Raw genomic sequence first — 56827 nt, 5'->3', positions numbered from 1 at the left:
GGTCACCGCGTCCTGGGCGCTCCAGACGAAGTGGCCCAGGAAGACCAGCAGGGTGGCCATCGCGGCCACCACGTAGGTGGCCTGCAGGCGGGTGGCGCGCGGCAGGATCGCGTCCAGGTCCAGGCCCATGCTGTAGAGCATCAGGCCGGAGTTGCCCGCGCTGCCCATCAGCCCGTTGACCAGCAGCGGCAGCAGGAACCAGGCCGGCGCGCCGGCCAGCAGCCCGCCCACGTAGTTGCTGCCCGCGCCGGTCGCGACGGCGGTGAAGGTGCCGAACAGCTGCGGAATCAGCAGGCCGAGGAAGAGTCCGGCACCGGTCGCCCAGAGCACCTTGCGGCTGGAGTGCCGGGCCGGGGAGACGTACCGGGTGTAGTCGCCCAGCAGCGTGATGAAGGCGATCGGGCCGCTCAGCCCGGCCGAGACCACGGCCAGCAGCCAGGTCTGCCAGAAGCCGCCCAGCAGGTAGTGGCCGTGCAGGGAGGCGTGGAAGTGCGGGGCGAAGGCGAACAGGCCCAGCACCAGCAGCACCGACATGCACCACATCAGCCACTTCTCCAGCTTCAGCAGCAGCTGGTAGCCGAAGACCGCGAACGTCGCGCTGAGCGCGGCCAGCACGGTGTACGTGACCACGTAGGCCGGTCCGTGGGCCGGCAGGCCGACCATCCGGTTCAGCGCACCGACCACCACGTCGCCGCCCACCCAGAGCGCCAGCGCGGTGTAGCCGAGCGAGAGCAGCAGGCCCACCACCGACCCGATCAGCCGGCCGCGTACGCCGAAGTGCGCGCCGCTGCTGGTGGAGAGGTTGGTGGCGCTGCGCAGCGAGACCAGGGCCAGCGGCGCGACCAGCAGGATGCCCACCGCCGTGCCCAGGATCAGCGCGGTGCAGCTCGCCCAGAAGGAGAGGCCGAAGGAGACCGGGAGCCACCCGAAGACGACCACACCGAACGCCAGGTTGGAGCCGATCAGGATGCTCAACACGTCCCGTGGAGTGCTGGTGCGCTCAGCGTCGGGGATGGTGTCCACGCCGTGTTGCTCGATGAGGCTGTGGCCTGGGCCGTTCGCTGCGGAGCCGTCGGGGGACGCGGAGCCGTGGTTCATCGGTGCCTTTCTGACATTCAGCCGCTCCGGCGGGTGCAGGTGCCGGGGCGGTCGTCTATCAGCGTGGCCCAAACGGGCGAGCGAACAGAATCGGCCGAATGTCTGATTCAGGCCGATTGATCCGCGGGTCCCCCGTAGCTTTCTCCAGCCGCTACTCCTCCTCCTCGTGCTCCGCCCGGACCGCGCGCTCGGCTGCCGCCTGGGCCGCCTGCACCTCGGCCTCCACCTCCTCGGCCGGACGACGCACGACGGTGCCGCCGTACCGCGCGGCGATCGCGTCGGCGGTGTCGGGGGTGTGCTCGCGCAGCTCGGCGATCAGCAGGCTGCCGCCCTCGGCGAGGCCGCTGCTGTAGACCATCAGGCCCTCGGCGGCGTCCTGGAAGTGCTGGATCTCGGCCGCGCCGCCCAGCATCGTGCCGGCCGTCCACCCGAGGAAGACGCCGAGCGGACCACCGAGCAGGCCGACCAGGCCACCGACCACCCCGCCGGCCACCGTCGCCGCGCCGGCTCCGCGCACCCAGCTCTCGGGCACGTCCAACAGCCCGTCGACGGACCTCTCCAGCACCGCGGCCTGACGGACCCCGTGCACCTCCTTCACCTCCTCGTAGGCGGCGCGGGCACTGCCCCCGTCCTGGAAGGTGACGAAGAGCATGGTGTGGGTCTCGGGCATCAAAAGGGCCTCTCGACGTGCCGTGCAAGCTGTATCGGCACCTTAGACCGACTGCTACGGGGTATTCCGTCACCACCGGTCCGCGACACGACGATCGAAGGCGGTCGAGACACACGTGACAGAAGCCGTACAAGCTGACAATCGGACCATGACGCTCCGAGCCGCGTTCTCCGATCCCGTCCGGTACGGTTCGCTGGCCGCCGGCGCGCTCCCCGTGCTGGCCTTCCCCCCGCTCGACCTGGAGGCGCTGGCCTGGGTGGCGCTGGTGCCCGGGCTGCTGCTGATGCAGCGCGCCCCGCACGCCCGGGAGGCGGCGGTGCGCGGGTGGTGGTTCGGCACCGGGTTCGTGCTGACCGCGATGTACTGGCTGGTCCCCACGGTCGGCCCCGGGCTGCTGCTGATCGCGGCGCTGTTCGGCGTCCTGCAGGGCGGCGTGGGCCTGGCGGTCTGGACGCTGCTGCGCCCGCCGCTGACCCCCGGCCGGGCCGGCGCGGCGCTGGTGGTGGTCCCGTCCGCCTGGGTGGTCAGCGAGTTCGCCCGCTCCTGGCAGGCGCTGGGCGGGCCGTGGGCGCTGCTCGGGGCCACCCAGTGGCGCCACCCCACGGTGCTCGCGCTCGCCTCGATCGGCGGCGTCTGGCTGGTGAGCGCGGCCGTGGTGACGGCCAACACCGGTGTGCTGATCATCCTGCTGGCGGACCGGCTACCGGTCCGCACCACCGGCGCCGCGGCGACCGCCCTGGTGCTGCTCGCCGGACCGCTCGGCTTCTGGCTGCAACCGGGCCCGGTGCCCGTCCGCTACGAGAGCGTCGCACTGGTGCAGCCGGGCGTGCTGCCCGACGTCGCCACCCGCTTCGACGCCTCCGCCCGGATCACCGCCGACCTGCCGGGACCCCGCCCGGACCTGATCGTCTGGGGCGAGAGCAGCGTCGGCACCGACCTGACCCGCGACACCGCGACGCTCGCCCGGCTGCGCGCACTCTCCGCCTCCGCCGACGCCGAACTGCTGGTCAACGAGGACGCCCGGAAGGCCGACGGGACCATCTCCAAGGACGCCGTGCTGATCGGCCCCGACGGCATCCGGGCGCGCTACGCCAAGATGCGCCTGGTGCCGTTCGGCGAGTACATCCCGCTGCGCCCACTGCTCGGCTGGATCGCCGGGATCAGCCGCGCCGCCGCCGAGAACCGCACCCCGGGCACCTCGTTCCACCTCTTCGACCCCACCGACCGGACCGGACGCCAGCTCCCGCTCGGGGTGCTGATCTGCTTCGAGTCGGCCTTCCCCGACATGGCCAGGACGGCCGCCGACCAGGGCGCGCAGCTGATCGTCTACCAGTCCGCGACCTCCAGCTTCCAGGACACCGCGGCCCCCGACCAGCACGCCTCACTGGCCGCGCTGCGGGCCGCCGAGACCGGACGACCGGTCGTGCAGGCGGCGCTCACCGGCGTCTCGGTGGCCTTCGACGCGCAGGGCCGCCAACTCGCCCGCTACGGCACCGGCCGCACCGGCGCCCTCACCGTGCGCCTCGCACTGCCCGACGCCCGCTCGCGCACCTGGTACGACCGGGTCGGCGACGTGGTTCCCTGGACGGCCGTCCTGGTCAGCGCCTGCGCGACCGCCCTGGCGCTGCGCCCCGGCCGCCGCCGGCACCCGCAGCCGCTCGGCCCCGAGCGCGTACCGGCGACCCCGGTCCCGTAGGACTCAGGTCTTGCGCGCGCGGCTGGGTTGGACCCGGGGCGGCTCGCCCGGCGCCTTCGGGTGGTCGGGCGGGTACGGCAGCTCGCCCAGACCCTCGTCGCGTGCCTGCCGCGCGGCCAGCTCCAGGACGGCCTCCAGGCCGAAGGCGTGCTCGGCCAGCTCCGCGAAGGGATCGCCCGAGGCGGCGAGCCGGGCCGGCACGGTGCGGAGCGTGAAGTCCAGCGGCGTGGCGCCGTCCAGCTCCTCCCAGGCCAGCGGCGTCGAGGCGGTCGCCTCCGGCCTGGCGCGCAGCGAGTACGCGGAGGCGATGGTCCGGTCCCGGGCCATCTGGTTGTAGTCCACGAAGACCTTCTCGCCGCGCTCCTCCTTCCACCACGCGGTGGTGACCGCCTCCGGCATCCGGCGCTCCAGCTCCCGGCCCAGCGCGATCGCGGCCCCGCGCACCTCGGGGTACGTCCAGTCGGGCCGGATCGGGACGTAGACGTGCAGGCCGCGCCCGCCGGAGGTCTTGGGCCAGCCGCGCAGGCCGTGCTCGTCCAGCACCACCCGCAGCTCGTGCGCCGCCCGGACGGCGTCGCGGAAGTCCGTCCCGGGCTGCGGGTCCAGGTCGAGCCGCAGTTCGTCGGGGCGGTCGGTGTCGCCGCGGCGGACCGGCCAGGGGTGGAAGGTCAGGCAGCCGAGGTTGGCGGCCCAGAGCACGGCGGCCGGCTCGGTCGGGCAGATCTCGTCGGCGAAACGGCCGCTGGGGAAGGCGATCCGCGCGGTGGGCAGCCAGTCCGGCAGGCTCTTGGGCGCGCGCTTCTGGTAGAAGAACTCGCCCTCGACCCCGTCGGGGAACCGCTGCAAGGTGGTCGGCCGATCGCGCACCCCGCGCAGCACCGCCTCGCCGACGGCCTGGTAGTACTGGGCGACGTCCAACTTGGTGAACCCCGGAACGGGGTAGTACACCTTGCCCGGGTTCGAGATCCGCACGCTGCGCCCGCCGACCTCCAGCTCCACCGCTTCAGCCATGCCTCCACGGTAGGTCCGCACCCGGAAAGCGGCGCGACATGCAGATACGCAACCGGCGACGCACCATCGGAGGATGGACCTCCCGATCATGCCGCCGGTCGAGCCCATGCTGGCCAAGGCGGTGGACGAGATTCCCGCGGGCATGCAGTACGAGGCCAAGTGGGACGGATTCCGCTCGATCGTCTTCCGCGACGGCGCGGAGGTGGAGTTGGCCAGCCGCACCGGCAAGTCCCTGACCAGGTACTTCCCCGAGCTGGTGACCGCACTGCGCGCCGAGCTGCCGGAGCGCTGCGTGCTGGACGGCGAGATCGTCCTGGCGCACGACGGGCGGCTGCACTTCGAGGAGCTCCAGGAGCGGATCCACCCGGCGGCCTCCCGGGTCCGCACGCTGGCCGAGCGCACGCCCGCCTCGTTCGTCGCCTTCGACCTGCTGGCCCTCGGGGACGTCCTGCTCACCGAGCAGCCGCTGTCCGCCCGGCGCGACGCGCTGGTGGCCGTCCTCGCCACCGCCGGTCCGCCCGTGCACACCGCTCCCGCCACCACCGACCGGGAGCTGGCCCGCAGCTGGTTCACCCGCTTCGAGGGCGCCGGCCTGGACGGGATCGTGGCGAAACCGCTCGATCAGCCGTACCGGCCGGGAGTGCGGTCGATGTTCAAGATCAAGCACGGCCGCACCGCCGACTGCGTGGTGGCCGGCTACCGCGACCACAAGGACGGCGGCGGCGCCGGCTCGCTCCTGCTGGGCCTCTACGACGCGGCGGGCGTCCTGCAGCACGTCGGGGTCTGCTCCTCGTTCACCGCGGCCCGCCGCCGCGAGCTGGCCGAGGAGCTGGCGCCGCTGCGGATGGCCGATCCGAGCGGCCACCCCTGGGCGGCCTGGACGGACGACTCCGCGCACGAGAGCGCCCGGCTGCCCGGCGCGCCGAGCCGGTGGAGCGGCGGCAAGGACGCCACCTGGGTGCCGCTGCGCCCCGAACGGGTCTGCGAGGTCGGCTACGACCACATGGAGGGCAGCCGGTTCCGGCACACCACCCGTTTCAAGCGCTGGCGACCCGACCGGGCGCCGGAGAGCTGCGACTACCGGCAGCTGGAGGAGCCGGTCGGCTACGACCTGGCCGAGCTGCTCGCCACCCGTCCCCGGGCCTGAGCGCGCGAGATTTGGCACCATCGTTACAGGGGGTCGCAAGACCGATGAGGTGAGCGCGGATGTCCAACGACGCGATCGTGCTGCTCAAGGAGGACCGCAAGGAGATCCTCCGGCTGTTCGGGGCCTACCGTGACTACCTGGCGCAGCGCGCCACCGGGGCGGCCGACGACGCGGCCGGATCCGACCTCGCGGATCGGATCGTGCACCTCCTCACCGTCCACACGTACCTGGAGGACGAGGTGCTGTACCCGCGGCTGCGCGCCCTGCTGTCCGACCCCGAGAACGAGGTGCTGCGCAGCTACCGCCTGCACCGCACGGCCGACGAGCTCTGCGAGGAGCTCGGTGCGCGGCCCGACGGCGAGTCGCCCGAGGCCCGGGCGGCGCACGACACCCGGGTGCTGGAGCTGATCGACACGGTCAGCCGACACATCGAGGCGGAGGAGCGCGACTGGTTCCCGCTGGTGCGGGCCAGCGTCAGCCGCAAGACGCTCCAGGAGATCGGCACCCAGCTGATCGCGGTCCGCGAGACCGCCCCACGCCCGCCGTCGAGCCCGCCCGGTTTCCCGAGCGCCCCGACGGGCAATCCGCCCATAGAGGACTAACCACCGCAGACCACCCCCGGCACCGAGGAGGCATCCCCATGCGAATCTCCGACTTCCCGCCCGGCACCCACCAGGGCATCGCCGCCGGCGACCTCATGGGCGACCGCCTGCTGCACGAGCTGGAGCAGCTGCACCGGACCAGGCACGAGACCTTCCTGTACGGCTCCGACGAGGCGCTGCGGCGGCACACCGAGCGGACCGCCGAGCTGGAGGCCGAGTACCTGCGCCGCTTCCCGATCCGGATGGTCACCGCCGGCCGCACCCGGGCGGGAGCCCGCGCACGGGAGGCCGCCGCCCGGGCCGAAGCCTCCCCCCACTGAGGGCGGGCCGGAGCGATGGCGCACGACGCCGCGAGCAGGCAGCAGCGCGAGATCCTGCGGCTGCACACCGAGGCACTCGCCTCCTTCGGCCGCCGGGTACACCTGGTGGCCGCCAATCAGTGGACGGCGCCGACGCCGTGCAGCGAGTGGTCGGTGTACGACCTGGTCCACCACCTCACGGTCCAGCAACTGTGGGTACCCAAACGGCTGATGGGCGCAGCCGCCGGCGAACCGCCGGCCGGCGGGCGCGGCGACGACCTCGCGGCGGCCTGGACGGCGGCGGCCGACGCGGCCCGCGAGGCGTTCGCCGTCCCCGGCGCACTCGACCTGACCGTCCATCTGCCCGGCGGCGACCGCTCCGCGCTCGACTACTGCGCCGCACTGATCACGGACGCCACCGTGCACACCTGGGACCTCGCCCGCGCCACCGGCGGCGACACCCATCTCGCCCCCGAACTCGTCGAGTTCGCCCTCCACGAGGCCACCCGCCAACGCGACCGCCCGCCCAGCCCGGCCCACTACGCCCCCGCCGTCCCCACCGCCCCGAACGCCGACCCGCAGACCCGCCTGCTGGCCCTCCTCGGCCGCCGACTGGGCGCCTGCTCCGAGGTCGACCCCGAGTTCACCTGGTAGCCCCTCACCTCACCCCACGTCACCGCCCACCCGGGTATCCGCTCCCGATACCACCCGGTCGGAGTGACGTGGGCTCAGTCGTGTACCGTCTGGCGATCCAAGGCCGTGTGGCCGGTTCCGGGTTCAAACCGCCTGGTCGACGCCTTGAGAACAGCACGCACCACCATTTCCAGGGAGCAACCCTCAGTGCACCGACCTCTCCGCAGGACGCTTCCGGCGCTGGCAATCGCCGGTATAGCCCTCGCCACCCCGCTCGCCTTCGCCACCTCGGCGCAGGCCAAGCCGTCGAACCAGTGCTCGTCGGTCGGCGTCGAGTACTCGACGGACGGCGGCCAGACCTGGTCGCAGGCCGGCCGAGTGGGCCAGCCGTACACGAAGTTCGTCGTCCGCCTCACGGAAACCCCGGCCGACGGGTGCGAGTACAAGGTGTCGCTCGCCTCGTACAGCACCCAGGGCCCGAGCTGGTCGACCTCCGGCACCCAGACCTTCCTGGGCTGGGACACCACCACGCTCGACAAGAAGCAGCCCAAGGCGACGCTGGACGTCAGCAGCCACACCCCGCCGTGCTTCGGCCAGATCGACCTGTACGGCACGGGCGTCAAGCACGACGGCATCACCGGGCCGCTGCCCAAGTACCCGGACGCGGTCTTCCCGAAGGACCTGATCACCGCGTGGAACGGCGGCACCGCCTGCACCACGCCCACCCCGCCCATCACCCCTCCCACCCACCCCACCCCGCCCGTCACCCCGCCGAGCCCGCCCGTCGCACCGCCGAGCGGCTCGACCAGCACCCCGCCGGCCGGCCCCACCAAGACGCCGTCCGCGTCGCCGTCGCCGTCCTCCTCCACCTCGGCTTCGGCGAAGCCGTCCGGTAGCCCCAGCGCTCCGGCCTCCTCCGCCGCAGCCACCGTGCCGTCGGGTAGCCCGAGCACGCCGGCCACGACGGCCCAGCCGGTCGGCACCCCGGCGATCGCCCCGGCCTCCACGACCCCGACCGGCCTGGCCTTCACCGGTACCAACGGCTCCGCGCTCGTCGGCGTCTCGATCGGCGCGGCCGGTCTGCTCGTCGTCGGCGCCGGCGCGGTGGTCCTCACCCGCCGTCGGGCCGCTCACCGCTGATCCGGTAGCAGCTCGCAGCACCTAGCGGCCCGTGGCCACCGGAGGGGATCCGGTGGCCACGGGCCGCTTGCGCTGTCCGCCGCACCGGCTACGCCTGCCCCGCCGCCCGGGTCGCACGGCTGCCCAACTCGCGCAGGTGGCCGGCGAGTTCAGCCGGCTCCTCGACCCGGAACTCGCAGCCCAGCATCAGCAGCCGGGCGGCCAGCCACTCCAGCGTGTCGGCCTCCGTGCGCAGCCGGCACCGCCCCTCGCCGAGCCCCTCCAGCACCAGCCCGGCCCCGGCCCCGCCGAGCAGGCGCTCAGCCTCCTGAACCGGCAGCTCCAGGACGGCCGTCGCCCGGTAGGTCCGCGCCCGGTTCTGCAACTTGCGGCTGACGTACGCCGCCGCGTCGTCGCCGCCCGGCAGCGTGCGCGGCTCGGTCCGCGCACCGGTGGGCATCGGGTCGCTCAGCCGGTCCATCCGGAAGATCCGCCAGTCGTCGCGGTCGTTGTCGAAGGCGACCAGGTACCAGCGGCGCCCGGTGGCGACCAGCCGGTGCGGCTCGACCAGGCGGCGGCTCACCGTGCCGTCGCCCGTCCGGTAGCCGAACCGCACCCGCTCGCGTCCGATCACCGCGGCGGCCAGCACCGTCAGGTCCGCCGGATCGACGCGCGGGCCGCCGCCGGCCAGCGGGACGGTCGCCGCGTTCAGCGCGCCCACCCGGTGGCGCAGGCGCGAGGGGAGCACCTGCTCCAGCTTGGCCAGCGCACGCACCGCGGCCTCCTCGATGCCGCTCACAGCGGCCCCCGCCGCCGTCCGCAGGCCGACCGCGATGGCCACCGCCTCCTCGTCGTCCAGCAGCAGCGGCGGCATCGCCGCACCGGCGGCCAGCCGGTAGCCACCCACCGCGCCCAGCGTCGCCTGGACGGGATAGCCCAGGTCGCGCAGCCGCTCGATGTCGCGCCGGATGGTGCGCGGGCTCACCCCGAGCCGTTCGGCCAGCTCACTGCCCGGCCACTCGCGCGGGGTCTGGAGCAGGGACAGCAGTTTCAGCAGACGGGCCGGTGTGTCGCTCACGGGATCCAGCATCGCAGGCATCTGGGACAGGAACTGACCTAGATGGGGTCTACCGTCGGGGCCGAAGCAACGCAGACCGTCCCGAAAGGCCAGTACCCATGAGCGCCACCGTCCCGATACCCGCCGCCGATCCGGTGTCAGCGGCCGGCGACCGCCGCCGCTGGATCGCCCTCGCCGTGGTGATGACCGCGTCCTTCATGGACCTGGTCGACGTCACCATCGTGAACATCGCCGTCCCCAGCATCCAGCACCACCTCGGCGCCTCGTTCAGCGCGATCCAGTGGGTCACCGGCGGCTACGCGCTGGCCTTCGCGATCGGCCTGATCACCGGCGGGCGGCTCGGCGACATCTACGGCCGCAAGCGGATCTTCCTGATCGGCATCGCCGGCTTCACCCTCGCCTCGGCGCTCTGCGGCTTCGCCGGCGACCCGGCCGTCCTGGTGGCCACCCGGATCCTCCAGGGCGCCACGGCCGCGCTGATGGTCCCGCAGGTTCTCGCGATCATCCACGTCACCTTCCCGGCCCATGAGCGCGGCAAGGTCTTCGGACTCTTCGGCGCGATGATCGGCCTGGGTGCGGTCTCCGGCCCGCTGCTCGGCGCCCTGCTGACGGAGTGGAACCTCTTCGGCCTGGAGTGGCGCCCGATCTTCCTGATCAACCTCCCGGTCGGCATCGCCGGCCTGCTGCTCGGCCACCGCTACGTCGTGGAGTCCCGGGCCCCGCAGTCGCTGCGCCTGGACCTGGTCGGCATGGCGCTGGCCGGCCTCGGTCTGCTGATGCTGCTCTACCCGCTGACCCAGGGACGCGAGTCGGGCTGGCCGCTGTGGGGCTTCGTCTCGATGGCCTGCTCGCCGCTGGTCCTGGCGCTCTTCGTCCGGTACGAGCGGATCAAGACCCGCCGGGACGGCTCGCCGCTGGTCGAACTCTCGCTCTTCCAGGTGCGCAGCTTCGCGGCCGGCGTGGGCGTGCAGCTGACCTTCGGGGTGGTCTGCGGCATCTTCTTCCTGGTCTGGACCCTGTACATGCAGCTGGGCCTTGGCTGGAGCCCGCTGCGCGCCGGGACGACCGGCATCCCGTTCTCGATCGCGGTCTCCGCCGCCGCAGGACTGTCCGTGGCCAAGCTGGTACCGAGGTTCGGCCGCAAGGTGCTCCAGGCCGGCGCACTGGTGATGGCGGTCGGCGCGCTGATCTACCTCGCCGAGGCGAACCGCTACGGCGCCGGCATCCACCCGTGGCAGATGGCGCTCCCGCTGGTCGTGATGGGTGCGGGGATGGGCCTGGTCGTCGCGCCGCTGACCGACTCGGTGCTCTCCGACGTGCCGCGCGAGCACTCCGGCTCGGCCTCCGGACTGATCAACACGACCCAGCAGCTGGGCAACGCGCTGGGCCTGGGCCTGGTCTCGGTGGCCTTCTTCACCGTGGTGGACCACGCCGACTTCGCGCACTCCTCGGTGTCCGCGGTCTTCACCGACGCCTTCACCCACGCGCTGTGGTGGGTGGTCGGCGGCCTGCTGGCGATGTCCGCGCTGCTGCTCGCGCTGCCGCCGAAGGCCCGTCCGCACACCGACGAGGAGGCGGACCAGGCGCCCGCCGACCAGGCTCAGACCCAGGCGCTCCCGGTGGGCTGAGCCAGCCGAAGCCGTCCGGGCCGCGGGTTCTCCAGCAGCTCGGACGGCGGAACCACCAGCACCTCGCACCCGGCGTGCGCCTTGCAGTAGCGGGCCACCGGGCCGAGGTGCCGGTGCAGCCGGCCGGGCCGGCCGCTGCCGACGACCAGCAGGTCGGTGGGGCGGTCGGCGGCGGCCAGCAGCGCCTGCGCGGCCTCGGCCCTGAGCACCTCGGGGTGGATCAGCAGGCCCGACGGGTAGCCGCCGAAGGCCTGCTCGAAGGCCGCGTCCAGCCGCCGGCGCGCCTGGCTCTCCGGGTCGTCGAACGGCCGCAGCACCTCGTCCGCCCGCTGCCAGGCGGCCACCGGCACCAGCACGGCGCCCAGCCGCCCGGCCTCGCCGACCGCGCGGTAGAGGGCCGCCAGACTGCTCGCCGAGCCGCTGAGGCCGACCACGACCCGCCTGCCCTGTGCCGTGTCGATTCCGGCCATCTCGATCGCTTCCTCTCCGCGCCCGCCGATCCCCGGGTCCACCTCCATTGGAGCCCCGAACCGCCGGGCCCGCGCTGCCTCTTGACGCCTGCCGTACGCCCGGCCCGCAAGCCTTGACGCGCCCTTGACGCCGGGTCAGGCGTCCCGGTGCAGGAGCAGCATCGCCGCGTCGTCCTCGGCGTCCAGCCGCTCGCTCAGCGTGTCGCGGACGTGGTCGGCGAGCGCGGAGAGCGGGGTGGGACCGGTCGCGAAGACCGCGGCCAGCCGGTCGAGGCCCTGGTCGAGGTCCTCGCCGGGCCGCTCCACCAGGCCGTCGCTGTAGAGCAGCAGGGTGGAGCCCGGCGCCAGGTGGAAGGAGGTCCGGGGGTAGGACGGCGGCCCCAACTCGGCCGGCAGTCCCAGCGGGGGCCCGCCGGCCACCTCGATCCGCTCCACCGTGCCACCCGCGTGCCGCACCAGCGGCGGCAGGTGGCCGGCGTTCGCGGCCCGGACCGCGCCGGTGGCGAGCGACACCTGCGCGTACAGGCAGGTGGCGAACCGGTCCGCGTGCAGCTCGGTGAGGAACGCCGAGGCGCGCATCAGGACGCTCTCGCTGCTGTGCCCCTCGGCCGCGTACGCCGTCATCGCGATCCGCAGCTGGCCCATCACGGCGGCCGCCTCGGTGTCGTGGCCCTGGACGTCCCCGATCGCCACGCCCACGCCGCCGCCCGCCAGCGGCACCGCGTCGTACCAGTCCCCGCCGATCCAGGTGCCCACCCGGGCCGTCCGGTAGCGCACCGCCAGGCTGCCGCCGGTCAGCGACGGCAGCCGCCGCGGCAGCATCGCGCTCTGCAGGCCCGCCGCGATCTCCCGCGACTGGTCCACCAGCATCGCCCGCTGGAGGGACTGCGCGATGGCGCTGGAGAGCGCGGTCAGCAGGGTGCGGTCCTCGCTGTTGAAACCCCGCTTGCCCTCGTAGACCAGCGCGATCGCCCCGACCGGGCGGCCCTGCGCGACCAGCGGCAGGAAGGCCGCCGCCGTGGCGCGGCTGTCGCCCACGTACGGGGCCAGGAGCGGGTAGCGGCGCAGGAAGACCGTGCGGGAGGTGAAGAAGCTCGGCTCGCCGGAGCGCACCACGTCGTTGAGCGGCCAGGGCTCGGACAGCCGGGCCCGCTGCACGGCGCGCACCCGCACGTTGACCTCGCCCACCGCGCCGACCAGCCGCAGCCGTCCCTGGTCGATCACGCCCAGGGTGATGCCCTGGGTGCCCAGCCGGCGCATGCTCTGGTCGCCGGTCAGCACGTCCACCACGTCCTGGACGGTGAGCGCCTCGCCCAGCGCCCGCGCCACCTCGCGCAGCGCGTCCTCCTGGTGGCGCCGGTCGTCCTCGGCCATCAGGCGCAGCGCCGAGTGCGCGAGCTCCTGGGTCGCGTCGCGCACCACGCCGACCACCCGGATCCCCGGCCGGGCCGGGTCGCGGACCACCTGGCCCTGGGTGTGGGTCCAGCGCAGCGAGCCGTCTCGGCGGCGGATCCGGAAGTAGCTGCTGTAGGCGTCGCTGCGGCCCGCGACGATGTCCTCGACGAGTGCGAACAGCCGGGTCTCCTCCTCCGGCGGGATCCGCTGGGCCAGGTCGTCCGCCGTGCCGTCGTACTCCTCCGGACGCAGGTCGAAGACCCGCAGTCCGACGGCGTCCAGCGTGAAGCGGCCAGTGGCCGGGACCCACTCGAAGCAGCCGATCCCGGTCGCCGCCATCGCCTCGGACGCATCGACGTGCGCGGCGGGCTCCTCGCTCACTGACTCTCCGCCCGTCGGTAGCACAGAACGGACATCACACCCAGAACGTACCGCGCGCGCACCGGCCGCGCGCGACGCCCTGTAGCGCCGTGCGGCCGTGTCCCGCAGGATCGGATCGTGATCGGATCCTGGAGATGACACCGCGTCGTATCCCGCCCGCCGGCAGTCTGCGCCTGGCCAGCCGCCAGGGGCGCTGGGTGGTCCTGGCCGCCGCGCTCGGCTCCGGCATGGCGATGCTGGACGGCACCGTCGTCAACGTCGCGCTGCCCCGGATCGGCGCCGACCTCGGCGCCTCGCTGGCCTCCCTGCAGTGGACGCTCAACGCCTACCTGCTCACGCTGGCCGGCCTGATCCTGCTCGGCGGCGCACTCGGCGACCGCTACGGGCGGCGCCGGGTCTTCGTGATCGGCGTCTTCTGGTTCGCCGCCGCCTCCGGCCTCTGTGCCCTCGCCCCCAGCGTCGGCGTGTTGATCGCCGCGCGTGCTCTGCAGGGCATCGGCGGCGCGCTGCTCACCCCCGGCTCGCTCGCCCTGCTGCAGGCCACCTTCCACCCCGACGACCGCTCGGCCGCGGTCGGCGCCTGGTCGGGCCTGGGCGGGGTGGCCACCGCGGTCGGCCCCTTCCTGGGCGGCTGGCTGGTGGACGGCCCCGGCTGGCGGTGGATCTTCGTGCTCAACCTGCCGGTGGCCGCGGTCGTCGCGCTGGTGACCCTGCGCCACGTACCCGAGAGCCGCGACGAGCAGGCGACGGGCAGCTTCGACGTCTCCGGCGCCGCGCTGGCGGCGCTCGCGCTCGGCGGGGTCACCTACGCGCTGACCGCGGCCGGGGGCGGGGTGTCCGCGGGCGTCTGGGTCGCGGCGGCCGCCGGGCTGCTGCTGGGCTGGGCGTTCGTACGCGTGGAGCGGCGCAGCCCGCAGCCGATGCTGCCGCTGGAGCTCTTCGACTCCCGGCTGTTCACCGTGGTCAACCTGGTTACGCTGGGTGTCTACGGCGCCCTGAGCGGGGTCTTCTTCTTCCTTCAGGTGCAGCTGCAGACGGTCGCGAGGTTCACGCCGCTGGTCGCCGGGGTCGCCTTCGCGCCGGTCACCCTGCTGATGCTGCTGTTCTCGGCCCGCTCGGGCCGCCTCGCCACCCGGATCGGCCCGCGGGTCCCGCTCACCGCCGGTCCGCTGGTCTGCGCGGGCGGCGTCCTGCTGATGCTGCGGATCGGCGCGGGCGCCTCGTACTGGGCGGACGTCCTGCCGGCCGCCCTGGTCTTCGGCGTCGGGCTGACGCTGCTGGTGGCCCCGCTGACCGCGACCGTGCTGGGGGCCGTGGACGTGCGGCGGGCCGGGATCGCCAGCGGCGTGAACAACGCGGCCGCCCGCGCGGCCGGCCTGCTGGCGGTGGCGGCGCTGCCGCTGCTGGCCGGGCTGAGCGGCGAGCAGTACCAGCACCCGGCGGCGGTGAACTCGTCCTTCCGCACCGCGATGCTGATCTGCGCGGGCCTGCTGGTGGCGTCCGGGCTGCTGGCGGCGGCCACCGTGCCGGGCAGCCGCGCGCCGGTGGCGGCCGAGCCCGACACGTCCTGGTACTGCAGCACGACGGCCCCGCCGGTGGACCCGGGACACGAGTGTCCGGGCGCGGCGGGGCCGGGTACGGGCGAGAGCTAGAGGATGTCGCCCGGGGCGTACTTGGCGGCCTCGGGGTAGCGGTCGGCGACCAGCTCCACCCGGCGGACCACCTCGGCCACCTGCGCACCGGCCGCGCCGGTGAAGGAGAGCCGGTCGGCGAGCAGCGCGTCCAGGGCGGCCCGGTCGAGCGGCATCCGCTCGTCGGCGGCGAGCCGGTCGAGCAGCTCGTTGTGCCGGGCGCCGGCCCGCATCGCCAGCGCGGAGGCGACGGCGTGCTCCTTGATCACCTCGTGGCCGGTCTCGCGGCCCACGCCCGCGCGCACCGCGCCCATCAGCACCTTGGTGGTGGCCAGGAACGGCAGGTAGCGGTCGAGCTCGGCCTCGATCACCGCGGGGAACGCGCCGAACTCCTCCAGCACGGTCAGGAAGGTCTCCAGCAGGCCGTCGAAGGCGAAGAACGCGTCCGGCAGGGCCACCCGGCGCACCACCGAGCAGGAGACGTCACCCTCGTTCCACTGGTCGCCGGCCAGCTCGGCGGTCATCGAGGCGTACCCGCGCAGGATGACGGCCAGGCCGTTGACGCGCTCGCAGGAGCGGGTGTTCATCTTGTGCGGCATCGCGGAGGAGCCGACCTGGCCCGCCTTGAAGCCCTCGGTGACCAGCTCGTGGCCGGCCATCAGGCGGATCGTCTTGGCCAGGCTGGACGGCGCGGCCGAGAGCTGGACCAGCGCGGAGAGCACCTCGAAGTCGAGCGAGCGCGGGTAGACCTGGCCGACCGAGGTCAGCACGTTGTCGAAGCCGAGGTGGCCGGCCACCCGCTGCTCCAGCTCGGCCAGCTTGTCGGCATCGCCGCCGAGCAGGTCGAGCATGTCCTGGGCGGTGCCGACCGGGCCCTTGATCCCGCGCAGCGGGTAGCGGGCGATCAGCTCCTCCAGCCGCGCGAAGGCGACCAGCAGCTCGTCGGCGACGGTCGCGAAGCGCTTGCCGAGCGTGGTGGCCTGCGCGGCGACGTTGTGCGAACGCCCCGCCATGACCAGCTCGGAGTGCTGCGCCGCGAGCCGGGCCAGCCGGGCCAGGACGGCGACCGTACGGTCCCGCACGTGCTCCAGGGACTGCCGGATCTGCAACTGCTCGACGTTCTCGGTCAGATCCCGGGAGGTCATCCCCTTGTGGATCTGCTCGTGGCCGGCGAGGTCGCTGAACTCCTCGATCCGGGCCTTCACATCGTGCCGGGTGGCCCGCTCGCGGCGGGCGATCGACTCCAGGTCGACCTGGTCGACGACCCGCTCGTAGTCGGCCACGGCGGTCTCGGGGACGGCGATCCCGAGATCCTGCTGAGCCTTGAGGACGGCGAGCCACAGGTGGCGTTCGAGGACCACCTTGTGCTCGGGGGACCACAGCTGGGCCAGGGTCGCCGAAGCGTACCGGGAGGCCAGGACATTGGGGATCTGGGGCTTCGCGCTCACGCTTAGGAAGCCTAACAGCCGAGGTCAGCGCTGCCGCCCTCGGCTGCCCGGACTCGTCGCCCAGCTCAGGCGAGCAGTTTGTCCTTCGCCTTCTGGAACTCCTCCTCGGAGATCGCGCCACTGCTCTTCAGCTCCGCCAGCCGGGCGAGTTGGTCGACGTGGCCGCTCGTCGCGGTCGACCCGCCGCCCCCTGCGTCGCTGGTCGCCGCGTCCCGGATGTACGCCTTGAAGGCGGCGTCCGCCTTCTGTGCCTGTTCGAGGTCGCGCTGACCCATCGAGCCACCGCGCGCGATGAGGTAGGCGAGCACACCGATCAGCGGGAGCACGATCACGAACACCGTCCAGCCGGCCTTCCCCCACCCGCCCATGTCGTGACTTCGGAAGATGTCACTGATGACCTTGAAGAGGAGGAACAGCCAGACGATCCAGAGGAAGAACTCCAGCATCGTCCAGAACAGGTCCAGCAGCGGGTAGTTGCTCGCAGCAAACGAGTAGGTGGTCATGGCACTCCCCTAGCGGCGGGCCCCCGCGGCGCGGCGACCACTCGGCAGTCAGGGCCGCCCACAGAGGAGGGGCGGTTAATCGAGTCATACCATGACAAAAAGGGCGTCGCTCGGCGTCGCCCGTCGGCAAGGAGGCTGCCCCGCCCCGCCGTTCAGGCCCCCAGCAGGGGCAGCACCTGGCGGCAGAGGTCGTTCAGCGCGGCCCGCTGCTCGGGGCCGAGCGAGTCGAATGCATGGTGGGTGCGGGTCATGTCGGCGCGCACCATGCGCAGGGTCTCGGCGCCCTGGTCGGTGATGGTCACCATCTTCACCCGGCGGTCGGCGGCGGCGGCCTCGCGGCGGGCCAGGCCCAGCGACTCCAGGCGGTCGACGATGCCGGTGACGTTGGAGGCGTCGCAGCCGAGTCGGCCGGCCAGGGCGCGCATCGGCACCGGTTCCAGCACCACGGCCAGCGCCTTGGCCTGCGAGGAGCTGAGCCCGTGGCGGCCGGCGGCGGCGGCGAAGTCCAGGAAGTACGCGGAACCCACGGCGGCCACCGCCTCCATGAGCTCGGCGGTGGTCACGCAAGAATCGGCGGTCGTCATCGGGGCCATGCGATCAGGGTACGCATAAACGTTTTAATGACTCCAGTTTCGACCCGGGCAAGCAGCTCGCGGACCCTCTCAGCCGACCAGCAGCTCGAAGAGGTGCTCCAGCTCGGCCACCGGGTCGGCGGTGAGGCCGGTGTGCACCGGGCCGGGCTGGACGACGGCGCTGCGCGGGGCCGTCAGCCAGCGGAACCGCTGTCCGGCGCTGTCCCCGGCCGCCGGGCCGGCCGCCGCACCGCCCGCGCAGACCGCCTCGATGCCGCGCAGCGCCCGCGCCACGCCGTCCAGGTCCACCGCGGGGTCGAGCGCCAGCAGCTTGGCCTGCGGCAGCAGCGTGCGGGCCGTCAGCCGGCCGGCCTGGCGGCAGTAGAGCAGGACGCCGAGGTTGACGCACTCGCCGCGCTCCACCCGGGGCACCGCCCGGATCAGCGCGTACTCGTAGTCGTGCAGGGTCGTCACCGCGTCACCTCGGGGAGTCGGACAGGACGGGCAGCCAGTCGCGCGGACCCGCCACCCGGGCGCAGAGCTGCGCGACGTACGCGGCGCGGACCTCGTCGGGGCTCTCGAAGCCCGGCTCGTCGAGCAGGAAGTCGTCGGGGATCCGCGCGGCCGCCGCCGCGAACAGCTCGGCGGTGGCGAGCGGGGCGAGCGCCAGGTCGGCCGCCGCGAGGTCGGGGGAGAACCGTGCGAGCGCGTGGTCGCCGGCGTCGTAGGGGCGGCGGGTCCAGCCGGGGGCGCCGGGCCAGTGGTGGTGGAAGATCAGGCAGGCACCGTGGTCGATCAGCCGCAGCCGCCCGTCGGCGACCAGCAGGTTGGGGTTGCGCCAGGAGCGGTCGACGTTGCCGATCAGCGCGTCGAACCAGAGCACCCGGCCGGCCAGCGCGGCATCCACCTCGAAGCAGAGCGGGTCGAAGTTGAGCGCGCCACTGAGGAAGGCCAGACCGATGTTGAGCCCGCCGCTGGCCCGCATCTGCTCCTGGATCTGCTGCTCGGGCTCGCTGCGCGCCAGCACCGGGTCCAGCTCGATCCGGACCAGCTCGGGCACCGGCAGTCCGAGCCCGCGGCCGATCTCGCCGGCCAGCACCTCGGCGACCAGCGCCTTGCGGCCCTGGGCCGCGCCGGACCACTTCAGCGCGTAGAGGCGCCGGTCGTCGGCCTCCACCAGGCCCGGCATCGAGCCGCCTTCTCGCAGTGGCGTCACGTACCGGACCGCCGTTACCTCTCGGAGCACGCGCCCACCCTACCCATCGGCGCCGCTGCGGTGGCGGGGGCCCTGGCCGCGTGCCAGGGTGGCGAGGAAGCGGCCGGGAGCGGACAGACCATCAGCGACCGGCCGGCACCGGACCGGCATTGTGAGGCACACGTCATGGAACGACCTCGGATCCTGGTGGTGGGCGGCGGCTTCGCCGGACTGGAGTGCGCCCGTCGGCTTGAGCGCAAGCTCGCCCCCACGGAGGCGCAGATCACGCTGGTCGCCCCGTTCAGCTACCAGCTCTATCTCCCGCTGCTGCCGCACGTGGCCGCCGGGGTGCTCACCCCGCAGTCGGTCGCGGTCTCGCTGCGCCGCTCCCTGCGCCGGACCGACATCATCCCCGGCGGCGCGATCGGGGTGGATCCGCGAGCCAAGGTCTGCGTGATCCGCAAGATCACCGACGAGGTGGTGGCCGAGCGCTACGACTACCTGGTACTCGCTCCCGGCAGCGTCACCCGCACCTTCGACATCCCGGGCCTGAGCGAGTACGCCCGGGGTATGAAGACGCTCGCCGAGGCAACGTACGTCCGCGACCACGTGATCGCCCAGCTCGACCTGGCCTCCGCGACGCTGGACCAGCACGAGCGCGAGTCCCGGCTGCAGTTCGTGGTGGTCGGCGGCGGCTACGCCGGCACCGAGACGGCGGCCTGCCTGCAGCGGCTCACCACGGCCGCGCTCAAGCGCTACCCCCGGCTGGATCCGCGGCTGATGAAGTGGCACCTGATCGACATCGCCCCCAAGCTGATGCCCGAGCTCGGCGACCACCTGGGCAGCCGGGCGCTGCAGATCCTGCGCAAGCGCGGCATCGACGTGTCGCTCGGTGTCTCGGTGGCCGAAGTGGGCCCGGAGACGGTGAAGTTCACCGACGGCCGGGTGCTGCCCTCGCGCACCCTGATCTGGACGGCCGGGGTCGCGGCCAGCCCGCTGATCGGCACCATGGACGCGGATACCGTCCGCGGCCGGATCGCGGTCACCGCCGAGCTGCGGGTGCCGCAGTTCGAGGGCCTGTTCGCGCTCGGCGACGCGGCCGCGGTGCCGGATCTGGCCAAGGACGACGGCGCGGTCTGCCCGCCGACCGCCCAGCACGCGGCCCGCCAGGGCAAGCGGGTGGCCGAAAACCTGATCGCCACGCTGCGCAACCAGCCGCTCCAGCCGTACTTCCACAAGGACCTCGGCCTGGTGGTGGACCTCGGCGGCAAGGACGCGGTCTCCAAGCCGGTCCACGTGGAGATGACCGGGGTGCCCGCCCAGCTGGTGGCCCGCGGCTACCACCTGATGGCGATGCGGACCAACGCCTCGAAGTTCCGGGTGGGTGCCAACTGGCTGCTGAACGCGACCGCCGGCGACGACTTCGTCCGCACCGGGTTCCTGGCCCGCCAGCCCGCGCGGCTCCAGGACTTCGAGTACACCGGCGCCTACCTCACCAGGGACCAGGTCCGCGAGCACGCCCAGGCGCTGCACGCGAAACACTAGGCCGTACGGGTGGTCGGGTGTCACCCGTTCCCGTGACGCGTCGCACCGGGACGGCTTGACGGGGCACGCGGACGGCTAGCGTCCGGTGCCCATGCGCCCCCTCCCCGCCCGCAGCCTCCCGCTCCCCCGCCGCCGCGCCGTCCTCGGTGCGGCGGCGGTGGCGTCCCTGCTACCCGCCTCCTCCGCACGGGCGGCCGCCGCCGAGACACCGCTGCCGTCCGACGCGGTGGTGGCCGGTGCGGTGCGCGAGGAGTTCCTGCACGCCTGGGAGGGGTACAAGCAGGCCGCCTGGGGCTACGACGAGGCGCGGCCGGTCTCCTGCGGGCACAACGACTTCTTCGCCGCCGGGCAGAGCTTCGGCCTCTCCGCCGTCGAGGCGCTGGACACCCTGTACCTGATGGAGCAGGACGCCGAGGTCGCACTCGCGGCCGACTGGATCGAAGCGCACCTGGACCCCGCCGCCGATGCCGAGGTGCACGTCTTCGAGGCGATCATCCGCCTGGTCGGCGGGCTGCTCGCGGGCTACCTCTGCACCGGGCGGAGCAGGCTGCTGGACCGCTGCCGGGAGCTGACCGACCGGCTGCTGCCGGCCTTCACCGCCTCGCCCACCGGCATCCCGTACACCCGGGTGAACCTGCGCACCGGCGCGGTGGCCGGCACCGCCCCGCCGCTGGCCGAGATCGGCAGCAACGTGCTGGAGTTCGGCCTGCTCTCCGAGCTCACCGGCGACAACCGCTACTACGCGGCGGCCAAGCGCGCCTACCGCGCGGTGCTGGACCGCCGCTCGGCGCTCGACCTGCTGGGCACCAGTCTGCACACCGAGACCGGCCAGTGGCTGGACACCACCTCCTGCGCGCCCAACCCGCCGGTGGACTCCTTCTACGAGTACCTGTGGGCCGGCGGGGAGCTGCTGGGCGATGGTGAACTCACCGGCTGGTACCGGCTGCTGACCGACGCCGTGCTGCGCCACCAGCTGGTGCGGCAGGACGGGCTCAGCTGGTTCCAGCAGGTCGGCGCGACCGACGGCGCGGTGCTCGGACACCGGCAGTCGGAGCTCGCCTCGTTCTACGCCGGCCTGCTGGGCAAGGGCGGCGACCTCGCCACCGCCCGCGCCTACCACCGCTCCTGGAGCTCGCTGCTGGAGCAGTACCCGGTGCTGCCCGAGGAGCTGGACTTCCGCTCCGGCGCGATCACTTCGGTCCGCGACGACCTGCGCCCGGAGTACGCCAACTCGGCCTTCGACCTGTGGCGGCTGACCGGCGAGGCGGAGTACAAGGAGTCGGCCTACCGCTACTTCCAGAACCTGCGCACGCACCTGCGGGTCCCGGGCGGCTACACGGTGGCCGAGGACGTCACCACCTCGCCGGTCACGCTCGGCGACCTGACGCCCGGGTACTTCTTCGCGGAGAACCTCAAGTACGTCTACCTGGTCTTCGCCGCCGCCCCGCGCTTCGACTACCGCACCGGCCTGCTCTCCACCGAGGGCAAGGTACTGCGCGGCGCCGTCCGCCGCAGGTGAGGGGCGGCGGACGGCACCGCAGACCTCAGGAGCCCGACGTCAGGTACATCCCCGAGGCGTCGGTGCCCGGCGTGTTGCGGCAGGCGTAGTCGGTGCCGCTCTGCCCGTACAGCAGGGTCAGGCAGCGGCCCAGTGCGAGCTGCGCGTAGTAGTTCGGGTGCATCGACTCCTGGACGGTGCCCTGCGAGGCCGACAGGCCCTCGTCCACGAACCGCGCCCACTCGCTGGTGGTGGCCGACGGCGCCGTGCCCGGCGCGGCCAGCTGGTCGCTGGTGGAGCAGACCTCGCGGCCCTGGAGGAAGTCGCGCAGGTCCAGGAACTGCACGCCGCGGCCGGCCGCGACGGCCGCCAGCTGGTCGGAGATCTCCGGGACCATGGTGTCCCGGGCCCAGTCCGAGTCGGCGTTCCAGAACGGGCAGCCGCCGGCGTCGGCCCGGTCCCAGCCGCTCTCGGAGTAGCGGTTCTCCGAGCTGCGCGGGATCGGCGAGGGGTAGGACTGCAGCACGATCCGGTAGGACGAGGCCGCGTAGCCGTCCTTGGACATCACCGCGCGGATCTCGTCGATCGACTTGCCGACCCCGGCCATCGCGGTGGCCATCTTGGAGTCGATGGCGGCCTGCTCGTCGCTCGCGCAGTAGGAGTCCCAGATCAGGTAGTCCTTCACGCAGCTGGTGATGACGTCCGAGAAGCCGAGGTCGTTGCCGCCGATCGAGAGCGTGATCAGCTTGACGTCGTTCTGCGCGGCGACGGTGGCGAGCTGGTCGGCCTGCGGTGCCTCGCCCTTGAGGCTCTGGCCGCCGTCCGCGGCCTGGAAGACGTTGGCGGTGGTGGCGCCGGAGCAGGCCAGGTTGATCTGGTTCTGGGTGAGGCCGGGTGCGCTGCGGATCTCGGCGGTGTCCGAGCGGTCGCATCCGCTGGCATAGGTCGATCCGTAGATCGCCGCCGGGTTGTACCCGCTGCCGGTCCAGGAGCGGTCGGTGCCGTCCCGGCTTCCGCTCGCGGTGTCGCTGTTGCCCTGCCAGCGGCCGGCCTCGCCGGAGATGTAGCTGTCGCCCATCGACACGCTCGCCGTGGGAAGCGAGGCGGCCTGGGCGGGGGCGGCCAGTGCCAGCAAGCTGGTGGCGCAGAGCGGGAGGGCGAGCAGGCCGGCCAGCAGGCGGCTGGCTGCGGGAACGCGCGTGGTGCTGTTGCGGCTTTCGAGCACGGCGGAACTCCTGCGTTCAGCGCCTCCCTGGTGTGGGGACAGGGAGGCGCTACGAGTGAGGGTGGGCCGCCGGCCGGTGGCGCTGAGAATGTGACATGCCCGCGGTTGTTACCGCTAGGTATCTGCATCACCTTTCTCGCTGTGTTACCGGCCGGTTCGCCTCCGTCGCCACGCGTTTCCGCAGCCGTCTCGCAGCCGTCTCGCAGCCGTCAGACCAGCCGGGAGGCACCGCCGGAGGCTCCCAGCACCGCGGCGAGGTCGGCGGCGAGCCGGGGCGCCTCGGCGGTGTCCAGCTCGGCCACCGTGATCCGGATGGCGGGCGGCGACTGCAACCGGAAGCGGATGCCGGGGGCCACCGCCCAGCCGCACTGCGCCATCGCCAGCACGGTGCCGGTCTCGTCCGGCACCGGGACCCAGACGTTCAGCCCGCTGGCGCCGTGCGCGCGGATGCCGTGGCCGGCCAGCGCGGTCAGCAGGGCGTCGCGGCGCTGCCGGTAGGTCCCGGCGACCCGCGCCACCGGCGCCGCGTCGGCGCGCCAGAGCTCGGCGGCGGTGCGCTGGAGCAGGTGGCTGACCCAGCCGGTGTCCAGCCGCTGGCGGCCGAGCACCCGGACGACGGTGTCCCGATCGCCCGTCAGCACGCCCAGCCGCAGGTCCGGGCCGAACGCCTTGGCCATCGAACGCAGCACCGCCCAGTGGGTGGTGACGGGTCGTCGATCGGGACCGCAGGAGAGCGCGTGGAACGGCAGGTCGACTATGCCGTGCCCGTGGTCGTCCTCGATCAGCAGCGTGCCGGGGTGCTGCGAGAGCACTGCTCTCAACTCGGACGCCCGCTCTCCGGTGAGCGCGGCGCCAGTCGGGTTCTGGGCGCGGCTGGTGACGAACAGCGCCCGGGCACCGGCGGCCAGCGCCGCCGCCACCGACGCCGGGAGCGGTCCCTGGTCGTCCAGCGCGACCGGGATGATCCGCAGCCCGTGCGCGGGCAGCAGGTCGAGCAGGCTGCCCCAGCCCGGGTCCTCGACGGCCACCGCGTCGCCGGGGCGCAGCTGGACGGCGAGGATCCGGTCGATCGCGTCCAGCGCGCCGGCCGTGACGGCGAGCGGGCCGTCCGGCACCGCGTCGGCGCGGAAGCTCGCGGCGGCCAGCGCCAGCAGGTCCGGCTCGGCGGCGGCGTGGCCGTAGAGGACGGGGGCCTGGTCGAGGGCGGCGGCGGCCAGCGCCACCGCGGGGGCCAGCGGCGGCAGCAGCGCCGGGTCGGGGTTGCCGGTGGAGAGGTTGCGGGCGTTCGGCGGGATGGGCACCCGCTGTTCGTCGCGGGGCGCACTGGAGGGCCGGGAGCGGACCCGGCTGCCCTTGCGCCCGGCGGTCTCGATCACCCCGCGGTCGCGCAGCTGCCGATAGGCGGCGGCGACGGTGTTGGGGTTGACCCCCAGCTCGCCCGCGAGGTCGCGCAGCGGGGGCAGCGCCTGGCCCGGGCGCAGCTCACCGGCCGCGACCGCGCGTTCGACGTCGGCGGCGATCTCCGTAGCGCGCCGACCCTGAATCCGATAGTCTCCTAGCACAAACCAGAGTATGCACTAGTACATAGAGGTTGTCATGTCGACGGACACCGCGGACCTTCCGGACGCCACCGCCACCTACACCCGCACCTCCCGCACCACGCCCACCCGCTACAAGGACCGGGCGACCTGGGAGCGCGAGGCGATCCACCGGATACTGGACACCAGCTGGATCTGCCACCTCGGCTTCGTCGCGGACGGCGCCCCGGTCGTCCTGCCGACCATCTTCGCCCGGGTCGAGGACCGGCTCTACGTGCACGGCTCCACCGGCAGCCGCCCGCTGCGCGGCGCCGGCGCGGACCAGGGCATGCCGGTCTGCGTGACGGTGACCCAGCTGGACGGCATCGTGCTCGCCAAGTCCGCCTTCAACCACTCCGTCAACTTCCGCTCGGTGGTGGCGCACGGCGTCGCCCACCAGGTGACCGACCCGGACGAGCTGACGGTCGCCCTGAACGCGCTGGTCAACCACGCGGTCCCCGGCCGCGCCGAGGACTGCCGTCCGGCCAACGCCAAGGAGCTGGCCGCGACCGCGGTGGTCCGCCTCGTCCTGGACGAGGTGTCCGCCAAGAGCCGCGACGACGACGCCTCCGACGACGAGGAGGACCGCGACCTCCCGCACTGGTCGGGCGTCGTCCCGGTCAGCACGGTCTACGGAACGCCCGTCCCGCACCCGGACAGCACCCGCGAACTCCCCGACTACCTGCGGGGGTTCCAGCCGAAGGAGCCCGGATGCTGATCCGCTCCTGGGACAGCGGCAGCGAGGCCGAGTGGCGTGAATGGATGGCCGGGCGCGACTTCGGCGTGCTGGCCGCCAACGCACCCGACGGGCCGGTGCTGGTCCCGCTGCACTTCCTGCTCGACGCCGACCGCGGCGAGATCCTGCTGCACCTCGCCGCGCCCAACCCGCTCTTCGCGGCCGTCCGCGCGGATCCGCACGTCACCCTCGCGGTGACCGACGACTACGCCTTCGCGCCCGGCCACTGGCGGGACGGCGAGGTGCCCACCAGCTACTACGCGTCCGTGCACTTCCACTGCCTGGCCGAGCCGGTGGAGGACGCCGCGGGCAAGGCGGAGATCCTCAACCGCCAGCTCGCGCACTTCCAGCCGGAGACCCCGCAGACCCGGGTCGTGCCCGGCGCCGAGCCGTTCGGCCCGCTGCTGTCGGGCCTGCGCGGCATGCGGCTGACCGTGCAGCGGGTGCGGGCCAAGTTCAAGTACGACGACAAGAAGCCGGTGGAGCAGCAAGCAGCGATGGCCCCGCTGCTGGCGGCCCGCGGCGGCCCGCTGGACGCCGGCGCCCGGGCCCAGCTGCTGCGCCGCAACGCGCTGCGGACGGCCGGCTGCCCGCAGAAGTGACCCGAGGAGGGCCTCCTGGGTGCGACATGGCGTCATACCGGTTTCATTGCGGAGGAGTCGGGCAGGCAGCTGGTCTGATGGACCGGATCCTGCCCTGTCGGCCGCACCCTGGGAGCCCGCCCTGTCCACCACCCGGCAAGTGCCCTCCGCCGACAGCACCCACCTCGGCCATGTCGTCTTCATCTCGGCGGCCGCGGCCATGGGCGGCTTCCTGTTCGGCTACGACAGCGCGGTCATCAACGGCGCCGTCACCGGCATCCAGAAGCACTTCAACGTCGGCAGCGGCGAGACCGCCTTCGTGGTCGCCATCGCGCTGCTGGGCTCGGCGGCCGGCGCCGTCGCGGCCGGGCGCCTCGCCGACCACCTGGGCCGGGTGCGGACCATGCTGCTGGCCGCCGTGCTCTTCGCGATCAGCGGCGTCGGCTCGATGTTCCCGCCCAGCGTGCAGGTGCTGGGCCTGTGGCGGGTGCTCGGCGGCGTGGCGATCGGCATCGCCTCGGTGATCGCACCCACCTACATCGCCGAGGTCGCGCCGACCGCCTACCGCGGCCGGCTCGCCTCGTTCCAGCAGATGGCGATCGTGCTCGGCATCACCATCTCGCAGCTGGCCAACTACGCCCTCAACTCGGCGGCCGGCGGCGAGTCCACCGGTCACCTGGGCGGCATCCAGGCCTGGCAGTGGATGCTCGGGGTGGAGACCGTCCCGGCGATCGTCTACGGGGCGATGGCGCTGGCCATCCCGGAGTCGCCGCGCTACCTGATCTCGGTGGGCCGGGACGACCGGGCCAGGGTCGTCCTGGCCGAGGTCGAGGGCGCCGGGGTCGACCTGGACGCCCGGATGGCCGAGATCAGGTCGGTGCTGGACACCGCCCACAAGCCGAGGCTGAAGGACCTCACGACCGGCCGGTTCCGGCTGCTGCCGATCGTCTGGATCGGCATCGGCGCCTCGGTCTTCCAGCAGTTCGTCGGCATCAACGTGATCTTCTACTACTCGTCCATCCTGTGGCAGTCGGTCGGCATCAACGAGAGCAACTCCCTGCTGATCAGCCTCTCCACCTCGATCGTCAACGTGATCGGGACGGTGATCGCGATGGTGCTGGTGGACCGGATCGGCCGCAAGCCGCTGGCGCTGGCGGGGTCGATCGGGATGACCGCCGCGCTGTCCACCGCCGCCTGGGCGTTCTCCTACCGCAGCGGGACCGGCACCAGCGCGACCCTGCCCAGCCTGCAGGGCACGGTGGCGCTGGTGGCGGCACACGTCTTCGTGCTCTGCTTCGCCTTCTCCTGGGGCGTGGTGGTCTGGGTGCTGCTCGGCGAGATGTTCCCCAACAAGATCCGCGCGCTGGCGCTGTCGGTGGCCGCCTCCGCGCAGTGGCTCGCCAACTGGGCGATCACCGTCACGTTCCCGGACCTGGCCGACTGGAACCTGTCGGCCACCTACGTCATCTACGCCTGCTTCGCGCTGCTCTCCATCCCGTTCGTCGCCCTCTTCATCAAGGAGACCCGCGGCAAGGCGCTGGAGGAGATGGGCTGACCTGCCCCTCGTAGTGATCCACGACACGCCGACGGCTGATCGGGACTGACGGACACTCGACTCCCCGCCCGCATACCATCGTCCCCGCGGGCCGCCAGGCCCGGCCGCTCGCGCTGTGCGCGGCGCCGTCCCCGCCGCTCGCGCGGCTCACCGGGAGAAGCTCGATGGCCGACTCCGCCGCCGCCCGTCCCCGCCCTGGCACCGCCCGGCAGAACGTCGACTTCCCCAGCGGCGAGGGCAGGGCCCACGGGTACCTGGCGCTGCCACCCGGCGGGCACGGGCCGGGCCTGATCGTCGTCCAGGAGTGGTGGGGGCTCACCGGCCACATCGCGGACCTGGTCGACCGGTTCGCCGCCGAGGGCTTCGTCGCCCTGGCCCCCGACCTGTACGGCGGACCCGCCACGCACGACCGCGCCGAGGCCGCCGAGCTGCTCAGGAAGCTCCCCGCCGAGCGCGCGGTGCACGACCTGCGCGGCGCCGTCGACTTCCTGCTCGGGCACCCGGCGCTGGCGGGAGACGCGGTGGCGGTGGTGGGCTTCTGCATGGGCGGCGGGCTCGCGCTGCGGCTGGCCGCGCTGGAGGGCGACCGGGTGGCCGCCGTCGTCCCGTTCTACGGCCTCCCGCGCGAGCCGGACTACGACTACCGCGGCCTGACCGCGCACGTGCTGGGCCACTTCGGCGAGTACGACCGCTCGCTGCCGGCGGACGTCGTGGACGAGGCGGCGATCCTGATCGGCGAGGCCACCGACCGCCGTCCCGAGTTCCACTTCTACCCCGCCGGCCACGCCTTCATGAACGACGAGAACCAGCCCGGCAGTTACGACGACCTACAGGCCAAGATCGCCTGGCGGCGGACCCTCAGCTTCCTGCGCGGCCATCTTGGCTGAGCCCGCTCAAGGTCGTTCGCACCGTGGACAGGGGCCTGTGCCCCCGTCATAGTCGAGCGGGTGGCGTACCGAACCGACGAAGACCCGACGACCCGTCGCTTCGCCTGGGCCGGGCGCAGCTACCTGATCCAGACCGGTGCGACGGTGGTCAGCGGCCTCGGGAACGCCGGCGCACCGATCGCGACCGCCTTCGCGGTGCTGCACATGGGCGGTGGCGCGACCGAGATCGGGTTCGTCACCGGCGCCCGGCTGCTGGCCACGCTGGTCTTCCTGCTGATCGGCGGCGCGGTGGCCGACCGGCTGCCCCGGCACCGGGTGATGGTGGCCGCCAACGTCGGCAACGCGCTCTCCCAGGGCGTGCTGGCCGCGCTGGTGCTGGCCGGCTCGGCGCGGCTGTGGCAGCTGGTGCTGCTCTCCGCGGCGGGCGGGGTGGGCCAGGCGTTCTTCGCCCCGGCGGCCGAGGGCGTGATCATGGAGTCGGTGGACCAGCAGCAGGCCCCGCGGGCGTTCGCGCTGTTCCGGACGGCGCTGAACTCCTCGCTGATCGGCGGCGCGGCCCTCGGCGGCGCGCTGGTGGCGGCCGTCGGCCCCGGCTGGGTGCTCGCGCTGGACGCGGTCTGCTTCGCGGCGGCGGGCGCGCTGCGGCTCTTCCTGCGCCCGCCCGCCCCGCTGCCCCGGCGCGAGCCGGGTCCCGGGATGCTCGCCGATCTGCGGGACGGCTGGCGGGAGTTCACCTCGCGGCGCTGGCTGTGGACGGTGGTGGTGCAGTACGGCGTGGTGAACGCCTGCCTGTTCGCAGCCGAGTCGGTGCTCGGGCCGATCGCCGCCGACCAGCGGCTCGGCGGCGCCGGCCCCTGGGGGCTGGCCAACGCGGCGATGGGCGCCGGCCTGGTGGCCAGCGGGCTGCTGATGGTGCGCTGGCAGCCGCGCCGGATCCTGCTGGCGGGCAACGTCGGCGTACTGCTCTTCGCGCTGCCGGCCGTCGCGTTGGCGGACGGCGCGCCGCTGTCCGTGCTGGCCTGGGCGATGTTCGCCTCGGGCACCGGCGGGACGCTCTTCGGCGTCTGCTGGATGATCGCGCTGCAACAGGAGATCCCCGCCGAGAAGTTCTCCCGGGTGGCGGCCTACGACTGGTGCGGCTCGGTGGCGCTGGCGCCGATCGGCACGGCGGCGGCCGGGCCGCTGGCCGGCGGGCTCGGACTGGACGGCGCGCTGTGGGCGTGCGCGGGGGTGATGACCCTGCTGTCGCTGCTGGTGCTGGCCGTCCCCGAGGTCCGCCGGCTCTCCCGAACCTCCGCCGCCCCGGCGCCTGCTACCCCGTCGCCTGCTACCCCGGCGCCCGCCCCCGCTGTCGCGCGGACCGCCGGCTGACCCCGTCCCGGCGGCACAACCTTCCGGGCGCGGCGATGGTCCAACCGGTGGCGTACGCCGTCCCGGGAGGGGAGACCCGTTGCCACAAGCCGTTCTCTGTTTCACTGTTGACGACATGTCAGCTCCGGTCGGCGGATGCTGGCTGGTCGAGCTGGCGGGCGTCGACGGCCGCCGCTACGCCTACCGCGTGTACGCACCGAGCGACGCCCTGCCCGGCGACCTCTTCTGGTCCGCGCTGCACCACCACGACGAGGGCCCGCTCCCCCGCGTCCTGGACCTCTTCGACACGGCCCTGATCCGGCCGCTGCGGACCCTCTCCGAACAGGCGGGCGATGCCCCGTGACGGGAACGCGCCGGGGCAGGTGAGGGGTTGATCTACAGTTCACTGGTCGGTTCGTCGACTGGTCCCCGGGAGGAATTGCAAGTCATGGCTACTGAGACGTTCGAGTTCCAGGTGGAAGCGCGTCAGCTGCTGCAGATGATGATCCATTCGATCTACTCGAACAAGGACGTCTTCCTGCGCGAGCTGGTGTCCAACGCCTCCGATGCACTGGACAAGTTGCGCCTCGAGGCACTGCGGGACGAGGTGCTCGGCGCGGACGTGTCCGATCTGCACATCGTCATCGAGACCGACCCCGAGACCCGCACCCTGACGGTGCGGGACAACGGCATCGGCATGTCGCACGACGAGGTCGTCAACCTCATCGGGACCATCGCCAACTCCGGTACCGCCGCGTTCCTGCGCGAGCTGAAGGAGAGCAAGGAGACGGCCAACGCCGAGACCCTCATCGGCCAGTTCGGGGTCGGGTTCTACTCCAGCTTCATGGTGGCCGACGAGGTCGAGCTGCTGACCCGGCGCGCCGGCCAGAGCCACGGCACCCGCTGGACGTCGAGCGGCGAGGGGACCTACACGATCGAGACGGTCGAGGAGGCGCCGCAGGGCACCTCGGTCACGCTTCACCTCAAGCCCGTGGACACCGACGACGGGATGCACGACTACACGTCCCGCCGGCAGATCCGGGAGATCGTCAAGCGCTACTCGGACTTCATCACCTGGCCGGTCCGGATGGCCGCCGAGCCCACCCCGGACGCTGAGGAGGCGGACGACGCCGCCCCCGGCGAGCCGGAGACGCTCAACTCCATGAAGGCGCTCTGGGCGCGTTCGCGGGACGAGGTCTCCGACGCCGAGTACCACGAGCTGTACAAGCACATCAGCCACGACTGGATGGATCCGCTGGAGACCATCCGCCTCCAGGCGGAGGGGACCTTCGAGTACCAGGCCCTCCTGTTCATCCCCTCGCACGCGCCGCACGACCTGTTCACCCAGGGCTACCAGCGCGGGGTCCAGCTCTACGTCAAGCGCGTCTTCATCATGGACGACTGCGAGGCGCTGCTGCCCAGCTACCTGCGCTTCGTCAAGGGCGTCGTCGACGCGCAGGACCTGTCGCTCAACGTGTCGCGCGAAATCCTCCAGCAGGACCGCCAGATCCAGATGATGTACCGCCGCCTGGCGAAGAAGGTGCTGTCCGGCGTCAGGGACATGATGACCGCCGCCCCCGAGCGCTACGCCACCTTCTGGCGGGAGTTCGGCCGTGTCGTCAAGGAGGGGCTGCTCAGCGACTTCGAGAACCGCGACGCCATCCTCGCCCTCTCCTCGTTCGAGTCGACGCACGACGCGGACGCGACGACCACGCTGAAGAGTTACGTCGAGCGCATGAAGGACGGGCAGGAGCACATCTTCTACCTGACCGGCGAGACCCGGCAGGCCGTCGAGAACTCCCCGCACATGGAGGCGTTCCGGGCCAAGGGCATCGAGGTGCTGCTGCTGACCGACCCGGTCGACGAGGTCTGGGTCGGTGCCGTCCCCGACTTCGACGGCAGGCAGCTGCGCTCCATCGCCAAGGGCGAGGTCGATCTCGGCACCGACGAGGAGAAGAAGCAGGCCGAGACCGAGCGGGAGAAGCAGCAGCAGGAGTACGCCGGGCTGCTCACCCTGCTGACCGACCGGCTGGGCGAGCAGGTCAAGGAGGTCCGGCTGTCCTCACGGCTGACCGTCTCGCCCGCCTGCGTCGTCTCGGACACCCACGACGTGAGCCCGGCCCTGGAGAGCATGTACCGCGCGATGGGCCAGGAGGTGCCCCGGGTCAAGCGCATCCTCGAACTCAACGCCGAGCACCCGCTGGTCGCCGGCCTCAACAAGGCGCACGGCGCCGGCGGCGACGAGACCGCCGTCGTCGAGACCGGTGAACTCCTCTACGGCATGGCGCTGCTGGCCGAGGGCGGCGAGCTGAGCGACGCCGCACGGTTCATCAAGCTGATGGCGGACCGCCTGGAGCGCAGCCTGTAGGCGCGAGCGGCCTTCGGCCTCGACCGCGTCAGCCCAGTGCGCGGTCGAGGTTGAAGGCAGCGCTGATCAGCGAGAGGTGGGTGAACGCCTGGGGGAAGTTGCCGAGTTGTTCGCCGGTCGGGCCGATCTCCTCGGCGTACAGACCGAGGTGGTTGGCGTAGGTGAGCATCTTCTCGAAGGCGAGCCGGGCCTCCTCCAGCCGGCCTGCGCGGGCCAGCGCCTCGACGTACCAGAACGAGCAGATGGAGAAGGTGCCCTCGGGGCCGTGCAGGCCGTCGGGGCTGGCGGTCGGGTCGTAGCGGTACACCAGCGAGTCGGAGACCAGGTCCGCGGTGAGCGCGTCCAGGGTGGAGAGCCACTTGGGGTCGGTGGGCGAGACGAACTTGGCCATCGGCATCATCAGCAGCGAGGCGTCCAGGGCGTCGTCGTCCAGGGCCTGGACGAAGGCGCCCCGCTCGGTCGACCAGCCGCGGTCCATGATCTGCCGGTAGATCGCGTCACGGGACTGCCGCCAGCGGGGCAGATCGGCCGGCAGGCCGCGGCGGTTCGCCATCCGGATGGCCCGCTCCAGCGCCACCCAGCACATCAGCCGCGAGTACACGAAGTCCCTGCGGCCCGCGCGGGTCTCCCAGATCCCCTCGTCGGGCTGGTCCCAGTGATCGCAGAGCCAGTCCGCCACCGCGCCGACCTCGTCCCAGCGGGCGCTGCTGATCGGCCGCCCCCACTTGTCGTACAGGTAGATCGAGTCGATCAGGGCACCGTAGATGTCCAGCTGGAGCTGGTGGGTGGCGGCGTTGCCGACCCGGACCGGCGCGGAGCCGAGGTAGCCCTCCAGGTGCGACAGCTCGTACTCGGGCAGCTCGCTGCGCCCGTCGATGCCGTACATGATCTGCAACGGGCCGGTCGCGCCGGTGCCGCGCATGATGCCGCGCTCGCCGAGGAACCCCATGAACGCCTCGGCCTCCGAGGTGAACCCCAGGCGCAGCATGGCATAGACGCAGAAGGCGGCGTCGCGGACCCAGACGTACCGGTAGTCCCAGTTGCGCTCGCCGCCGATCTGCTCGGGCAGGCTGGTGGTCGGTGCGGCGACGATCGCTCCCGTCGGCGCGTAGGTGAGCAGTTTCAGCAGCAGCGCCGAGCGGTGCACCATCTCCCGCCACCGCCCGTGGTAGCGCGAGCCGGCCAGCCAGCGGCGCCAGAACCGGACGGTCGCATCGGCCTGCTCCTGCGCCTCGGCGCGCGGGCACGACCGGGCCGGGACGCCGTCGCCGAGCTGGTCGAGGGCGAACACGTTGGACTCGCCCTCGAGGAGCTTGAAGTGCGACCACACGTCCAGGCCGTCGCACTCCAGGGGCGCGGTGGCACTCAGCGCGAGCGTCAGTGACGGGGAGCGGAACACCGCCTGGCGGCCTTCGAGGTGCGCGGTGTGCGCTTCGGCGCCGTAGCCGAAGCGCGGGGCGATCCGCGCCCGGAACGGGAGGGCCCCGCGGACGCAGACCACCCGGCGGATCAGCCGGTGCCGGGACCCCTCGCGCGACTCGTCGACCACCGGCATGAAGTCCTGGATCTCCGCCACCCCGTCCGCGGCGAAGAACCGCGTGATCAGGACGTTGGTGTCCGGGAAGTAGAACTGCCTGGTGCGGGTCGGCACGTCGGCGGCCAGTTCGAACGAGCCGCCGCGATCGGCATCGAGGATGGCCCCGAAGACGCTGGGCGCGTCGAAGCGCGGGCAGCAGTACCAGTCGATGGTGCCGTTCGTTCCGACCAGCGCGGTCGTTCGAAGATCGCCGATCAGGCCGTGTTCGGAGATCGGTATGTAGCGGCAGCTGTCTGCCTGCTCGAAACCAGTCGTGTCGGACGCCATGCCGGCCTCCTGCCGCTGCGGCGCGAGCCTCGGGATAGGGCCTTGCTTTTCATGCTAGATCGGTGGGCCCGGACTGACCTGCCCCTGACGGACCGTCCGACATGCGACCCCGTCACCGACCACCTACGGTGCGTGCTGAGGGGGCGACCAACCCGAAAGGTGAATCTCCATGGCAGGGAAGTTCGAGCTCTACACCGACGAGAGCGGCATGCACCGGTTCCGACTCAAGGCCAGCAACGGTGCCGTCGTCGTGGTCGGCGACGCGCACGAAACCAAGGAGCAGTTGCTGAAGAACATCGAGTCGCTGCGCAAGCTCGCGCCGTACGCGGAGGTCCGCGAGGCGGCGGCCGCTCAGGGCTGAGCCGGACGGACGGTGGGGAGCGGTCGGCCGACTGCTCCCCACCACGCTGACCGCTTCCGGTGCCGGTCTAAGCTCGCGGAATGCGGATCAAAATCATCGACGCGTTCACCGAACGCCCCTTCGCCGGGAACCCGGCGGCCGTCTGCCTGCTCGAAGGGCCCGACTGGCCGGCCGAGCGGTGGATGCGTCAGGTGGCCCGCGAGATGAACCTCTCGGAGACCGCGTTCGTCCGGCCGCTGTCGGGCGAGGAGGCCGCCCGGGCCGGGGCCGAGTGGGCGCTGCGCTGGTTCACCCCCGTCACCGAGGTCCCGCTCTGCGGCCACGGCACCCTGGCCACCGCGCACGCGCTGCGCACCGAGGGCCTCGCCGACGGCGGGCTGGTCCGGTTCAGCACGCTCAGCGGAGTACTGACCGCCGACACCCAGTCCGACGGCACGATCTGCCTGGACTTCCCCAGCGCGACGCTGAACGCCATCGAGATCCCCGCCGACCTGGAGGAGGCGCTGGGCGCGCGGGTGGCCGGCTGCTGGACCACCGGACCGCTGAACGTGCTGCTGGTGCTGCTGCGCAGCGAGCACTCGGTGCGCGGACTCTCCCCCGACCTGGCCGCCGTCACCCGCCAGGACGCCCGCGGCGTCGTGGTCACCGCCCCCGCCGAGGACCCCTCGGACGGCTACGACTTCGTCTCCCGCTACTTCGCCCCCGCCGCAGGGGTGGCCGAGGACCCGGTCACCGGCAGCGCCCACACCGCGCTCGCCCCCTTCTGGGCCGACCGGCTCGAACGCCCGGCGCACCCGGACGGCGTGCTCACCGGCTATCAGGCCTCCCCGCGCGGCGGCCTGATCCGCTGCGAGCTGCGCGCGGACCGCGTGCTGCTCTCCGGCCACGCCGTCACCGTGGTGGACGGGACGCTGCACAGCACCCCGTGAGCCGGTCGGGCACCGTCAGCCGGTCGGCAGCCAGCTGACGTGCCCGGCCAGCAGCACGTAGCCGACGAAGGCCACCGTGTCGATCAGCGCGTGCGCCACCACCAGCGGCATCACCCGTCCCCAGCGGCGGTACAGCAGGCAGAAGACGGCACCCATCACCATGTTGCCGACCAGGCCGCCGACGCCCTGGTAGAGGTGGTACGAACCGCGCAGCACCGAGCTCGCGGCCAGCGTGGCGGGCCACCCCCAGCCGCGCTGGCCGAGCCGGCGCACGACGTAGCCGAGGACGATCACCTCCTCCAGCACCGCGTTCTGGCAGGCCGAGGCGATCAGCACCGGGATCCGCCACCAGACGTCCGGCAGGCCGGAGGGGACGACGGTGAGGTTGAACCCGGCCGCGCGCGACCCCAGGTAGAGCGCAAGCCCCGAGCCGCCGATCGCCGCGGCCACCATCGCCCCGCGCCCGAGATCGGAGAGCTTGCGGCGCAGGTCGAAGCCGAGTACCCGCAGCGAGCTGCCCTCGCGCACCAGCAGGTAGCCGACCAGCACCACCGGCATCAGGCCGCGTCCGATGTAGTACAGCTGCCAGGCCAGGTCGATCCACGGCCGGCCGGGCGCGAGCGAGGAGTTGAGCGGCGCGATCTGCTGACCGAGTGCGACCTTCCTGGTCACCGAGTCGACGAAGCTGATCACGGCGCCGATCCCGCTGGCACCGAGCGAGAGTCCGAGGACGATCAGCAGCTCCGCCCCGAGCAGCGCGCGGGTGAGGGGCGGGGACGGCTGGGAGTCCGCGGGGTGCTCGGTCGGTGCGATCGTCATGGCCGATGATCCTGCCATAGGACGATGAAGCAGCCCGCGCGGCGGCTCTCAGGCGACCGGCCAGCTGTGCACGGGCTCACCCGTGCGCATGTACTCCATGTACCGGCGCGTCATGGTGGCCAGCGCGGCGGTGCGGTCCATCCCGTAGCGCTCGCGCAGCTGGTGCACGGTGGCGGCCTGCCAGGACGCGCCGTTGGTGCGGCGCAGGCAGCGCTGCTCGATGATGCCGAGGTAGCGGTCCCGGTCGGCGGGCTGCACGCCCCACTCGTCCAGGCCCTGGTGGGCCAGCGGCAGCAGCTCGCCGAGCACCAGGTCGACCACCGGCACCTCGGCCGGTGCGCCGCGCCCCGCGCGTCCCTGCTTCGGCCAGGCCAGCACGGCATCGATGCCGTAGCGGGCGGCGGTGTCGAAGTTGCGTTCCGCCCGTTCGAACGGCAGCCGGTTCCAGACCGGCCGGGGCTGCTTGCCCAGCGCGCGGACCAGTCCGTAGTAGAAGGCGGCGTTGGCCAGCGTGTCGGCGACCGTGGGTCCGGCCGGCAGGCAGCGGTTCTCCACCCGCAGGTGCGCCACCCCGTCGGCAACGTCGTAGACCGGGCGGTTCCAGCGGTAGATAGTGCCGTTGTGCAGCCGCAGCTCCCCCAGCCGCGGGACACCGCCGGAGGCCAGCACCTTGATCGGGTCCTCGTCGTCGCAGATCGGCAGCAGCGCCGGGAAGTAGCGCAGGTTCTCCGCGAAGAGCTCCAGCGCGCTGTCCACCCAGCGCTCGCCGAACCAGGTGATCGGGCGCACGCCCTGCGCCTTGAGCTCCGCCGAACGGGTGTCGCAGGCCTGCTGGAAGAGCACCGGACGGGTCTCGCGCCACAGCTCCCGGCCGAACAGGAAGGGCGAGTTCGCCCCCAGCGCGACCTGGACGGCGGAGATCGCCTGCGCCGCGTTCCAGACCGAGGCGAACCGGTCCGGGGTGACCTGCAGGTGCAGCTGCAACGAGGTCGCCGCGGCCTCGGCCACCATCGACACGGAGTCCAGCACCAGGTGCTCGACCCCCTCGATATCCAGCGCGATGTCCTCGCCGCGGGCGGCCATGATCTGGTCGCTGAGCAGGCTGTACCGGTTGTTGTGCGACATCGCGTCCAGGCCGGTGTGCTCGACGCCCAGCGTCGGCAGCACGCCCACCATGACGATCCGGGCCCCGGCCTCGGCGGCCTGCCGGTCGGCGTAGCGCAGCCCGGTGTCGATCTCCTCGCGCAGCTCCTCGAAGACGTGCCCGGTCAGCCGGTGCGGCGCGATGTTGACCTCGATGTTGAACTGCCCCAGCTCGGTCTGGAAGTCGCTGGAACCGATCGCCGAGAGCACCTGGTCGTTGCGCATCACCGGTAAGCCGTGCTCGTCGGCCAGATTTAGCTCTATCTCCAGGCCCATCAGGGCCTTCGGACGATCGAAGCGGCCCTCCCTGAGCATCCGATCCAGTGCTTCCAGACAGGACTGCAGCTTGCGTCGGTACTGCTGCCGGTCCGACAGGTCCGCACGGCTCGCGACGACCTTCTCCCCCATGGGTGTGCCCTCCTCGGCCGGATCCACCGTGCATCCTTCATGCCCACCCGGAAGATCGATACCCGTTGCGGTTGAATGCCGTGCGACACACGATCTCTGACGATCCGTCAGCTGTTCTTCGACTTGCCGGGCCCCACAGAAGGTGATAAACAGGTCACCCTGCGCACTTGTTCGAGTAGACTCCGCGCTGCAAGCCGATCCGGCCCCGAGCCGGCCCGGCTCCCCTGCGTGCCGCGGAGTCCACTCCCGCGCCCAGCCACGCGATCACGCCCAACCGGACCCGGCCTTGTCGCGCCACGCCGGTATGCCGCATTCGCACGCCGATCTCGCACGGAGAGGCGACCCGCCATGACCCTGCAAACGCCCCAGCCCCCGCCCAGTGCCCTGCGTGCCGTTCTGGCCGCGCTGACCTCCGACGCCGCCCTGCGCCAGTCGGGGGCCGGACCGCTGCGCAGTCCCACCGGCCCCCTGCTGCCGGCCCACCCCCTGGCCGTGCATCAGCTGCCGCCCGGCGGCGGCGGTAGTACGCGCGCGCTGGCCGCGGCGCCGCGCACGGGCTGGCGGTTCCTGATCAAGCACGGCGGCGAGGTGGTGGCGGCGGCCGAGGTGGTGCGGGCGGCGGAGGGCCACACCTTCTCGCACTTCGCGGCGGGCCCCTATCTCGACTCCACCGTCCAAGTGCTCGCGCAGGCCTGGCAGCTGGCCCATCCGCTGCGCTCGCGGCACCAGCCGCGACTGCTGTCGATGCCGGGCCACTACGCCACCGCGCTCTGGCTGCACTGCACCGAGACCGACACCGACGCGGACGGCGACCTGCTGATCCCGCTGGCACCGGCCCCGCTGGGCGTCACCGCCCACCGCGCCTACCCCGCCGCCGAGCTCCTCGGCCTGCTCGCCCGACCCACCACGGGCACCACCAGGAGCACCGCCACGAGCACGATCTCGGCACCGCTGGCCGCGGTCCCGGCCTTCTGAGGGCCGGACACCCCCGGACGGACTACCTCCCCCCACCCGGTCGGGTCACCGACCGGGTGACCCGTTCGGCACCGGACGCCGCCCGGGGACATCTGAATGGGTGATCTCTGCCTCGGAGTTGTGGCGCAAGTCACCAAACTGCTGCGGGGCGGCCGCTGGACGCCGACACTGGGAACCAGCGTGGAAGGACCCCCTGTCCTACCCACAGAAGTGCCGACTCACACCTGGGCCGGCCGGACAGGATCCGATCATCGGCACGACGCCTCGGCCCACGGGCCGCGGGGCCGCTGCGGGGGCGAGGATCGCGAGCAGAGCGAGGTACGAAGATGTGCCAGCACCGACCTGAGTGCCCGTCGGCCGAATCCGCCGACCGGGAAGCGGCCGTCCCGGTCGCCCGCCACCCCGAGCAGGGCTGGAGCCTGCTCTGCAACGGCGTCCTGCTCTTCGAGGACACCGGCGAGTTGCTGCCGGACGGCCGGGTGATCGCACCGCACCGCGCGTTGGTCATCGCCGCCTGAGCCCGCCTGAGCCCGTCGGGACGCCTCGGGGGAGGACGGCCGGAGGCCCGGCAGCGGATCCACTCCGCTGCCGGGCCTCCGTCATGCCGTCGCCTGGATCAGGCGTCGTACTCGTCCATCGGCGGGCAGGAGCAGACCAGGTTGCGGTCGCCGTACGCGCCGTCGATCCGGCTCACCGGCGGCCAGTACTTGTCCGCCGGGTTCACACCCGCGGGGAAGACCGCCTCGGCGCGCGAGTAGCTGTGCGCCCAGTCGCCGGCCAGCGCGGCGGCGGTGTGCGGGGCGTGGTGCAGCGGGTTGTCCACCGCGTCCCAGTCACCGCTGCCGACCTTCTCGATCTCCGCGCGAATCTCGATCATCGCGGCGCAGAACCGGTCGATCTCGTGCAGGTCCTCGGACTCGGTGGGCTCGATCATCAGCGTGCCGGCCACCGGGAAGGACATCGTCGGCGCGTGGAAACCGTAGTCGATCAGGCGCTTGGCGATGTCGTCCACGGTCACGCCGGTCGCCTTGGTGAGCGGGCGCAGGTCGATGATGCACTCGTGCGCGACCAGTCCGCCGGGGCCGGTGTAGAGCACCGGGAAGGACGGGGCGAGCCGCTTGGCGATGTAGTTGGCGTTCAGCACGGCGACCTGGGTCGCGTGCTTGAGACCCTCGCCGCCCATCAGCCGGACGTACGCCCAGGAGATCGGCAGGATCGCCGCCGAGCCCCACGGCGCGGCCGAGATCGGGCCGACGCCGGTGGCCGGGCCCGCCTCGCTCTGCAGCGGGTGGTTGGGCAGGTACGGCGCGAGGTGCGAGCGCACCGCGACCGGGCCGACGCCCGGGCCGCCGCCGCCGTGCGGGATGCAGAAGGTCTTGTGCAGGTTCAGGTGCGAGACGTCCGCGCCGAACTTGCCCGGCTTGGCGAGGCCGACCAGCGCGTTCAGGTTGGCGCCGTCCACGTAGACCTGGCCGCCGGCCTCGTGCACCAGGGCGCAGATGTCGGTGATCTGGGTCTCGAACACGCCGTGGGTGGACGGGTAGGTGACCATCAGCACCGAGAGCTGGTCGCGGTGCTGCTCGATCTTGGCCGTCAGGTCCTCGACGTCCACGTCGCCGTCGGTCAGCGTCTTGACCACGACCACCCGCATGCCGGCCATCGCGGCGGAGGCCGCGTTGGTGCCGTGCGCCGAGGCCGGGATCAGGCAGACGTCACGCTGGGTGTCGCCGTTGGCGTGGTGGTAGGCGCGCACCGCCAGCAGGCCGGCCAGCTCGCCCTGCGAACCGGCGTTCGGCTGGATCGAGACGGCGTCGTAGCCGGTCACCTCGACCAGCTGCTGCTCCAGCTGGCGGATCAGGGTCAGGTAGCCCTGCGCCTGCTCGATCGGGGCGAAGGGGTGCAGCTGGCCGAACTCCGGCCAGGTGACCGCCTCCATCTCGGTGGTGGCGTTGAGCTTCATGGTGCACGAGCCCAGCGGGATCATGCCGCGGTCCAGCGCGTAGTCCCGGTCCGAGAGGCGGCGCAGGTAGCGCAGCATCGCGGTCTCCGACCGGTGGCTGTGGAAGACCGGGTGGGTCAGGTACTCGTCCTCGCGCAGCAGCGCGGCGGGCAGCACGTCGGCGGTCTCGTCGACCTCGGCGCCGATCACGCCGAACGCGGTCCAGACGACGTCCAGGTGCTCGCGGGTGGTGGTCTCGTCGCAGGAGATCGAGACCAGGTCCGCGCCGTCCTGGTAGAGGTTGACGCCGGCCTCGCGGGCGGCGGCCACCACCTCGGCGGCGCGGCCCGGGACGCGGGCGGTGACGGTGTCGAAGAACTCGCCGTGCAGCAGCTCGACGCCGCCGGCCCGCAGGCCGGCCGCGAGGGCGGCGGCGTAGCGGTGGGTGCGGCGGGCGATGTCGGCCAGGCCGTCCGGGCCGTGGTAGACCGCGTACATCGAGGCCATCACGGCGAGCAGCACCTGGGCGGTGCAGATGTTGCTGGTGGCCTTCTCGCGGCGGATGTGCTGCTCGCGGGTCTGCAGGGCCAGCCGGTAGGCGCGGTTGCCGTCGGCGTCGACCGAGACGCCGACCAGGCGGCCGGGCAGGTTGCGGGCGTACTCGGAGCGCACGGCCAGGTAGCCGGCGTGCGGGCCGCCGAAGCCCATCGGGACGCCGAAGCGCTGCGAGGTGCCGCAGGCGATGTCGGCGCCCAGCGAGCCGGGGGACTTCAGCAGGGTGAGCGCGAGCAGGTCGGCGGCGACCGCGACGACCGCGCCCAGGCCGTGGGCCTGCTCGATCACGGCGGTCAGGTCGCGCACCGCGCCCGAGGCGCCGGGGTACTGGAGCAGCACGCCGAAGACGCCGCGCTCGGCGATCTCGGCCGGGATGCCCTCGGACAGGTCGGCGACGACGACCTCGACACCGGTCGGCTCCGCGCGGGTCTGGATCACCGCGACGGTCTGCGGCAGCGCGTCGGCGTCGACCAGGAAGACGCCGCCCTTGACCTTGGTGACGCGGCGGGCCAGCGCCATCGCCTCGGCGGCCGCGGTGCCCTCGTCCAGCAGCGAGGAGCCGGAGGTCGGCAGCCCGGTGAGGTCGGAGACCACGGTCTGGAAGTTGAGCAGCGCCTCCAGGCGGCCCTGCGAGATCTCCGGCTGGTACGGCGTGTAGGCCGTGTACCAGGACGGGTTCTCCATGACGTTGCGCAGGATCACCGGCGGGGTGAACGTGCCGTAGTAGCCCAGGCCGATCATCGGCGTGAGCACCTGGTTGTGGGCGGCCAGCTCGCGCAGTTCGGCGAGCACCTGGGCCTCGCTGCGGCCGGCGGGGAGGTCCAGGGCGGTGATGCTGCGGATGGCCTCGGGCACGGCGGCGGCGGAGAGGTCGTCGAGCGAGCTGTAGCCCACGTGCGCCAGCATCTTCGCCTGCGCGGCGCTGTCGGGGCCGATGTGGCGGGACTCGAACGGGCTGGCCAGTTCGAGCTCGGTGAGCGTCGCGGAGCTGTGGGGGCGACCGGCGGTCGGCTGCTGGGCATTCATGGTGGTCGAGGCCTCCTGGTCACGGACCGGCGGGGGCACGCACGCCGATAGGCCTCGCCGCTGCGCACAGCGGATCAACCCTGGGACGGACGAGCCCGACAGGCCTCCCCCTCTGTCATCGGGACCTGAGAGCTTCGCCCGCGCGGGGCAGTCGCCCCGTCGGCTTGCACCGTCGGTGAGGGTGGTGCCGTCGGCTCCCTCGCCGGCGGTCCTGCCCTGCTTTCCAGAGTGACCTATCCCACACGGTACGGATGCCTGAGAGATTCCGGGGAGGAGTTGCTCCTTCGGCGCCCCGATCCCCCCATTTCGAGGGGCGAGGACTCTCCCGAGCGGGTTCGGCGGTCGCGCCCAGGGTACCAGCGGAGACCCGTTCGATCACCGGGCAGGTGAGCGATCACACTCCCCCGAACAGCGCAGTCCACGCCCGGACGGCGGCGCTCCGCTCGCCGCTGTCCGGTTCGTGCCTTTTGGTGTGAACGGAGGCCGCAGCAGCCCACAGGAGGAACAGCGTGCAGACCGACATCGACCCCCGAGACCTGATCGGGCACAAGGCCGTCGACCGCAACGGCGACAAGATCGGCACGGTGGACGAGGTCTACCTCGACGACGCGACCGGCGAGCCGGAGTGGGCCGCCGTGCGGACCGGGATCTTCGGGCGGGACGCCTTCGTCCCGCTGACGACCAGCGAGTTCTCCGGCGAGGAGCTGCGGGTCCCGTACGACAAGTCGCTGATCAAGGACTCTCCCGACTTCGGCGTGGGCCAGCACCTCTCGCCCGCCCAGGAGCTCCAGCTCTACCGCTACTACGGCCTGGACTCCCCCGGTGCCGCCCGCCCGGCGGCCGGCGACTCGGCGATGCACGGGCGCAAGCCCGAGGATCTCGACTTCGGCTCGGTCCCCGCCGCCTCGCCCGCCCCGGCCCAGATGGCGGCCCCGATGGCCGCGTCGGCCGCCGCGGCCACAGTGGCCCGCCCGCTGGCGAACGCCACCTCGACCTCCACCGCCACCTCGGTCGCTCCCCCGCAGCCCAGCAGTGCCCCGGTCGTCGCGCCGACCACGGTGGGCCTGGACAAGCCGGTCGGTACGAGCACCACCCGGGCGACCACCCCGGACCCGGTGCACGCGGCCGCCCCCAAGGCCGCCGCCGCCCACGGCCAGGCCACCATGCCGCCGCCCGGCCCGGTCGAGCTGACGCTGCGCGAGGAGCGGCTGGAGATCACCAACGAGTGGCACGTGATCGGGACCGCCCGGCTGCGCAAGTACGTGGTGACCGAGGCGGTGGAGCGCCGGGTCCCGGTGGTCCGCGAGCGGGTCCGGGTGGAGCGGGTGCCGGTCGGCGAGGCCGAGATGGCCGCCCTGTCCGAGCAGGAGATCGCCGAGGCGGTCGAGGAGGTGACGCTGCACGAGGAGCGTCCGACCGTCCGCAAGTACGTCGCGTCGATGGAGCGGGTGCGGCTGATGGTCGAGCGGTACACCGAGGAAGAGGTGGTCCGCGACGAGCTGCGGCGCGAGCAGGTGGAGATCCACGACGGCACCGCCACCTAGCACCGCCGACCGACAGCAGCACGGCCCGGACCTGCACCGTCAGGTCCGGGCCGCGGTGCGTTCAAAAGATTCAGCCATCGATATTTGACATCATGAAACACTTCTCGGCATGGTTACTTCAGTTCATTGACTTTCACCAGCTTCAAGCAGCTTGCTCGAAGCGCATGCACTGGAGGATTCACCGTGAGTGAGGCACCACAGCCCACCGCGACGGCCGAGAAGCAGAGCAGCTCCCGGGTCCTGCCCGCCCTGGTGCTGGCGATGCTGGCGTTCAGCGTGGTGCAGACGGCGGTCGTTCCGATCCTGCCGTCGCTGGCTCAGGAGCTGAACGTCCACGGCTCCACCATCACCTGGCTGATGACGGCCAACCTGCTCTCCGCCGCCGTCCTCACCCCGCTGCTCGGCCGCTTCGGCGACCTGCGCGGCCGCAAGCCGATGCTGCTCATCTCGCTCAGCGGCCTGGTGCTCGGCTCCGGCCTCGCCGTGAGCACGCACTCCTTCACCTGGCTCGTGGTCGCCCGCGTGCTCCAGGGCGCCGGCGGTGGCGTGCTGCCGCTGGCCATCAGCATCGTCCGCGACGAGCTGCCCAAGGAGAAGGTCACCGGCGGCGTCGCCGCGATCAGCGCCAGCATGGGCGTCGGCAGCGGTCTCGGCCTGGTGGCCACCGGCCTGCTGCTGGAGCACTGGAACTACAAGTCCATCTTCTGGATGGGCCTGATCTTCGGTCTGATCGCACTCGCCCTGGTCGCCCTGCGCGTCCCCAAGGACCCGGTGGTCGACAAGGCCGGCGGCGCCGACCCGCTCGGCGCGATCACCCTGGCCGGCTGGCTCTCCGCGCTGCTGATCGCCGTCAGCCAGGGCAACGAGTGGGGCTGGACCTCCAACAAGACGCTGGGCCTGTTCGCCGTGGCCGCCGTGATCGCCCTGGTCTGGGGCATCATCGAGACCCGGGTCAGCCACCCGCTGGTCGACATGAAGATGATGGCCCGCCCGGCCGTCGCCTTCACCAACATCTCCGGCCTGCTCATCGGCTTCGGGATGTACGGCTCGTTCCTGGTGATCAGCAACTTCACCCAGACGCCCGAGAAGCTCGCGCACTACGGCTTCACCGCCACTGTGCTGCACGCCGGCGTGATGCTGCTGCCCTCCGCCCTCGGCTCGATGGTCGCCGCCCCGCTCGGCGCGCTGCTGATCGCCCGGCGCGGTCCGCGTCTGCCGCTGGTGCTCGGTGGTGTGTTCGGCTCGGCCTCGATGATCTTCCTGGCCCTCCAGCACAGCCAGCAGTGGAACATCTACCTCGCCTCGGCGGTCTTCGGCCTCGGCGTGGGCATGGCCTACGCCGCGATGCCGGCCTACATCAACGGCGCCGTCCCGGCCGAGCAGAGCGGCATCGCCAACGGCATGAACGCGGTGCTGCGCACCGTCGGTGGCGCCATCGGCACCGCCGTGATGGGCGCGATCCTGACCGGCGACACCATCAAGCTGCCGCCGCCGATCGCGGCGATGGTCAAGGTGCAGATCCCGACCCTGGACGCCTACAAGCACGCCTACTGGGTCGCCGCGGTCGTCTGCCTGGTCGCCGCCGCCGTCCCGTTCGCGATCCGCCAGATCCGCCCGGCCGCCACCGCGACCGCGGGTCAGGACACCAGCCCCGAGCTGGCCAAGACCGGCGCCTGACGAGGCGCCCTCCCTCGCCGACCAAGGGATCGGGCGGCGAGGGGAACCCGGCGGCGGCCCGCGAGGGCATCGAGGGCCACCGCCGGACCTAGAGCCTGTGTCTAATCCTGCGCCGGGCCCGCGACGCCCGGCACGGCACCTCGCCGCGTTGGCGAAACGCCCAAGTAGCTCCGCTACGAGGGCGCCCCGCCGCCTTGCGATGCACCGCACCAGACGCCGCGGTCTGATCCGACGCAGGATTAGGCACAGGCTCTTCACACTGCGGCGCCACCCGAACTCCCGGGTGGCGCCGCAGTGCTGTGCACTACCTCAGCGCGGCGGGCGCAGCGGCAGCGGGTCGGACGGCTCCAGCTGCGGATCGTCCACCAGGAACGTCCGCACCCGGCCCGGCGGACTGTCCGGCGTCTCGAAGCGCACGGTCACCCGGCCCACGCCGCTGCCCTGCACCCAGCCGGGTCCGTACCCCTCGTGCGTGACGTCCTGGCCGGGCAGCCAGATCCGCCGCTCGGGCGCCGCCTCGAAGGGCATCGCCGCGGTCACCGGTTCGTCCTCGGGCGACTCCCCCTCGCCCCCGTCACTCTCATCCTCCGCTTCGGCCGCCTCGGCCGCCGCCTGGGCGAAGAGGTCCTCCTGGGTGAACTCCGCGAGCTGGGAGACCCCGACCCCCAGCAGCCGGATCCCGCCCGTGATCTCGACCTGGGCGAGCAGCCGGCGCGCCGTGTCGACGATCACCCGCTCGTCGTCGGTCGGCCCGCGCAGCGTCTCGGAACGGGTCAGCGTGCTGAAGTCGAAGCGGCGCACCTTGACCACCACCGTGCGCCCCGAGCGCCCCGCAGCCCTGAGCCGGTGCACGCAGCGGACGGCGAGCACGTCGAGTTCGTGCTGCACCACACCGCGGTCGGCCAGGTCGACGGCGAAGGTGTCCTCCACCGAGATCGACTTGGCGTCCCGGTCCGGCACCACCGGACGGTCGTCCACCCCGCGCGCCATCAGCGAGACCCCGACGCCGTGCGCCCGGCCGAGCAGTTGCACCAGCTCCTTCTCCGGCAGCTCGGCGATGTCGGAGACGGTGTTCAGCCCGACCCGGCGCAGCGCCTGCTCGGTGGCCGGGCCCACGCCGGGCAGCGCCCGGACCGACATCGGGCCGAGCACCGTTCGCTCCTGCCCCGGCGTCACCAGCACCAGGCCGTCCGGCTTGGCCTGCTCCGAGGCGATCTTGGCCATCAGCTTGGAGCCGGCCGCCCCGACCGAGGCGGTCAACCCGGTGTGCTTCTGAATGTCGGCCCGTAGATCCTGGGCGATCGCCTGGATCAGCTCGGCTCCCTCACCCGGCGCCGCCGCCTCCAGCGCGGGGCCGAACGGGCCGGCCTCCAGGTCCACGTACGCCTCGTCCACGCTGAGCTGCTCGACCAGCGGCGAGAGCTCGCGGACCATCGCCATCACCTGCTCGCTCAGGCTGCGGTAGGCGACGAACCGTGGCACCAGGTAGGCCGCGTTCGGGCAGAGCCGACGTGCGGTGGCCATCGCCATCGCGGAGTGCACCCCGAAGACCCGCGCCTCGTAGCTGCAGGTGGAGACCACGCCCCGGCCGCCGAGCCCGCCCACGATCACCGGCTTGCCGCGCAGGCTCGGCTTGGCCGCCTGCTCCACCGAGGCGAAGAAGGCGTCCATGTCGAGGTGGATGATGCTCGGCAGAGTCCGCACGACCCGATCCTCCCGCACGGGTACGACACACCGACTCAGCTGGGCCGCGCCGCGTCCGCCAGTGCCAGCGCGACACCCGGCTCCGGCCTGCCGAGCAGCGCCGGGTCGGGGTGCAACAGCGCGTCCAGCGCGGCCTCGCCGGCCCCCGGGATCTCTCGCAGGTTGCCGTAGTACCAGGTGGCGTCGTGCGGCTCGGCCGCCCCGACGGCGTAGGAGTCGATCCCCGCCGCCCGGCAGTCCGCCAGCGCGCGCCGGACGTGGTAGTCCTGGCTGACCAGCACCGCGTGCTGGACGCCGAAGATCCGCCGGGCCCGGGTGCAGGAGTCCCAGGTGTCGAAGCCCGCGTCGTCACGCACCACCCGCGCCGCGGGAACCCCGTGGGCCACCAGGTAGTCGTCCATCACACCCGGCTCGTCGTAGTCGGGCCGGCTGTTGTCGCCGGTCACCAGGATCGCCTGCACCTTGTACGCCCGGTAGAGCTCCAGGGCGGTGTCCAGCCGGTGCGCCAGGTAGTCGGAGGGCACCCCGTTCACCTCGCCGGCGCCGAACACCACGGCCACCGGCTCGGCCGGCACGTCCGCGACGGTCCGGATCCGCTCCTGCTGGGTGCCGAAGAGCCAGGCGGTCGGCGCCAGCGCCACCGCGCAGAACAGCACCACCGCCTGGAACGCCCGCCGCTGCCTGCGCCGTCCGGCTACGAAGCGTGCCAGGGCCCGCATGCGTCCTCCCCCGAGGATCCCGATGATCCACTCATCGGCCCGGACGACGCCGAAGCCCCGAGCGGTTCCCGCCCGGGGCCTGCCGCCGGCCTGTCGCCGACCTTGAGGACCGCTCAGACCGCGCGGTTGCGCCGCTGCGCCAGCTCGTCCGCCGGGTCGTGGCCGACCAGCGTCTCGCCGGTGTCGGTCCGCTCGGCGTGCAGCCGGCCCAGCGTGCCGTCCAGTTCCTGCCAGACCGCGCCGACCGCGATGCCGAAGACGCCCTGACCGCCCTTCAGCAGATCCACCACCTGCTGCGGCGAGGTGCACTCGTAGACCGTCGCCCCGTCACTCATCAAGGTCAGCCCGGCGAGGTCCGTGAGCTCGCTGGAGCGCAGATGGGTGACGGCCACTCGGATGTTCTGCAGCGAGACGCCGGTGTCCAGCAGACGCTTGACGATCTTGAGGACCAGGATGTCGCGGAAGCTGTAGAGCCGCTGCGCGCCCACCGGCCCGGCCGTCCGGACGCTCGGCTCCAGCAGGCCGGTCCGCGCCCAGTAGTCCAGCTGACGGTAGGTGATGCCGGCGGCCGCGCAGGCCGTCGGGCCGCGGTAGCCGAGCAGCGCGGAGGACGGCGGGATCCGCTCGATCGCGGGCTGGCCGGCCTGGACCGCCGGGAACCGGCCGACCCGCGGCAGCTCGGCCGCCGCGTCGGGCTCCGGCTGGTCCCAGGAACGGCCGGACCACGTACGGCTGCCGCGCGGCATGTGGAGGGCGCACGGGCCTCCCACGGCCGCCTCATCGCCGGTGCTGCTCATGCCAACCTCCGTCCACTCGTCTTCGCCCGCACGGGAGCGCATCCCGGTGGGCCACCCCTGACGGTAGGCAGTCGTCCGAGACGCGTCAACGATCGCCACGCCGAGCCGACGAAACCGTGTCACTCCGGAGAGTGGTTTCGCGTGCCCCCAGTGTGGGTAGGACCGAACATTTTGGCAAAACAACCGATCGAAGTAGACCTATTGGGCGTTGCCGCCGAAGTCCTCCGGCGAGACCTGGTCGAGGAACTCGCGGAACTTCTCCACCTCGTCCTCCTGCTCGTCCGGGATGGCGATGCCCGCCTCGGCGAGCACCTCCTCGGCGCCGTAGATCGGCGTGCCGGTACGCAGCGCCAGCGCTATCGCGTCGGAAGGGCGGGCGCTCACCTCCACACCACCGGTGAACACCAGCTCGGCGTAGAAGACACCCTCCCGCAGGTCGGTGATCCGCACCTCGGTGAGCTGCTGCCCAAGCGCCTCCAGCACGTCCTTGAACAGGTCGTGCGTCAGCGGCCGCACCGGTGTCATGCCCTGTTGGGCGAAGGCGATCGCGGTCGCCTCGCCAGGGCCGATCCAAATCGGCAGATACCGATCACCCCCCACTTCGCGCAGCAGGACGATCGGCTGGTTGGAGGGCATCTCCACCCGGACACCTACAACGTCGAGCTCATTCACAAGGCAACCCTATGGCCCCACAACCGGATATGAAAGCGCGGCCCTCCCCGACGCGGCCTGCCGGGGCCTGTGCGCAACCGTTCGGGGCGTCCACGGCGTGCTGCTTCTACTGCGGCCGGACCCTGAGCCCGGCCTGCACCATGGTGGCGTGCAGGCGCACGGCGAGAGTGGCCAGCTCGCGCGCGGTGGTCTCGGCGTGCGCCCGGGTCTGCGGGTTGCGGTGGCGGCGCAGCGGGGCGACCACCTGGTCCACCAGGGCGATCTCGCGCTCCGCCGCGGCCTTCACCTGCCGCAGATGGCGCGGTTCGAGGCCGAAGCGGCCGAGCTCGGCGACCAGCCGGGCGATCTGCAGGGTCTCCGCGTCGTATCCGCCGTCCGGGCCCGCGACCACCAGGCCGTAGGACTCCCACTCGACCAGGTCGCGCTCCTGCGCGCCGGCCGCGGCCAGCAGCTCGGCCCGGCCGAGCCGGACGCCGGAGGGCGATACGGCGGCGGCGACCAACTCGCGGTCCGCCTCCTCCAGCGGTCCGGGCCGTGCCTCCGCCACCGGCAGCGCCGGTGGCGCCTCGCCGCGTTCGATCGCGTCCAGATGCTCGCGGATCACGCGCAGCGGCAGGTAGTGGTCGCGCTGCATGCGCAGCACGTAGGCCAGCCGCTCGACGTCCGAGGGCCCGAACTTCCGGTACCCGGACGGGGTGCGCTGCGGCTCGACGAGGCCCTCGGCCTCCAGGAAGCGGATCTTGGAAATGGTGACTTCGGGGAAGTCGTCCCGCAGGAAGGCGAGCACCGCCCCGATGCTCAGGAGTTCCTGGCTCCGGCGATCTCCGGGCCGCCGCAGCGGTCCGCCGGGCTGCCTGGGAGAGGTCACGGTCTGATGCGCGGTCACTCGGGCTCTCCTGCCGACGTCGTGGTGAGGGACCCCCGCCTTCAGTGCGACCGGACTGCGGTCCGGGCCCTCCCGGGCCCGGACCGTACCCAGGTTCTAGTACCGGTGCGGACCCGCGAAGAAGACCAGGCGGTACTTCCCGATCTGCACCTCGTCACCGTTGTTCAGACCGACCTCGTCGATCCGCTCACGGTTGACGTACGTCCCGTTCAGGCTGCCGACGTCGGCCACCGAGAAGCCACCCGGCTGGCGGCGGAACTCCACGTGCCGGCGCGAGACGGTGACGTCGTCGAGGAAGATGTCGCCCTGCGGGTGCCGGCCCGCCGTGGTGATGTCCGCGTCCAGCAGGAAGCGGCTGCCCGAGTTCGGGCCGCGCTGCACGATCAGCAGGGCGGAGCCCGGCGGAAGCGCGTCGATCGCGGCCAGTACCTCGGACGAGAGCGCCGGAGTGGCACCCGTGCCCGTGGCGTGCGGGTCGTACGACTCGAGACCGGAGATCGAGATGGTCGACGTGGTCTCGGCCGGCAGCTCCGGGGCACCGGGGCTGCGCAGCGGCGATCCGCAGTTGTTGCAAAACCTGGCCGAGGCCGGGTTCTGGCTGCCGCACCGAACGCAGACGATCGGGCCGGTCATGTTCGCAGCCTCCTGGCGCGGCAGTCCCCCAGGGACATGCCCGGCGTAGGGATCCGGGGCAAACCCTCCACCAGAGGTTGAGGGTCCTGACTGGAAACCTATGCGCGGCGAACCCGAAGGGTCAACCGACGCGCCGTAGCCGCCGTCGCGGAAGAGCGGGCGCTCGCCGGCCGGCTGGTAGTCGTCCTGCGGCGCGCCCCGCATGCCCGGCACCGTACCGGGGTCCTCCTCGTCCCGGCGGTGGCGCGCGGTGGGCATCTCCACCGCCGCGGCACGGCGGTTCTTGCGACCGAACAGCTTCGAGAACAGACTCACGGGCGAATCCCCTTGCGTGAAACAGACCCGCCCGCGGGGCAGGGTGAGAACCTCGGACAGGCTGCGGGCCCGGCGTCGAGCCGGGGCTGCGAAAGTGGTACAGGACAGTGTGGCCGACGCACTCGGTGCGCTCCGCACCGGGGGCCACTCGCAGGTGAGAGGCCATGGGGCCGACGGAGTGTCAGCCGAAACAGGCGGGCTGTCACTTCGCCGCCGGCTTGCCGTACTGCGGCGGCCGGGGCACGGCAAGTGCGTCCACGGTCACCTTCTGCTGCTCGGTGATCGACGTGCCCACCTGCTCCCGCTCCAGGGTGCGCACGATGCCGCCGGGGATGTTCAGTGCCGGCGTCAGATCCTGCGCGTTGCCGATCACCGTGAAGCGGTAGGGCTGTGCCACGCCCTTGCCGTCGATCTGGACGCCGCCTGACGGCACGTCGGTGAAGTAGGTGTCGGCCACCACACGGACATCGTTGATCTGAATCGCCTCCGCCCCCGCTGCTCGGAGTTCCTGCAGGGTGTCCAGCAGCATATCTGCCTTGACCTGCCCCTGCGGGTCATCGACCGTCAGTACGATCCCCGGTCCGGTCGCCTTCACCGTACCCGCCAGCACGCCCAGCTCCGCCGCCTTCTGCCGGGTCTGCTGCTGCGCCTCCTTCGCCTGGTTCGAGCTGTTCTCCAACTGGGCGTAGGACTGGTCGAGTTGGGTCTTCTCCTGCTGGAGGCGCTGCTGGCGGCTGTCCAGCTCGTCCAGGATCCGGACCAGGTCGTCCTGGCGGGCGCCGCGCAGCGCGCTGTGATCATTGGTCGAACGGACCTGGATGGCCAGGCCGAGGCCGAGCGAGAAGAGCAGCAGCGCGACCACCAGCTGCCCGCGCGAGGCCCGCGGCGGCCAGAGCGCGGCCCGCAGCCGGCGACGGCCGTCGGAGGACCGGACGACGGGCTCAGGCCCGGGCTCCGGCTCCGCTTCGAGCTCCAGCGCGAGCTCAGGCTCAGCTTCCGGCTCCGGCTCGGCTTCGGGCACCGCCGCGGACTCGCCCTCGACTGCCTCTTCGGGCAGATCTTCGGGCACGTCCTCGGAAACGGCAGGGGTCTCGGGTTCCGGCAGCTCGCGCGCCTCGTCGTCCCGGTCCATCGGATCCTTCGTCATCTGCGAAAACCCCGGACTCAGGCGCGGAACACATGGCGCCGGATGGCCGCCGCGTTCGAGAAGATCCGGATGCCCAGCACCACGACCACCCCGGTCGACAGCTGCGACCCCACACCCAGCTGGTCGCCCAGGAAGACGATCAGCGCGGCCACCACGACGTTGGAGAGGAAGGAGACCACGAAGACCTTGTCGTCGAACGTCCCGTCCAGCATCGCCCGCACCCCGCCGAACACCGCGTCCAGCGCGGCCACCACGGCGATCGGCAGGTAGGGGACGACGGCGCTCGGCACCTCCGGCTGGACGAAGAGCCCTACGACGACGCCGGCCACGAGGCCCAGTACGGCGATCACGGTGTTGATGCTCCTGTCGAAGAAGGGCCGGGGGAGGCGGACGGCGAGGCGGTGTCGGGCTGGGCCAGGCGCAACGTGAAGCCCACCGCGGCCGGCAGGTCCAGCGAGTGCTGGGCTGCGACGGTGTACCTGATCCCGTAGCTGGTCTGCAGGATCCGCAGGTACTGGCCGCCCGCACCGCTCTGGAAGTCCGAGCTCAGCTGCTTGGAGTCGCCGATGGCGAGCACGGTGTAGGGCGGTACCAGCGGCCGGTTGTCCACCAGGATGGCGTCCCCGGCCGCGCGTATCGCGGAGAGCGCGGTCAGTCGCTGCCCGTTGATCGAGACCGCCTCCGCCCGGGCCTGCCACAGCCCGTTGACGATGAGCTGAAGGTCCCGGTCGTGCAGCCGTCCGCCGCTGAAGCCGTCGGAGGTACGAGGGTTGACCGCACTGCCGTCGTCGGTGCCCGCCGCGTCGTCGACCACCAGCTTGACGCCCGGCCCGTGCAGCGCTCCGGTGCCGACCGCGCCCGCGAGGTCCGCCAGCCCGCCGTCCCCGCCGGCCGACCGCAGAGCCCGCTGCTGGGCCTGGTCGACCTGGGTGCGCAGCGACTCCACCTGGCGCTGCAGCTTGTCGGCGGCCGCAGTCTCGTCGGTGACCCGCTGCGCGAGCGCGTCACGCTCCTTGGCGAGCGTCGGGGCCGCCTCGTTGGCGTTGACCGCGCTGACGGTCACCACCCCGGTCACCAGCGCCAGGCCCAGCGCGAGCACCAGCCGCCCCTTGGTGGACCCCGGCATCCGGCTGCTGCCCACGGCGCCGCGGGCTCGGGCGGCCTCGGCGTAGCCCTCGTCCAGGCTGTGGTCCATCACGTTGGTCAGCAAGGACATCGAGGCGTCCGGACGGCGGAATCGTCCGTCCCGGTCGCTCGGTGGTCGCGTCGCTGGCATGCCGAACATCGTCCCATGGCCCCGGAAGCGCCCGTGAACAGCCCCCGAACAGAGCAAGATCCCCCGGGGTTCCCGGCCTCGGGGGATCTTGCTGTGCGCGGTCAGAACACCTAGCGGCCGGCGCCGTTCACCACGGTCGCCCACTCGTCCAGCAGGCCCTGGGTCGCCTCGTCGTCCGGCCCCTCGGCCCACAGGTGGGTGATCGCCTCCGCCGGGTCGGGCAGCACCAGCGTCCAGCGCCCGTCGGGCTCGACCACCCGGACGCCGTCCGTGGTGTCCAGCCGCCGGTTCCCGGCCGCCTCGACCACCGAGCGCATCACCATGCCCTTGGCCGCCCACGGCGTCGCGATGTCGCGCCGCTGCATGTGGGCGTGCGGGATCCGGGCGTCGATCTGGCTCAGCGTGAGCTGCGTACGCGCCACCAGCCCGACCAGCCGGACGAAGGCCGCCGCGCCGTCCAGCAGGCCGCTGAACTCCGGGACGACGAAGCCGCCACGCCCGTCACCGCCGAAGATCGTCTCCTCGGCCGCGGCCGCCTTGGCCAGGTCGTCCGGCGAGGTGGACGTCCAGCAGACCTGGGTGCCGTGGTACGCAGCCACCTGCTCGGCGATCCGCGTCGTGGTCACCGGCAGCGCCACCTGACCGCTGCGGCGTTCGGCCGCCACCAGGTCGAGCAGCACCAGCAGCGCCCGGTCGTCGTCGATCACCCGACCGAGCTCGTCCACGAAGGACACCCGCTCCCCGACCGGGTCGAAGCGCACCCCGAACGCGGCCCTGGAGGACGCCACCAGAGCGCCCAGCCTGGCCAGCCCGGCCCGCCGCTCCTCGGCGTCCTCGGTCGGCCTGGCCTCGTCCAGGCCACCGCTGACCGTCAGCGCCTCCACACCCAGGCGTCCCAAGATGCTCGGCAGCACCAGGCCGGCGCTGCCGTGCGCGGTGTCCACCACCACCTTGAGCCCGGCCTCCCGCACCCCGGTGGTGTCGATCGCCCGCAACAGGTTGCCGGCGTAGGAGTCGAACACGCTGGACGGGAACGTCAGGTCGCCGATCTCACCGGGGAAGGCCCGGCGGTACTCCTGGCGTGCGTAGACCCGGTCGAGCTTGCGCTGCCCGGCCTGCGAGAGGTCCGCGCCGCGCTCGTCGAAGAAGAGGATGTCGAGGGAGTCCGGCACCCCTGGCGTGGTCCGCAGGAAGATGCCGCCCGCGCTCCCCCGCGCGGTGTGCTGCCGGGCCACCGGCAGCGGGACGTTCTCCAGGTCCCGGACGTCGATCGCGCTGGTCTGCAGCGCCGAGATCATCGCCCGTTTGAGCGCACGGGCACCTCGCGAGTGGTCACGCGCAATGGTGACGGTGGCACCCTTCTTGAGCGTGGTCGCGTACGCGCCGGCCAGCCGCACGGCCAGCTCCGGGGTGATCTCGACGTTGAGGATCCCGGACACCCCGCGGGCACCGAAGAGGTGCTCCTGCCCCCGGGACTCCCAGATCACCGAGGTGTTGACGAAGGCGCCGGCCTCGATGGTCTTGAACGGGTAGACCCGGACGCCTCCGGCGATGATCGACTCCTCGCCGATCAGGCACTCATCGCCGATCACGGCGCCGTCCTCGATCCGGGCCGCACGCATCACGTCGGTGTTCTTGCCGACCACGCAGCCGCGCAGATTGGTCTGCGGGCCGATGTAGACGTTGTCGTGGATCACCGCCTTGTGCAGGAAGGCACCGCGCTTGACGACCACGTTGCTGCCCAGCACGGTGTGTTCACGCAGCTCGACGCCGGCCTCGACCTTCGCGTAGTCGCCGATGTAGAGCGGACCGCGCAGGATCGCCTCCGGATCGACCTCGGCACCCTCGGCGACCCAGACCCCCGGCGAGATCTCGAAGCCGTCCAGCTCGACCTCGACCTTGCCGTCGAGCACGTCCGCCTGGGCCTTGCCGTAGCTCTCGTGCGTACCGACGTCCTCCCAGTAGCCCTCGGCGACATACCCGAAGACCGGCTTGCCCTCCTTGAGCAGCTGCGGGAAGACGTCACTCGACCAGTCGACCGACTGCCCGGCGGCCACGTAGTCGAAGACCTCGGGCTCCATGACGTAGATGCCGGTGTTCACCGTGTCGGAGAAGACCTGACCCCAGGTGGGCTTCTCCAGGAAGCGCTCCACCCGACCCTCGTCGTCGACGATCGTGATACCGAATTCCAACGGATCGGGAACGCGGGTGAGACAGACGGTGACCAGCGCGCCCTTGCGCCGGTGAAAAGCGATCAACTCGGAAAGATCGAAATCGGTGAGCGCGTCCCCGGAGATCACCAGAAAAGAGTCGTCCCGTAGGGCGTCCTCGGCGTTCTTGACACTGCCGGCGGTGCCGAGCGGGACCTCCTCGTTGGCGTAGGTGAGGTTCATCCCCAGGTCCTCACCGTCACCGAAGTAGTTCTTGACCAGCGAGGCCAGGAACTGGACGGTCACGACGGTGTCGGTGAGGCCGTGCCGCTTGAGCAGTCTGAGCACGTGCTCCATGATCGGCCTATTGGCGACGGGCAGGAGCGGCTTCGGCATACTCGAAGTCATCGGGCGGAGACGAGTTCCCTCGCCTCCTGCCATCACAACGGCTTTCATTGCGGGTGCGTCCTCCTTCGCGGCAATGGACTCGTCGTCCATCAAACCGTTCCAGGACTCCTCTACCCGGCAGAAATGATCCGACGCGCGGATGGACGATTTAACTCTCGGCCTTGATGATCTGCCGCGCCTGGACGGCATAGAGGATCCCGGCCCACCAGTAGAGAACGGTTCCCCACCAGATGAAGGCCCAGCTGACGGCCGCGGTCGTGGTGTGGAACCAGCCGTCACCCTGCCCCAGCAACAGAAGCGGAAAGGCGTACATCAGATTGAAGGTGGCCGCCTTGCCGAGAAAAGTGACCTGCAGCGGGCCGTAGTCGTGCCGACGCAGGATCAGGAGCACGCCGAGGACGAACGCCTCACGGGCCACCAGGATCGTGGTCACCCACCAGGGCAGGATCTCCCGCCACGTCAGCCCCACCAGGGTGGAGACGACGTAGAGCCGGTCCGCCGCCGGATCCAGGAGCTGGCCGAGCCGGCTGACCTGACCCCACCTCCGGGCGAGCTTCCCGTCGAGGTAGTCGCTGACCCCACTGGCCATCAGAATCGCCACAGCCCAACCATCGTGGTTGGGCCCGCCGAACTGCGGCCAGAGGATCAGCCAGAGGAACACGGGAACGCCGACCAGGCGGGCCATGCTCAGCAGGTTGGGGATGGTGAGGACGCGGTCGGTCTGGACGCGCGTCTCCTGGACCTCCACCCGGGGGGCCTCCTGTCCGGTACGACGACGGTGCTGGGCCGACTTTACCCGGCCGCTGCCGATACGAGCGACAGCCGCAAGCCTCGATTGCGACCGTACAACGCAGGTAACCCCCATCCGCTGGGCGGATGGGGGTTACCTGGAATGATTGTTCGGCGGCGTCCTACTCTCCCACAGGGTCCCCCCTGCAGTACCATCGGCGCTGTGAGGCTTAGCTTCCGGGTTCGGAATGTA

Annotated in this window: 51 protein-coding genes, 1 rRNA gene and 1 riboswitch (1 of these 53 cut by a window edge); of the genes, 23 read left to right on the top strand and 29 right to left on the bottom strand. The window is 72.3% G+C overall.

Features of this window, described 5'->3' with window-relative positions; genetic code table 11:
* Together P3T37_RS13050 and P3T37_RS13045 are read right to left on the bottom strand one after the other, a co-directional pair.
* Positions 1-1098, bottom strand: partial view of a cytosine permease gene (locus tag P3T37_RS13050; RefSeq protein WP_280723729.1) — the 5' portion only. The gene continues 390 nt to the left of window position 1, outside the view; the window shows 1098 of its 1488 coding nt (coding positions 1-1098); its start codon is at positions 1096-1098; its stop codon lies off the left edge, out of view.
* A 151-nt stretch (positions 1099-1249) separates the two neighbouring features.
* On the bottom strand, positions 1250-1768 hold the full coding sequence (locus P3T37_RS13045) for a histidine kinase (RefSeq protein WP_280723728.1): 519 nt from the start codon (positions 1766-1768) through the stop codon (positions 1250-1252).
* A 148-nt stretch (positions 1769-1916) separates the two neighbouring features.
* Here P3T37_RS13045 and lnt point away from each other — a divergent pair, with 148 nt between their 5' ends.
* The gene (gene lnt, locus P3T37_RS13040; RefSeq protein ID WP_280723727.1) at positions 1917-3464 is read left to right on the top strand and encodes an apolipoprotein N-acyltransferase; all 1548 of its coding nucleotides are present in this window, start codon (positions 1917-1919) and stop codon (positions 3462-3464) included.
* Between the two features lie 3 nt (positions 3465-3467).
* Here the strand turns inward: lnt and ligD are convergent, their stop codons facing one another.
* Positions 3468-4475, bottom strand: a complete 1008-nt coding sequence (ligD, locus tag P3T37_RS13035; RefSeq protein ID WP_280723726.1) for a non-homologous end-joining DNA ligase — start codon at positions 4473-4475, stop codon at positions 3468-3470.
* Between the two features lie 73 nt (positions 4476-4548).
* Between ligD and P3T37_RS13030 the strand changes: the two genes are divergently transcribed.
* The 5 genes from P3T37_RS13030 to P3T37_RS13010 all read left to right on the top strand — a co-directional run bounded on the left by P3T37_RS13030 (position 4549) and on the right by P3T37_RS13010 (position 8296).
* Positions 4549-5622 (top strand): ATP-dependent DNA ligase, encoded by a 1074-nt coding sequence (locus tag P3T37_RS13030; protein WP_280723725.1) that lies wholly within the window; start codon positions 4549-4551, stop codon positions 5620-5622.
* Positions 5623-5681: 59 nt separating this feature from the next.
* Positions 5682-6224 (top strand): hemerythrin domain-containing protein, encoded by a 543-nt coding sequence (locus tag P3T37_RS13025; protein ID WP_280723724.1) that lies wholly within the window; start codon positions 5682-5684, stop codon positions 6222-6224.
* A gap of 38 nt (positions 6225-6262) precedes the next feature.
* Positions 6263-6544 (top strand): DUF6158 family protein, encoded by a 282-nt coding sequence (locus tag P3T37_RS13020; protein WP_280723723.1) that lies wholly within the window; start codon positions 6263-6265, stop codon positions 6542-6544.
* 15 nt (positions 6545-6559) lie between these two features.
* The gene (locus P3T37_RS13015; protein ID WP_280723722.1) at positions 6560-7177 is read left to right on the top strand and encodes a TIGR03086 family metal-binding protein; all 618 of its coding nucleotides are present in this window, start codon (positions 6560-6562) and stop codon (positions 7175-7177) included.
* A 186-nt stretch (positions 7178-7363) separates the two neighbouring features.
* Positions 7364-8296, top strand: a complete 933-nt coding sequence (locus tag P3T37_RS13010) for a hypothetical protein (RefSeq protein WP_280723721.1) — start codon at positions 7364-7366, stop codon at positions 8294-8296.
* Positions 8297-8384: 88 nt separating this feature from the next.
* Here P3T37_RS13010 and P3T37_RS13005 read toward each other — a convergent pair whose 3' ends face one another.
* Positions 8385-9353 (bottom strand): YafY family protein, encoded by a 969-nt coding sequence (locus P3T37_RS13005; protein WP_280723720.1) that lies wholly within the window; start codon positions 9351-9353, stop codon positions 8385-8387.
* Positions 9354-9451: 98 nt separating this feature from the next.
* Here P3T37_RS13005 and P3T37_RS13000 point away from each other — a divergent pair, with 98 nt between their 5' ends.
* Positions 9452-10981 (top strand): MFS transporter, encoded by a 1530-nt coding sequence (locus P3T37_RS13000; protein ID WP_280723719.1) that lies wholly within the window; start codon positions 9452-9454, stop codon positions 10979-10981.
* Here the strand turns inward: P3T37_RS13000 and P3T37_RS12995 are convergent.
* Positions 10954-11451: a universal stress protein gene (locus P3T37_RS12995; RefSeq protein ID WP_280723718.1), complete on the bottom strand. Its 498-nt coding sequence runs from the start codon at positions 11449-11451 to the stop codon at positions 10954-10956. The genes P3T37_RS13000 and P3T37_RS12995 overlap by 28 nt on opposite strands.
* A 135-nt stretch (positions 11452-11586) precedes the next feature.
* Positions 11587-13227: a SpoIIE family protein phosphatase gene (locus P3T37_RS12990; RefSeq protein WP_280723717.1), complete on the bottom strand. Its 1641-nt coding sequence runs from the start codon at positions 13225-13227 to the stop codon at positions 11587-11589.
* A gap of 134 nt (positions 13228-13361) precedes the next feature.
* Here P3T37_RS12990 and P3T37_RS12985 point away from each other — a divergent pair, with 134 nt between their 5' ends.
* On the top strand, positions 13362-14879 hold the full coding sequence (locus P3T37_RS12985; protein ID WP_280723716.1) for an MFS transporter: 1518 nt from the start codon (positions 13362-13364) through the stop codon (positions 14877-14879).
* On the opposite strand, the gene purB is transcribed toward P3T37_RS12985, so the two are convergent.
* The 5 genes from purB to P3T37_RS12960 form a co-directional block, all read right to left on the bottom strand.
* The gene (purB, locus tag P3T37_RS12980; protein ID WP_280723714.1) at positions 14876-16306 is read right to left on the bottom strand and encodes an adenylosuccinate lyase; all 1431 of its coding nucleotides are present in this window, start codon (positions 16304-16306) and stop codon (positions 14876-14878) included. The two genes, P3T37_RS12985 and purB, sit on opposite strands and share 4 nt — an antisense overlap.
* 65 nt (positions 16307-16371) lie before the next feature.
* Positions 16372-16809 carry an SHOCT domain-containing protein gene (locus P3T37_RS12975; RefSeq protein WP_280723713.1) on the bottom strand — a complete coding sequence of 146 codons (438 nt, stop codon included), beginning with the start codon at positions 16807-16809 and terminating at the stop codon, positions 16372-16374.
* 152 nt (positions 16810-16961) lie between these two features.
* Positions 16962-17402 (bottom strand): MarR family transcriptional regulator, encoded by a 441-nt coding sequence (locus tag P3T37_RS12970; protein ID WP_280723712.1) that lies wholly within the window; start codon positions 17400-17402, stop codon positions 16962-16964.
* Between the two features lie 69 nt (positions 17403-17471).
* The gene (locus P3T37_RS12965; RefSeq protein ID WP_280723711.1) at positions 17472-17855 is read right to left on the bottom strand and encodes a DUF3037 domain-containing protein; all 384 of its coding nucleotides are present in this window, start codon (positions 17853-17855) and stop codon (positions 17472-17474) included.
* Positions 17856-17859: 4 nt separating this feature from the next.
* Positions 17860-18627 carry a HipA family kinase gene (locus P3T37_RS12960; RefSeq protein WP_280723710.1) on the bottom strand — a complete coding sequence of 256 codons (768 nt, stop codon included), beginning with the start codon at positions 18625-18627 and terminating at the stop codon, positions 17860-17862.
* Positions 18628-18762: 135 nt separating this feature from the next.
* On the opposite strand from P3T37_RS12960, the gene P3T37_RS12955 reads away from it, so the two are divergent.
* Positions 18763-20121: an NAD(P)/FAD-dependent oxidoreductase gene (locus tag P3T37_RS12955; RefSeq protein WP_280723709.1), complete on the top strand. Its 1359-nt coding sequence runs from the start codon at positions 18763-18765 to the stop codon at positions 20119-20121.
* Positions 20122-20212: 91 nt separating this feature from the next.
* The gene (locus P3T37_RS12950; RefSeq protein WP_280723708.1) at positions 20213-21640 is read left to right on the top strand and encodes a glycoside hydrolase family 47 protein; all 1428 of its coding nucleotides are present in this window, start codon (positions 20213-20215) and stop codon (positions 21638-21640) included.
* A gap of 25 nt (positions 21641-21665) precedes the next feature.
* Here the strand turns inward: P3T37_RS12950 and P3T37_RS12945 are convergent, their stop codons facing one another.
* Both P3T37_RS12945 and P3T37_RS12940 read right to left on the bottom strand, forming a co-directional pair.
* Positions 21666-22844 carry a GDSL-type esterase/lipase family protein gene (locus P3T37_RS12945; RefSeq protein ID WP_280723707.1) on the bottom strand — a complete coding sequence of 393 codons (1179 nt, stop codon included), beginning with the start codon at positions 22842-22844 and terminating at the stop codon, positions 21666-21668.
* Between the two features lie 209 nt (positions 22845-23053).
* The gene (locus P3T37_RS12940; RefSeq protein ID WP_280723706.1) at positions 23054-24406 is read right to left on the bottom strand and encodes an aminotransferase class I/II-fold pyridoxal phosphate-dependent enzyme; all 1353 of its coding nucleotides are present in this window, start codon (positions 24404-24406) and stop codon (positions 23054-23056) included.
* Between the two features lie 34 nt (positions 24407-24440).
* Here P3T37_RS12940 and P3T37_RS12935 point away from each other — a divergent pair, with 34 nt between their 5' ends.
* The 7 genes from P3T37_RS12935 (at position 24441) to htpG (ending at position 31898) form a co-directional block, all read left to right on the top strand.
* Entirely contained in the window at positions 24441-25139 is a 699-nt protein-coding gene (locus P3T37_RS12935) for a pyridoxamine 5'-phosphate oxidase family protein (RefSeq protein ID WP_280723705.1), read from the top strand.
* Positions 25133-25759 carry an FMN-binding negative transcriptional regulator gene (locus P3T37_RS12930; protein WP_280723704.1) on the top strand — a complete coding sequence of 209 codons (627 nt, stop codon included), beginning with the start codon at positions 25133-25135 and terminating at the stop codon, positions 25757-25759. The genes P3T37_RS12935 and P3T37_RS12930 overlap by 7 nt, the downstream gene beginning before the upstream one ends.
* 199 nt (positions 25760-25958) lie before the next feature.
* On the top strand, positions 25959-27293 hold the full coding sequence (locus tag P3T37_RS12925; protein WP_280723911.1) for a sugar porter family MFS transporter: 1335 nt from the start codon (positions 25959-25961) through the stop codon (positions 27291-27293).
* Positions 27294-27457: 164 nt separating this feature from the next.
* On the top strand, positions 27458-28180 hold the full coding sequence (locus P3T37_RS12920) for a dienelactone hydrolase family protein (RefSeq protein WP_280723703.1): 723 nt from the start codon (positions 27458-27460) through the stop codon (positions 28178-28180).
* Between the two features lie 60 nt (positions 28181-28240).
* Positions 28241-29551 carry an MFS transporter gene (locus tag P3T37_RS12915; RefSeq protein ID WP_280723702.1) on the top strand — a complete coding sequence of 437 codons (1311 nt, stop codon included), beginning with the start codon at positions 28241-28243 and terminating at the stop codon, positions 29549-29551.
* Positions 29552-29666: 115 nt separating this feature from the next.
* Positions 29667-29894, top strand: a complete 228-nt coding sequence (locus tag P3T37_RS12910; RefSeq protein ID WP_280723701.1) for a hypothetical protein — start codon at positions 29667-29669, stop codon at positions 29892-29894.
* A gap of 84 nt (positions 29895-29978) precedes the next feature.
* Positions 29979-31898: a molecular chaperone HtpG gene (gene htpG, locus P3T37_RS12905; protein WP_280723700.1), complete on the top strand. Its 1920-nt coding sequence runs from the start codon at positions 29979-29981 to the stop codon at positions 31896-31898.
* A 28-nt stretch (positions 31899-31926) separates the two neighbouring features.
* On the opposite strand, the gene P3T37_RS12900 is transcribed toward htpG, so the two are convergent.
* Positions 31927-33762, bottom strand: coding sequence for a glycoside hydrolase family 15 protein (locus P3T37_RS12900; RefSeq protein ID WP_280723699.1), 1836 nt, complete (start codon positions 33760-33762; stop codon positions 31927-31929).
* 169 nt (positions 33763-33931) lie between these two features.
* Here P3T37_RS12900 and P3T37_RS12895 point away from each other — a divergent pair, with 169 nt between their 5' ends.
* Both P3T37_RS12895 and P3T37_RS12890 read left to right on the top strand, forming a co-directional pair.
* Positions 33932-34123, top strand: coding sequence for a DUF1508 domain-containing protein (locus P3T37_RS12895; protein ID WP_035792462.1), 192 nt, complete (start codon positions 33932-33934; stop codon positions 34121-34123).
* Between the two features lie 80 nt (positions 34124-34203).
* Complete coding sequence (locus P3T37_RS12890) at positions 34204-35052, top strand: PhzF family phenazine biosynthesis protein (RefSeq protein ID WP_280723697.1); 849 nt, start codon at positions 34204-34206, stop codon at positions 35050-35052.
* Positions 35053-35067: 15 nt separating this feature from the next.
* Here the strand turns inward: P3T37_RS12890 and P3T37_RS12885 are convergent, their stop codons facing one another.
* The gene (locus tag P3T37_RS12885) at positions 35068-35871 is read right to left on the bottom strand and encodes a type II CAAX endopeptidase family protein (protein WP_280723696.1); all 804 of its coding nucleotides are present in this window, start codon (positions 35869-35871) and stop codon (positions 35068-35070) included.
* Between the two features lie 48 nt (positions 35872-35919).
* On the bottom strand, positions 35920-37422 hold the full coding sequence (locus tag P3T37_RS12880) for a glutamate-cysteine ligase family protein (RefSeq protein WP_280723695.1): 1503 nt from the start codon (positions 37420-37422) through the stop codon (positions 35920-35922).
* Positions 37423-37770: 348 nt separating this feature from the next.
* On the opposite strand from P3T37_RS12880, the gene P3T37_RS12875 reads away from it, so the two are divergent.
* Positions 37771-38397 carry a hypothetical protein gene (locus P3T37_RS12875; protein WP_280723694.1) on the top strand — a complete coding sequence of 209 codons (627 nt, stop codon included), beginning with the start codon at positions 37771-37773 and terminating at the stop codon, positions 38395-38397.
* A 326-nt stretch (positions 38398-38723) separates the two neighbouring features.
* Complete coding sequence (locus P3T37_RS12870; RefSeq protein WP_280723693.1) at positions 38724-38915, top strand: DUF5999 family protein; 192 nt, start codon at positions 38724-38726, stop codon at positions 38913-38915.
* A 98-nt stretch (positions 38916-39013) separates the two neighbouring features.
* On the opposite strand, the gene gcvP is transcribed toward P3T37_RS12870, so the two are convergent.
* Positions 39014-41917, bottom strand: coding sequence for an aminomethyl-transferring glycine dehydrogenase (gene gcvP, locus P3T37_RS12865; RefSeq protein ID WP_280723692.1), 2904 nt, complete (start codon positions 41915-41917; stop codon positions 39014-39016).
* A gap of 233 nt (positions 41918-42150) precedes the next feature.
* Positions 42151-42255: riboswitch (glycine riboswitch) on the bottom strand.
* Between the two features lie 171 nt (positions 42256-42426).
* Here gcvP and P3T37_RS12860 point away from each other — a divergent pair.
* Both P3T37_RS12860 and P3T37_RS12855 read left to right on the top strand, forming a co-directional pair.
* Complete coding sequence (locus P3T37_RS12860) at positions 42427-43461, top strand: PRC and DUF2382 domain-containing protein (RefSeq protein ID WP_280723691.1); 1035 nt, start codon at positions 42427-42429, stop codon at positions 43459-43461.
* Between the two features lie 183 nt (positions 43462-43644).
* Positions 43645-45138: an MFS transporter gene (locus P3T37_RS12855; RefSeq protein WP_280723690.1), complete on the top strand. Its 1494-nt coding sequence runs from the start codon at positions 43645-43647 to the stop codon at positions 45136-45138.
* Positions 45139-45447: 309 nt separating this feature from the next.
* Here the strand turns inward: P3T37_RS12855 and P3T37_RS12850 are convergent, their stop codons facing one another.
* From P3T37_RS12850 to rrf, 12 genes are all read right to left on the bottom strand, one after another.
* Positions 45448-46842, bottom strand: coding sequence for a DNA polymerase IV (locus P3T37_RS12850; protein ID WP_280723689.1), 1395 nt, complete (start codon positions 46840-46842; stop codon positions 45448-45450).
* Between the two features lie 35 nt (positions 46843-46877).
* Positions 46878-47561: an ElyC/SanA/YdcF family protein gene (locus tag P3T37_RS12845; RefSeq protein ID WP_280723688.1), complete on the bottom strand. Its 684-nt coding sequence runs from the start codon at positions 47559-47561 to the stop codon at positions 46878-46880.
* A gap of 113 nt (positions 47562-47674) precedes the next feature.
* Positions 47675-48358, bottom strand: a complete 684-nt coding sequence (locus tag P3T37_RS12840) for a MerR family transcriptional regulator (RefSeq protein WP_280723687.1) — start codon at positions 48356-48358, stop codon at positions 47675-47677.
* A gap of 198 nt (positions 48359-48556) precedes the next feature.
* Positions 48557-49030 carry a bifunctional nuclease family protein gene (locus P3T37_RS12835; RefSeq protein WP_035792482.1) on the bottom strand — a complete coding sequence of 158 codons (474 nt, stop codon included), beginning with the start codon at positions 49028-49030 and terminating at the stop codon, positions 48557-48559.
* 106 nt (positions 49031-49136) lie between these two features.
* Complete coding sequence (locus P3T37_RS12830; RefSeq protein ID WP_280723910.1) at positions 49137-49868, bottom strand: MerR family transcriptional regulator; 732 nt, start codon at positions 49866-49868, stop codon at positions 49137-49139.
* Positions 49869-50012: 144 nt separating this feature from the next.
* A complete protein-coding gene (locus tag P3T37_RS12825; protein WP_348533237.1) occupies positions 50013-50864 on the bottom strand; it encodes an FHA domain-containing protein in 852 nt (283 codons plus the stop codon).
* Between the two features lie 202 nt (positions 50865-51066).
* The gene (locus P3T37_RS12820; RefSeq protein WP_280723686.1) at positions 51067-52011 is read right to left on the bottom strand and encodes a DUF881 domain-containing protein; all 945 of its coding nucleotides are present in this window, start codon (positions 52009-52011) and stop codon (positions 51067-51069) included.
* Between the two features lie 17 nt (positions 52012-52028).
* Positions 52029-52361, bottom strand: coding sequence for a small basic family protein (locus P3T37_RS12815; protein WP_280723685.1), 333 nt, complete (start codon positions 52359-52361; stop codon positions 52029-52031).
* Positions 52358-53287, bottom strand: a complete 930-nt coding sequence (locus P3T37_RS12810; RefSeq protein WP_280723684.1) for a DUF881 domain-containing protein — start codon at positions 53285-53287, stop codon at positions 52358-52360. The genes P3T37_RS12815 and P3T37_RS12810 overlap by 4 nt, the downstream gene beginning before the upstream one ends.
* A gap of 110 nt (positions 53288-53397) precedes the next feature.
* The gene (locus P3T37_RS12805; protein WP_280723683.1) at positions 53398-55893 is read right to left on the bottom strand and encodes a mannose-1-phosphate guanyltransferase; all 2496 of its coding nucleotides are present in this window, start codon (positions 55891-55893) and stop codon (positions 53398-53400) included.
* A 100-nt stretch (positions 55894-55993) separates the two neighbouring features.
* Positions 55994-56593: a CDP-alcohol phosphatidyltransferase family protein gene (locus P3T37_RS12800; RefSeq protein WP_280723682.1), complete on the bottom strand. Its 600-nt coding sequence runs from the start codon at positions 56591-56593 to the stop codon at positions 55994-55996.
* A gap of 150 nt (positions 56594-56743) precedes the next feature.
* A 5S ribosomal RNA gene (rrf, locus tag P3T37_RS12795) occupies positions 56744-56827 on the bottom strand; the annotation flags it as partial.

This window comes from Kitasatospora sp. MAA4 (genome assembly GCF_029893355.1).
Classification (GTDB): Bacteria; Actinomycetota; Actinomycetes; order Streptomycetales; family Streptomycetaceae; genus Kitasatospora.
The sequence above is the reverse complement of the archived record's forward strand: the minus strand, read 5'-3'. Positions and strand labels throughout refer to the sequence as shown.

Excerpts from the sequence above, each read along its gene's own strand:
- P3T37_RS13045 (WP_280723728.1), bottom strand. The coding sequence starts at position 1,768 with ATGCCCGAGACCCACACCATGCTCTTCGTCACCTTCCAGGACGGGGGC.
- lnt (WP_280723727.1), top strand. The coding sequence starts at position 1,917 with ATGACGCTCCGAGCCGCGTTCTCCGATCCCGTCCGGTACGGTTCGCTG.
- ligD (WP_280723726.1), bottom strand. The coding sequence starts at position 4,475 with ATGGCTGAAGCGGTGGAGCTGGAGGTCGGCGGGCGCAGCGTGCGGATC.
- P3T37_RS13030 (WP_280723725.1), top strand. The coding sequence starts at position 4,549 with ATGGACCTCCCGATCATGCCGCCGGTCGAGCCCATGCTGGCCAAGGCG.
- P3T37_RS13025 (WP_280723724.1), top strand. The coding sequence starts at position 5,682 with ATGTCCAACGACGCGATCGTGCTGCTCAAGGAGGACCGCAAGGAGATC.
- P3T37_RS13020 (WP_280723723.1), top strand. The coding sequence starts at position 6,263 with ATGCGAATCTCCGACTTCCCGCCCGGCACCCACCAGGGCATCGCCGCC.
- P3T37_RS13015 (WP_280723722.1), top strand. The coding sequence starts at position 6,560 with ATGGCGCACGACGCCGCGAGCAGGCAGCAGCGCGAGATCCTGCGGCTG.
- P3T37_RS13000 (WP_280723719.1), top strand. The coding sequence starts at position 9,452 with ATGAGCGCCACCGTCCCGATACCCGCCGCCGATCCGGTGTCAGCGGCC.
- P3T37_RS12995 (WP_280723718.1), bottom strand. The coding sequence starts at position 11,451 with ATGGCCGGAATCGACACGGCACAGGGCAGGCGGGTCGTGGTCGGCCTC.
- P3T37_RS12985 (WP_280723716.1), top strand. The coding sequence starts at position 13,362 with ATGACACCGCGTCGTATCCCGCCCGCCGGCAGTCTGCGCCTGGCCAGC.
- P3T37_RS12975 (WP_280723713.1), bottom strand. The coding sequence starts at position 16,809 with ATGACCACCTACTCGTTTGCTGCGAGCAACTACCCGCTGCTGGACCTG.
- P3T37_RS12970 (WP_280723712.1), bottom strand. The coding sequence starts at position 17,402 with ATGGCCCCGATGACGACCGCCGATTCTTGCGTGACCACCGCCGAGCTC.
- P3T37_RS12955 (WP_280723709.1), top strand. The coding sequence starts at position 18,763 with ATGGAACGACCTCGGATCCTGGTGGTGGGCGGCGGCTTCGCCGGACTG.
- P3T37_RS12950 (WP_280723708.1), top strand. The coding sequence starts at position 20,213 with ATGCGCCCCCTCCCCGCCCGCAGCCTCCCGCTCCCCCGCCGCCGCGCC.
- P3T37_RS12935 (WP_280723705.1), top strand. The coding sequence starts at position 24,441 with ATGTCGACGGACACCGCGGACCTTCCGGACGCCACCGCCACCTACACC.
- P3T37_RS12930 (WP_280723704.1), top strand. The coding sequence starts at position 25,133 with ATGCTGATCCGCTCCTGGGACAGCGGCAGCGAGGCCGAGTGGCGTGAA.
- P3T37_RS12925 (WP_280723911.1), top strand. The coding sequence starts at position 25,959 with ATGGGCGGCTTCCTGTTCGGCTACGACAGCGCGGTCATCAACGGCGCC.
- P3T37_RS12920 (WP_280723703.1), top strand. The coding sequence starts at position 27,458 with ATGGCCGACTCCGCCGCCGCCCGTCCCCGCCCTGGCACCGCCCGGCAG.
- P3T37_RS12910 (WP_280723701.1), top strand. The coding sequence starts at position 29,667 with ATGTCAGCTCCGGTCGGCGGATGCTGGCTGGTCGAGCTGGCGGGCGTC.
- htpG (WP_280723700.1), top strand. The coding sequence starts at position 29,979 with ATGGCTACTGAGACGTTCGAGTTCCAGGTGGAAGCGCGTCAGCTGCTG.
- P3T37_RS12900 (WP_280723699.1), bottom strand. The coding sequence starts at position 33,762 with ATGGCGTCCGACACGACTGGTTTCGAGCAGGCAGACAGCTGCCGCTAC.
- P3T37_RS12895 (WP_035792462.1), top strand. The coding sequence starts at position 33,932 with ATGGCAGGGAAGTTCGAGCTCTACACCGACGAGAGCGGCATGCACCGG.
- P3T37_RS12890 (WP_280723697.1), top strand. The coding sequence starts at position 34,204 with ATGCGGATCAAAATCATCGACGCGTTCACCGAACGCCCCTTCGCCGGG.
- P3T37_RS12885 (WP_280723696.1), bottom strand. The coding sequence starts at position 35,871 with ATGACGATCGCACCGACCGAGCACCCCGCGGACTCCCAGCCGTCCCCG.
- P3T37_RS12880 (WP_280723695.1), bottom strand. The coding sequence starts at position 37,422 with ATGGGGGAGAAGGTCGTCGCGAGCCGTGCGGACCTGTCGGACCGGCAG.
- P3T37_RS12875 (WP_280723694.1), top strand. The coding sequence starts at position 37,771 with ATGACCCTGCAAACGCCCCAGCCCCCGCCCAGTGCCCTGCGTGCCGTT.
- P3T37_RS12870 (WP_280723693.1), top strand. The coding sequence starts at position 38,724 with ATGTGCCAGCACCGACCTGAGTGCCCGTCGGCCGAATCCGCCGACCGG.
- gcvP (WP_280723692.1), bottom strand. The coding sequence starts at position 41,917 with ATGAATGCCCAGCAGCCGACCGCCGGTCGCCCCCACAGCTCCGCGACG.
- P3T37_RS12845 (WP_280723688.1), bottom strand. The coding sequence starts at position 47,561 with ATGCGGGCCCTGGCACGCTTCGTAGCCGGACGGCGCAGGCAGCGGCGG.
- P3T37_RS12840 (WP_280723687.1), bottom strand. The coding sequence starts at position 48,358 with ATGAGCAGCACCGGCGATGAGGCGGCCGTGGGAGGCCCGTGCGCCCTC.
- P3T37_RS12820 (WP_280723686.1), bottom strand. The coding sequence starts at position 52,011 with ATGACGAAGGATCCGATGGACCGGGACGACGAGGCGCGCGAGCTGCCG.
- P3T37_RS12810 (WP_280723684.1), bottom strand. The coding sequence starts at position 53,287 with ATGCCAGCGACGCGACCACCGAGCGACCGGGACGGACGATTCCGCCGT.
- P3T37_RS12805 (WP_280723683.1), bottom strand. The coding sequence starts at position 55,893 with ATGAAAGCCGTTGTGATGGCAGGAGGCGAGGGAACTCGTCTCCGCCCG.